This window comes from Pseudoalteromonas sp. S1727, assembly GCF_005886375.1.
In the GTDB taxonomy this organism is placed as follows: domain Bacteria; phylum Pseudomonadota; class Gammaproteobacteria; order Enterobacterales; family Alteromonadaceae; genus Pseudoalteromonas; species Pseudoalteromonas haloplanktis.
Genome location: NZ_PNDT01000027.1, coordinates 1 through 57671 on the forward strand (window position 1 = coordinate 1; position 57671 = coordinate 57671).

The following is a 57671-nucleotide window of genomic DNA, read 5'->3' on the forward strand; positions in this document are numbered from 1 at the left end:
GCAACGGGCAACGGGCAACGAAAAAATAAAAGTGTGGTTAGTTTAAGTCAAGGTGTTTCTTATGGATATTAGCCTTCAAGTTCGTCCTCATTTACTTCTCATTCCCTTCTCTTTGTGCAAAAAATTAAGTGAATTATTCACAAAGAGGTTGAGAGGCGCTGCGCTTAAGAGTAAGGGTCTAAAGGCTGAGGTTGGCGTAGGTCGTGCTTTAGCGCGTCAATTCCAATAGTTAATTGGTTCTCGCCATAAATGACGTATCTACATTGCTAGGTGTATACCCGCAACTCGTTGCTCGAATCCAGTGGCTTGTCATTCCCTTTTCTTTGGGAAAAAGACCTTTAATTGAATTATTCACAAATAGGTTGGTAGACGCTGCGCTTTAGAGGAATATATTTACTTATTAAATTATAATTGACCGTCAATCTTTAAAGGCGGTCAAAAAGCATACTAACACCTATTGACAGAGTTAAGGCTTATATGTGTTATAAGCCAAATGCTCGATGTTTAAATAATGCACTAAAATAACCCAACTATTTTGAATAGTGCTACAAATACCAACAATACAACAATTACATTTGGAAAATACGGATGTTTTGTCTTCATCCACGTTAGAGCCGGTGATTTTTTAGAAGTAACAAGTACACCGCCAAAGTGCAACGCACCGACTATGCAAATAAAAATTACTACAATGCTGCTTACTGGTTCAGAGATCAACGTAGCTCCTTGGGCTTATAATTTTATAGTGCGCTAAGGGCGAATATTTCTGTTCCGACCACACTCACATTTATACTTTAAACAGTTTCAACAAATTATCTATGGCATTGCTATTATTAAGTTTTCTACTATTTTCAAGCAAAGCTAAATGGAACAATATACACGCGTCGCTCATTTCTTGATTGTATGAGCAAAAAACAAGTCGACTACAATACCCTCATGTTAAACATCACAACTTTTAACCATTGCCAGCTTTTCAATACCGTGTTCTGGCGTCCATCTTTTGAACTCAACAAAACCATGTTTTTTATATAGCTTAATAGCGGGTTCGTTTACCACGGCGGTCTCGACGATCGCAGTTGTTATAGCTGCGCAAATAACGCATTCACTTAGCGCATAGCGAATTAACTTATCGGCAATGCCTTTTCTAAAATGATCAGGGTCAACCACTAAGCTATTAATTTCTAATCCCTCATTACCGATTGCCAGCTCAATAACCCCCGCGAGCTGCGTATCGTTATAAAATCCATAAAAAAGCGTTTGCGAATTTTGGATGTCAGTAACAGTGCGCGATAAAGGCGGAAAATTAAGTGCACCTATTAACTCAGCTTCTATTTTATAGGAACGCTGTAAAGTGATGTAAATTTGCTTTGCGACAAAATCATTTGCATTGTCTAATTTTGTGATCATTAACTTCACTCCCTGTTATAAGCATTATGTTTGTACCAAGTGCCAATAGATTAAGTTTGTTTGCTCTTCCAATAACATTATAAGTGCTTTTAATCTATCGAAAAAACGACTAACTCAATACATTAACTGCAGACATTTGCACCGCAATGATAAAGTAACTGCGTCGAAAGCTGATATACATTACCTAGCTGTAATACCCTGTAATATGTATTTCTTGGCAATCACCCTACACTTTCCATCGATTAATGAATGCCCGCACAATAGTGTGCAGCACTTAATAAAAGGAAGAATAAAATGTCTGGTGAAAGCTTATATCTCGTAAAATTACAGTTTCAATCTGGTGTTGTTGGTGGTGGCTCAATGGAGATTCAGTTTGCTGTTGATCCAAAAACAGATGCACTAAATGGTCGCGCTAATGGTCATATTCAAGAAGGCACACAACATTCACCACAGTTTACATCTAGCGCTTCAGGGCATATGCATGCAACTGGCTATAATGATATAACTAAAGTTGGCGCGCTAACAGGCCAAGCCGTGGTTTCCTTTCCGCCTCCTGCGATTGGTAGCTATCTGTCACCATTTACAGCAAGCTTTGCTGTAGATAACCAGTGGAATGGCAAAGGTAGCTTTTCAGTAGGTGACAACACCTACCAATGTAAAGTGAGCTTAATTGACTAAACTGACTGAAGTTAGTTTTTATATTAAATGGCGTTCAATCCCCCCTGAATGCCATTTAATGGTTACCAAGCAACAACACTGCGCAGTATACGAGTATCGTAGCCGGCGACGGAGCCATACTTGAAAGCTCTGTATTGTCTGATCCATGAGAGTTTCCATCGCCAGAGATTTCAATATCTTGCCATCTTTCACACTCTGAGGATATGGCTGTAATTATCAAAAGCATCACATAAATTAAAATTAGCCCTGCCGAATACGATTACCCCCATCCCTTTTACGTCCTAACCTCTTTGATTTATTAATATTTTTATTCAATTAACGTCATTAAGCTTTAATAATTAAGGTCTAATGTGGCGGCTACTTTATAACACACGGAACAATCATGAAAACCATGGATCTAACAAGCACTTTTTTTAAAACAACGCTTGCATTAAGCGTAGCACTTTCATTGACAGCATGTATCAGTGATAAAAATGATGATGAGCCATCGCCAACAACGGTAAACTTGCGTGTAATGGAAACTACCGACATTCACATGTACCTATCTAATTATGATTATTTTGCGCAAGCGCCATCAGAAACGCTTGGCTTTGTTAATACAGCAACGTTAATAAAAGAAGCACGCAATGAAGTACAAAATAGCGTACTGGTTGATAATGGTGATCTTATTCAAAATAGCCCACTAGGCGACTATGAAGCAATCATTCGTAAAGATGACATCTTAAATGGCGCTACCCATGTAGTTTATAAAGCAATGAACTTGCTTGATTACGACGTCGCAAATCTAGGTAACCACGAATTTAACTTTGGTTTAGAGTTTTTAGATGCAACTTTGCAAGGCGCAGACTTCCCATATATAAACGCTAACGTCTATATAGATGATGGCGATAACAGTGACGAAAATGACAAAAATCGTTACACCCCTTATTACATCCAAGAAAAAATCGTTTTCGATGAAAACAATAACGAACAAACAATCAAAATCGGTTATTTGGGGTTAACGCCACCACAAATTATGCAATGGGATAATGCACATTTACAGGGTAAAGTAATAGCTAAAGACATTATTAAAACAGCTGAAAAATTCATTCCACAAATGAAAGCTGAAGGCGCTGATATCATCATCGCTATTCCACATTCAGGGTTAACCGCTAGCGCAAAAGAAGACTTAGCAGAAAACACAGCGCTTTATTTATCGCTAGTGCCAGGTATTGATGCAATTTTATTTGGTCATAACCACCGCATATTCCCTGGTGATGCTGCTTACGACGGGTTTGAATTTGCTGGTATCGACAACGTAAATGGTAAGCTCAATGGTGTGCCTGCGGTTATGCCTGGTTTTTTTGGTAATCATTTAGGTGTTATTGATTTAGTGATCGACCCAACTAAAGATGGCGGCTGGCAAGTCGTTAGCTCTCGTGTTGAAAATCGTGCAATTAGTGGCACTGATGAAAATGGTGATTTTGTTGACTTAGCCGTAGCTGATACTGATGTTGCAGCCGCAATTGAACTTGAGCATAAAGCAACGATTGAATGGGTTAGCGAACCATTTGCAAAAATCTCTGCGCCTATTTATAGCTTTTTTGCACTTGTTCAAGATGATCCATCAATTCAAATTGTTTCAGACGCACAAATTGCCTGGGGGGAAGCATTTATTCAGGGTACTGAGCTTGATGGCCTCCCCGTTCTATCTGCTGCTGCGCCATTTAGAGCAGGCCGTAATGGTATTGAAGATTACACTAACGTTAAGGCTGGCGATATCGCCTTATTAGACACTGTAAGCTTATACGTTTACCCGAACACTATTCGCATGGTACGCGTAACAGGAAAAGATGTTAAAGAATGGCTTGAGCGCTCAGCAGGTCAATTTAATCAAATAGATGTAAACAGTAGCGCGCAACAAAACCTACTCGATACCACTTTCCCGTCATTTAATTTTGATATAATTGATGGCGTAACGTTCGAGATAGATGTAACTCAGGCTAAACGATACGACAACGATGGTAATTTAGTTAACGCCGAAAGCTCGCGCATTACCAACTTGCAATACCAAGGTGAAGCGATTGATTTAACCGCTGAGTTTTTAGTGGTAACTAACAACTATCGAGCATCTGGTGGTGGTAACTTCCCAGCAATAGATGGCACCAGCCGTGAAACGTTTGAAGGCCCGGATGAAAACCGTGGTGTACTCAGAAACTATATTATTAGTGAAGCAGCTAAAAGTGCAGAAGGCAGCATAGATCCTTCAGCTGATAACAACTGGCGCTTTGCGACAGTGGACACTGACACTGATTTAAATGTGGTCTTTAGAACATCCCCACTGGATGCAGTAGCAAGTATTGCGCAAACGCTACCAGCTGTAAGCCCTACATCACCTATCGAGTTAGATGAAAACGGCTTTGCTCTTTATAGCATTGACTTAAAGCAATAAAATCTAGCTAAAATACTAAGTCAGTTGTTGGTTTAACAACTGACTTTTTTGTTCTTAAATTTGTATAGCTTCCGCCCGAGTTCACTTTGCTACAGGCATAAAAAAACCCCGACCAATTTGGTCAGGGTTATCAAAAGTGGTACCAGCGGCCGGACTTGAACCGGCACGCCTTACGGCAGGGGATTTTGAATCCCCCATGTATACCAATTTCATCACGCTGGCATCATTTTTCTTTAACCTTCTAACATGAGAAGATAAAGAAAAACCACTTTAGAGCTAAGACTTATCGAGCTATCTTCGTCTCTATGGCAAGCATTATACAAACAATCACAGACGCAGCAAGCGTTTTTTACAAAACCCCGATCAACCGCTTAACAATTAAGCAACCATTAACATTCCCCTATTTAAACCAATTACGCAGTGGCTAGTATTTGTCTCGCTATTTGCTAAACTAGCGCGCATATTAACTTTATGAGTGTATTTATGTCTGGTGAGTTTCCACGTGCGGGCTTCTGGCGTCGCTTTGCTTCATTGATTTACGATTCTTTAGTCGTTATTTCATTATCTATGTTGACTGCTATTTTGTATTTTGCTGCGATTCAGAGCTTAGTTGCACTCGGGTTTATTCCACAAACAGAAGATCCTGCCGCACTAATACAAGATTCACCACTGCTTTATGGTATTCGTAGCGCACTATTTATAGGCGTTAACATTGCGTTTTTTGCTTATTTTTGGACTAAAAGCGGGCAAACTATTGGTATGCGGGCATGGCGTTTAAAAGTACAAACCCTTAATAACGAACTCATCAGTTGGCCACAAGCGGTTATTCGCAGCATAACGGCATTACTCGGGTTAGGTAATTTAGTGGTGTTAGTTGATTTTAAAAATAAACGCGCTTTACAAGATTACTTATCTAAAACCGAGGTTGTTACGCTAACTAAAGAAGAAAACAAACGTATTTACCGTTCGTTGGATTAGCAGACTTTCTAGGAGCCTAGGCTCCTAGAATAACAAGCAACTAATTACGCTTATTGAGTAAATAAGTGGCAAAACCAATAAAAAGTATACTCGGTAAAGTGGCGCCAATAATTGCAGGAATTTGATAAACCATCACAACGGGGCCAAATATCTCATTGGTTAAATGGAACACAATACCTGTCACCACCCCCATTACAATACGTGCCCCCATGGTTACAGTACGCAGCGGGCCAAATATAAACGACAGGGCTACTAACAACATCACCGCAATTGACACAGGTTGCATTATCTTACGCCATAGCGCCAACTCATAAGTACTGGTATCTTGCTCATTTTGCTTTAAATAACCTAAGTATGACCACAACCCAGTAAATGACAGTGACTCAGGCTTAACCGATACCACGCCTAATTTTTCTGCGGTTAGTTGTGAGTCATAAAACTCTTCATCTTGTTGCTGAGTATTAATTTGTTCTTCAGTCAGCTGCACTTTATTTACATCACGCAATAACCAACCATCTTTTCGGCTAACGGCTTCACGGGCTTTGGTAATTTGCGTAAGTTGCAGCGATTTATCAAAATGGTACATATTTACACCGTGCAACACACCATTTTGATCTACATCTTCAATATTAATAAAGTTATTACCATCTTTTGCCCACACACCTTTTTGCGCGTTGAATACATCACCGCCATGAATTGCATGGTTACGTAACTCTTTAGCTTTAAGCTGCGCTTCTGGTGCTCCCCACTCGCCAAGCGCCATCATACAGATAGCCATAAATATTGCGGTTTTCATTACTGAAATTATGATTTGCAAGCGTGACATACCAGCCGCTTGCATTACAACTAGCTCACTATTTGAGGCAAGTGCTCCTAACCCAGTTAAACCGCCAATAAGTGCAGCCATAGGGAAAAACACCACAAGATCACCTGGCATGCTATACAAGGTATATAACAGCGCAGTGGCGATATCATAACTACCGCGACCAACTGATTTTAATTGCTCGATAAATTTAATAAGGGTACTGATACCCACCAACACCATTAAAGCAAAACCCGTGGTCTGTAAGATGCTGCGGCCTAAATACCAATCAAGCATTTTCATCATGCGCCTAACTCCCGCTTAGTGACGATTGCTTTGAGCCAAGCCCCTAATGGACGCCCTTTGATTATTAAAAACCCACCAATAAATAGCGCCGTAAAGTGGATCCACCATAAACCAATTGAAGGTGGGATCTTGCCATCCTCAACAGCAAACTTGGCGGCATTGAGTAAAATGAAATAGCCTAAATATAAACTAATAGCTGGCACTAATTTAGCAAACTTACCTTGTCGCGGGTTTACCACGCTCAGCGGAACTGCCAGTAAAGTAAGTAACGGTATCGACAGCGGTATAGCTAAACGCCATTGCCACTGTGCAACCGCTTCAGGACCTTGCATAGTCAATAGATCCATAGTTGGTACGGCTTCAAGCTTGCGGCGTTGGTGTTCAATTTCTTGTTCACGTATTTGTACACTGTAACCATCAAATTCGGTTAAATTTAGTGCAGGTGTCTTACCGTCTGTTTCGTATCGCTTACCGTCGCTGAGGATTAATTGTTGCTCGCCACTTTCTTGCTCAATCACCACACCACGCTCAGCATACACTAACCGAGCTAGGTTATCTTTTTCGTTGTCTGGTAGTTGAGCAACAAAAACTTTATGTAATTCTTTACCGCCATTTTCAATGTTATGAATAAATACCACGGCTTTTTCGTTACCTGTTTGTTGAAAACGTCCAGCTCGCAGCGCCGACAATCCGGCATCTGCTTTGGCTTGCTCTTTTAGTTGATATTCTTGCTCGCTAGCCCATGGCGCAATATACAAAGTTAATACACCCGCTAAAAGCGCAAGCAGCACACTAGAAATCAAGGTCACTCGTACCACATACCATTCACTGACCCCGCACGCTTTTAGCACCGTCATTTCACTATCGGCATAAATTCGGCTATAGGCGAGAATAATTCCTAAAAAGATACTAAGTGGTAAAATTAATGAAGCTAATTGTGGTAGTTTTAGTGCAATCATCGACAACACTAACTTAGCTGGAATGCCACCTTCAGAGGCATCACTTAAAATAACAACAAACTTTTGCGACAAAAAAATTGTCATCAAAGTTAAAAATACGGCGACCTGAGACTTTAATACTTCAGTGGTCAAATAACGGAAAATTAGCAATGATCGCCCCTGTTAAACGTCGTGTTTCACTTTAAGAGTAAGAAAATTTTAGTAAACTTAAGATTTTATTATATGTCATCAACATTAAATATCATACCTAGCAACTCGATATATTGTCGCTTTAGTGGTATTGATAGTACTAAACATATAAAGTTCAAATACACATAATGAGTCAGCGTTTATAAGCTAGTATTAATCTAATGTCTGGATTTTTATTTAATTGCCCTTATCTAAGGGTTAAATGACTCAAAATTAGGAGTGACAATGGAATTTAGCGTAAAAAGTGGTAGTCCTGAAAAGCAACGTAGCGCATGTATAGTAGTTGGCGTTTATGAGCCACGTCGTTTATCCCCCATTGGAGAACAACTCGATAAAATCAGCGATGGTTATATCTCTAATTTATTACGCCGTGGTGATCTCGAAGGCAAGCCTGGGCAAGTACTGTTATTACATCATGTACCAAACGTATTAAGTGAACGCATTCTACTTGTTGGCTGTGGTAAAGAGCGCGAACTGGATGACAAACAATACAAACAAATTATTTCAAAAACCATTAATACCCTTAACGAAACTGGGTCGATGGAAGCGGTGTGCTTTTTAACCGAGCAACATGTAAAAAGTCGCGATACGTATTGGAAAGTCCGCCAAGCGGTCGAAACAACTCAAGATTGCTTGTACACATTTAATCAATTAAAAAGCAAAAAAAGCGACCCACGTCGTCCACTGCGTAAAATTGTATTTAATGTACCTACTCGTCGTGAGTTAACTATTGGTGAAAGCGCTATTGAGCACGGCTTAGCGATTGCTGCTGGTAGCAAGTTATGTAAAGACGTAGCAAACATGCCACCAAATATCTGTAACCCAGCGTATTTAGGTGAACAAGCGCAAGAACTTGCCACTAATTTCGATAACATCACAGTGGATATTATCGGTGAAGAAAAAATGGCAGAGCTGGGGATGAATTCATACTTGGCTGTTGGCCGTGGTAGCGATAACGAATCGGTGATGTCGGTCATTAACTACCAAGGTGGCGCGAAAGATCAAGCCCCTATCGTATTAGTTGGTAAGGGCTTAACCTTTGACTCAGGCGGTATTTCACTAAAACCTGGCGAAGCCATGGACGAAATGAAATACGATATGGGTGGTGCTGCCGGGGTAATTGGTGCCATGCGTGCTTTAGCACAAATGCAATTACCAATTAATGTAATTGGTGTTTTAGCCGGTTGTGAAAATATGCCAAGCTCAAATGCCTATCGACCTGGTGATATTCTAACCACTATGTCAGGGCAAACGGTTGAAGTACTCAATACGGACGCAGAAGGACGTTTAGTGCTATGTGATGCACTCACCTATGTTGAGCGCTTTGAGCCTGAAACTGTAATTGATGTAGCCACTTTAACCGGTGCCTGTATTGTTGCCCTTGGTGCTCATGCCACAGGGTTGTTATCAAACCACAATCCACTGGCACATGACTTATTAAAAGCCTCTGAACAAAGTGGCGACCGTGCATGGCAATTACCACTGTGGGATGATTACCAAGATCAACTTGAAAGCCCATTTGCTGATTTCACCAACTTAGGTGGTCGTGCAGCAGGCACTATTACCGCCGCGTGTTTCTTATCTAAGTTCACTAAGAAATATAATTGGGCGCATTTAGATATTGCTGGTACCGCGTGGCGTAGCGGTAAAAATAAAGGGGCAACAGGTCGCCCAGTGCCGATGTTGACACAATACTTACTAAACCGTGCGGGTGTAAGCGAAACCAGTCAAGATTAACCTTCGCATACAATGCATTTAAATTAAAATAAGGCGCTTTTCAGCGCCTTATTTATTCTCCACTTAATGAGTGTATTAATTGAAGCAAAACACGTTATATGGCAAAATCTCTGCTTTGATTTAAGTATTATTTTCAATACTGTGGGAAGCCCCGATACAATGAGCATCAACGCCCAGTTTTTCGTTATAAAGCAACAAGATGAGTCATTAGCCAAGGCTGACGATCACTTTCGCTTAGCGGCTGATATTGCGGCTGAACAGTATCGTCTTGGTCATCGTATATTTATTTACGTCGATGATCTTGAAGTCGCCCATGCCATTGATGAAACTATTTGGTCATTTGACCCCGACAGTTTTGTGCCACATAACCTGCAAGGTGAAGGCCCAAAAGGCGGTGCGCCCGTTGAAATAGGCACCACCCCCCCCGTCGGTAATCGTAAAGTTTTAATTAACTTGGCAGCACAATTACCGGACTTTATTCGCCGGTTTAACCAAGTTTTTGATTTTGTACCCGTAGAAGCCATAGCAAAACAAGCCGCCCGTGAGCGTTTTAAAAAGCTACGCCAACTCGGTGCTAATATCACCACGCAAGATATTAATAGCTAACATACCCTATTGTATAAATAGCTAACTAACTCATTTAAGTACTTATTTAAGGTTCTGTGTAATGGATAAAACCTACAATCCGCAAGATATTGAACAGTCGCTATACCAAGACTGGGAAGAAAAAGGCTACTTTAAACCATCAGGCAAAGGCGACGCATATTCAATTATGATCCCACCGCCAAATGTCACAGGTAGCTTACACATGGGCCACGCCTTTCAAGACACCATTATGGATACCTTAACGCGCTTTAAGCGTATGCAAGGTAACAACACTTTATGGCAAGTAGGTACTGACCACGCAGGTATTGCAACACAAATGTTAGTTGAGCGTAAACTTGCTGCCGAAGAAGGCAAAACACGCCACGACTTAGGCCGTGAAGCCTTCATTGATAAAATCTGGGAATGGAAAAACCAATCTGGCGGCACAATCACCAAACAACTTCGCCGCCTTGGTGCATCGGTTGATTGGGATCGTGAACGTTTCACTATGGATGACGGCTTATCTGAAGCCGTTAAAGAAGTGTTTGTTCGCCTGCACAAAGAAGACTTAATCTACCGTGGTAAACGCCTAGTAAACTGGGATCCAAAACTGCACACAGCAATTTCAGACCTTGAAGTTGAAAACAAAGACAAAAAAGGCTTTATGTGGAACTTACGTTACCCATTAGCTGATGGCGTTAAAACGCAAGATGGTAAAGATTACATTGTGGTTGCAACCACCCGCCCAGAGACCATGTTAGGCGACTCAGGTGTTGCAGTAAACCCAGATGACGAGCGCTATCAAGATTTGATCGGCAAAGATATTTTACTGCCGATTGTTAATCGTCGTATTAAGATTGTTGCTGACGAACATGCCGATAAAGATAAAGGCACAGGCTGTGTAAAAATCACTCCAGCTCATGACTTTAACGACAACGAAGTAGGTAAACGTCATCAACTGCCGATGATCAACATCTTCGATAAAGATGCGGCTATTTTAAGCCAAGGTGAAACCTACACCTTTGACGGCAAAGAGCTTGAATTTGACGCGCCAATTCCTGAACGCTTACATGGCCTTGACCGTTTTGATGCACGTAAAGCGATTGTTGCTGAATTTGAACAGCTTGGTTTACTTGAAAAAATCGAAGATCACGCGCTAACCGTACCTTACGGCGACCGCTCTGGTGTAGTAATTGAACCACTCCTTACCGACCAATGGTATGTACGCGTTGCACCACTGGCTGAACCTGCAAAAGATGCCGTTAAAAATGGCGACATTAAATTTGTACCGCAGCAATACGAGAACATGTACTTCTCATGGATGAACGACGTACAAGATTGGTGTATTTCACGCCAACTTTGGTGGGGTCACCGCATCCCTGCTTGGTACGACAGCGAAGGTAATGTATTTGTCGGTCGTGATGAAGCTGAAGTGCGTCGCGAAAACAATATTGCTGATGATGTAGCTCTGAGCCAAGACGAAGATGTGCTAGACACTTGGTTCTCGTCTGCACTGTGGACTTTCTCAACGCAAGGTTGGCCTGAAAATACCGATGACTTAAAAACCTTTCACCCGTCTGACGTGTTGGTAACCGGTTTTGATATCATTTTCTTCTGGGTGGCGCGTATGATCATGATGACCATGCACTTCATCAAAGATGACAACGGCAAGCCACAAGTGCCATTCAAAACGGTATATGTAACGGGTCTAATTCGCGATGAAAATGGCGATAAAATGTCAAAATCAAAAGGTAACGTACTTGATCCAATTGATATGATTGACGGTATCGACCTTGAGAGTTTAGTGACCAAGCGTACTGGCAATATGATGCAGCCGCAGCTTGCGAAAAAGATTGAAAAGAACACCCGTAAAACGTTTGAAAATGGCATTGAAGCCCATGGTACTGATGCACTGCGCTTTACTCTTGCAGCAATGGCGTCAACCGGTCGTGATATCAATTGGGATATGAACCGCCTTGAAGGTTATCGTAACTTCTGTAATAAGTTATGGAACGCTAGCCGTTACGTACTCATGAATACCGAAGAGCAAGATTGTGGTTTTACAAGCGATGCTGCAAAAGAATATTCACTTGCTGATCGTTGGATCTTAGGGCAATTTGAAGCGACGGTAAAAACCTACACTGAGCACTTAGATAACTACCGTTTTGACCTTGCAGCCAATACGCTTTATGAGTTCACTTGGAACCAATTCTGTGATTGGTACTTAGAGCTGACTAAGCCCGTATTATTCAAAGGTAATGAAGCACAGCAACGTGGTACACGTCATACGCTTATTACTGTACTTGAGAGCTTGCTACGCCTAATGCACCCAATGATGCCATACATCACAGAAACAATTTGGCAACGTGTTGCGCCATTAGCAGGCCTTGAAACAGCCAATACTAGCATCATGGTACAGGCATTCCCGCTATACAATGAAGCGAACGTTGATGCTAAAGCGATGGACGATTTAGAGTGGGTGAAACAATTCATTCTCGCTATTCGTAACATTCGTGGTGAAATGGATATCAGCCCAAGCAAGCCATTATCAGTGTTACTAGCAAATGCATCGAGTGATGATGTACGTCGTATTGAGGAAAATAAATCATTCTTAGCTTCTCTTGCTAAAATTGAAGAATTTACCCTCCTTGATAACAAAGATGACGCGCCAGCATGCGCAACATCTTATGTGGGTAACCTTGAGATCATGATCCCAATGGCTGGTCTAATAGATGTAGACGCAGAGCTTGCGCGTATTGCTAAGCAACTTGAAAAAGCTGAGAAAGGCCTAGCCCAAGTGCAAAACAAGCTAGCAAACGAGAAGTTTGTAAACAATGCACCTGAAGCGGTACTTGCTAAAGAAAATGAGAAGCTTGCAGAGTTTTCAGACGCTAAAGCAAAACTACTTGAGCAAAAAGCGAAGATCGAAAGTCTGTAATATTTATACAAAGCATTTAAAAAGCCGCGTTACTTTATTGTATCGCGGCTTTTTTGTGTTCTAGGTTCTAGGTTCTAGGTTCTAGTCAAATATTAAAACGTGTAGTTATACTGTGCACCAAATAAGTACGCATGGCCTTTTGATTCAAAGCCCCACTGCTGCCCTAATTTATCTGATTCAGTAAACTTTTGTGTTTTACCACGTAAAATACTCATACCAATATCTAAGTTTGCTTGCTCACTCATCGTGTAATTAACACCAAACGAGTACCAAAAACGGTCTGTGTCAGGAATAGAAATCGACATATGGTTTTTATCAGCTGGTGATTCATCATACGCAAGACCTGCACGTAGTAGCACAGCATCGTTATACTGATAATCACCACCGATTGAATAACGCATTGCGTTAGAGAAGTTCTCTTCTTTGTCAAATACCGGCTCTTCTAAGCCTGGTACGTAAGCTTCCAGCCTTTCAAAGCTATCCCAACCGGTCCACATTACACTGTAGTGTAAACCTGTTTTCTCATCTAACTGATGTGAACCAGAAAACTCAGCAATTGCTGGTAAAGTAATTTCAACGCTACCCGGTACACTTGCACCAGCTAAACCATTAAAAGGTGCTGATGCTGGTAATTGGTTAGAATATTCACCGTCAAATGTAATGTCTGTTTCACTGCGATAATTAAAACCGAAGCGGCTGTTCTCATCTAGTTGGTACGTAGCACCTACATTCCAACCAAAGCCAGTATCATCACCTTCTAAGTGAGCGCCTTCAGTTTGTGCTGGCACACCAAATGGATTAGCACCAAAGTTACGTACAATTTTCGCGTCTGCGTAAATATAGTTTAAACCAAGACCTACGCTAAATTGCTCGTTAATTTTATATGAGCCACTCACATTCATATTTACAGTAACGATCTCAGTTTCACCAGCAAGTTGACCTGCCGGGTAATCGGCATCAAACTCGGTCGCTAAGCCAAAGTTCGAAAACGCACCAAAACCAACGGCAAATTTATCATCAATAGGCATTACAAAGTAACCGGCTGGAACAAACGCAGCCGGTGCAATGCTACTATCATTTAATTCATTTGGGTTAACTGATGCATTGCTCGCAGAAGTACCACGTAGGCTAACATCAGGAACAACTGCAACGCCTGCAACGCTTAATTGCTGCTCTTTAAATACAGACATTAATGCTGGGTTACGAGCTACGACTGAAGCATCATCGGCTACGGCAGCTTCACCGGCATAAGCACGGCCAAGTCCTGAAGCACTATGCTCAGCTAGTTGAAAAGCTGCTGCAAACGTATCTGCAGACATAACAGCAAGAGATGCTGCGATTAAAGTTTTTGTAAATTTCATTATGTTACCTTAACCAAACTATGCGCTTGGGTTCCCATGTGATGTATCTAATTATTAGGAGTAAGTTACTTCAAAACCTTAGCACATTACCTTATTTTTTAATAAAAAACTGTAACAATTCGTTAAAAAACACCTTTTAAACAAGTTTTTAACAGCAGGATAACACCCTTTTAAAACACATCGGACAAGATGCAGCATTAACTGCAATTGCTATTAATTATCATTTAGGTTGACTTGATTCTAATCGCTAATTAGACTGTTCAACAAGAGTCAGTAAAAGGAGTAAAGCTGTGGAAATAGCATTAATTATTGCTGCATTAGCTTTTTCTGGGGCGAGTGTGTATTGCTTTTGCAAAGCGAACTTTTGTGCCTGCACAAGAGCTGGGCAATGCGACAATCCTGTTAATCATTATTGGTTAGGCGCGATTATTTTCGCCTTGATAGCATTATTGTTTTGCTGTGGAGCCCTGCATACTGAAAAGGGAACTTTATTATGGCTATTATTAATGGTCAGTTGCTTCAGCGGTGCTCTTTTATCAGCAAAGCAGTCAGCTAAAAAGCGCTGTGATCAATCAAAAATTAAAAAATCGCTTAAACCAGCAGATGCTCTTTTAACAAACGAGCCAAATTAAGCTGGTAGTCTAACGGCTTAATACTCGCGAGGATTTTTAAATCATGTTCAGGTGAAGTTAAATCAACATCTTTTGCAGTAATATGATGGCTGTGTTTAGCGTTATAGAAAATTTTCACTTTAGGCTGAATTGGATTCTGGTGATTCCCTTCAGTGACTAAAGCCAAGCGTTCATTAGTTAACTTAACAATAGTCCCTACCGGATGCACGCCTAAACACTTAATAAACCGTTGTACTAACTCCCCATCAAACATTTGTTTATTTGCCAATAAATAACGCAGTGCGTTAATTGGCTCATCGCCTATTTGATGCGGCCTATCTGCGGTCATCGCATCGTACACATCTACAATCGCCATTATTCGTGCTGGCCGACTAAGTTTATCACCTTGCAAACCTCGAGGGTAACCACTCCCATCAAGACGCTCATGATGATTAACAATCATATCAAGCATCAAAGGTGTAATGCCTTTCTCTCCTTTTACTAAGCCAAGACTTTGTGCAACATGCTTTTTAATCGCTTGCATCTCTAACTTGTTCACTTTTTCAGGCTTAGAGAAAATCCCTTGAGGTAATTTAGCTTGCCCTAAGTCATGCAACAATGCCCCCATAGCAAGCTCATGAACAATACTTTCTTTGTAACCTAAGTACTTAGCAAATACAGTGACAAAAATAGCGCAATTGGTCATGTGTCGCCAATTGTACATATGTTTATCTTTAAGACGCGTTAAAATGGTCATTGCATTGTGATTGCGAAATACCGATGCCACAATATCTTTGGCAATATCATCAAGCAACGTCATATTCATCTTTAAACCTGAAGTTACATCGCCATATAAGCTTTGCAAATTACGATTATGTTGCTCATAACTAACACTGGCTTTAGCAAACTCTTGTTCGACAGAGATAACCTTTTTGGCTTTTACTTTTTTAGCTTTTGCTACAGGCTCATTAGTCGTCGGAGTTTTTTGTTGGTACTTAGCGGGGATCCCTACGTCACTTTGAGTAAAGTCGATTAATAACTCTTGCACCCCCTCAGATATTAGTCGCTTTATAATTGACTTATCACGAACTAAACCTCGAGTTTTAATCTTGATACTATCAGCGCCCTCAAATTGCTTGCTGACACTGTCAACAAACATACCTGGTACGAGTTCAGAAATAGGGAGGGTAATGAGCATAAATAGCAATAAGTTACTTTTTCAATAATGGCTTTTTATTATCAACTATCCAGTATAAATGTCTATAACTAAAAGCAGGAACAATAATTAAGTATGAGGTAAACTTATATTTACTTGTCGGTAGTGTGGATTTGCATTTATTTGTGGATATTGCGAGTTGGCATTTACTTATGGGAGCGCGAGTTGGCGAGATTAGAAACCAAACACAAGGGTCAAGCTGTTTACCCTCGCGAGCTTTACTCTCGCTAACTTTACTCTCTCTAACGTTGCCCTCACCACTCGCTACTTATTCTTGAAAATACGTGCCCCAGCCGTCGTATTCTACATCGGTATCTACCGCCAGTTGGGCAAGTTTATCAACGTCTTCCATAATAACATCAACATCAAGCTCTGCTTCTACAACGATGTCAAATCCCCAAATTTTACTACCATCTTCAAGCTCTAGCTCGGCAGGTTCTTCAACATCATAACCAAGCTTAAACGCGGCTAATGCAGCTTGCTCAAGCTTTGCAAAGTCTTCACAGACAAAGTGGTGTTCAACTTCATATAAGATCTCTGGATCTGAGCCATCTTCTAATAACGAAGTTACAATGTCTTCACTTATTTCACGCCAATTTTCCATTACTTTTCTCTCACTTGAGCATCTAATTCAGTTATTCTAGCAGCCATTATAGAGTGAATACGTGTTGCGTGTTCACGTGCCCCAACCTTTTTATCAAGGGGCTGTGGCGCTAGCATGTCTATATAGATTGTACCATTGTCCCAGCGATTTAGCTTAATGGTTTTATCCGTTGTACTCATACATACAGGCACTACTGGCACATCGGCATTTAATGCAGTATGAAATGCCCCTGTTTTAAATGGCAATAAACCACGACCATAACTACGCGTTCCCTCAGGAAACATCCATACAGACAGGCCTTTTTGTTTAATTTTATCTGCTGATTTAGAAATAGTCCCAGCCGCTTTTGAGCGATTACCACGATCAATCAAAATGTTTCCCGATAGCCAGTAAAGCTGGCCAAAAAATGGGATCCATTTCAGGCTTTTTTTCCCTAAGCTTACACAGTTTTTTGGTACTGCGGCTGGTAACGTGAAAATGTCGTAGTTATTTTGATGGTTTGCAACGTACACTGCCGGACCGCAGTTTTGTGCATCAGGGTGACGTGTAATAACCAGTTTTACCCCAAGCATTTTAGCCATAGAGCCAAACCAACTAGCCAAAATATGTACATTATTTATATGAAAAGGCTTTACTAAACAAAGTATTAAACCAAATATACAGCTTAGTAAAATAAATAATGCCATGATCAAAATACGAATAATAGCTAACAAAGAAAACTCTCCAAAAATAATAACGCCGGCATTATAGCGTTATTTTAGTTGCTAAACGAGAGTTTAGCGCACACTTGTAAGCTTAAATTAATTTTCTTTTTAAAAACAAATGGCCTGCAAACGCAGGCCATTTAGTTTAATAACAATTAAGTCAAATTGTTACTCTGTTTCGGTGGACTCACTATCGTCAACAGTAATTAATTCAACCACAGCTTCATCAACTCGCTGTAAACCTCGCGGTAGCTTATTACCACGACGACCACGCTCACCATGATAATGCTCTAAGTCACTTGGTTTTAGGGTCAATTTACGTTTACCTGCGTGCAAGGTAACACTCGTTCCTTCTGGCACAACCGTCAACACTTTTACAAACTCTTCTCGCGCTTGCACTTTTGCGCTTGGAATCGAAATTATTTTGTTACCTTTACCTTTACCCAACTTTGGTAAGTCACGTAACGGGAACAGTAACATTCTACCTTCGTTCGAGATAGCCATACAGTAATCAGTGGCAACATCATTGACTCTAATTGGCGCCAATAACTGCCCCCCCTTAGGGACGCTTACCAAAGCTTTACCGTTTTTGTTTTTACTTACTAAATCAACAAAATCAGTGATAAAACCATAGCCTGCATCCGATGCCATTAGCAGCACTTGTTTATCATCAGCCATTACTACATGTTCAAAGTTCGCACCAACAGTGAGGTTAAACCGCCCTGTCATTGGTTCTCCTTGGCTTCGTGCCGACGGTAAACCATGTGCATCGGTGGCAAATGCGCGCCCTGCTGAATCTAAGAACACCGCGGGTTGATTACTCTTACCCCTAGCTGAGGCTTTATATGCATCACCAGCTCGATAACTCAGCCCTTCTACATCTAAATCATGGCCTTTACCTACTCGCGCCCAGCCTTTTTCCGATAGCACCACAGTTACAGATTCTGATGGGATCAAATCTTTTTCACTTAGTGCTTTTGCTTCTAGACGCTCTACAATTGGTGAACGGCGCTCATCGCCATACATCTCTGCGGCTTCTTGAATTTCTTTTTTTAGCAACGTCGACATACGACGTTCTGAGCCTAAAATCAGCTGTAATTTGTCACGCTCTTTCGCTAGTTCATCTTGCTCACCACGAATTTTAAACTCTTCGAGTTTTGCTAAATGACGCAGTTTCAATTCAAGTATTGCTTCTGCTTGAATATCAGTAATACCAAAGCGCTCCATTAACACCGGCTTGGGCTTATCTTCAGAGCGAATAATTTCTATAACTTCATCAATATTTAAAAAGGCAGCGAGTAAACCTTCTAAAATATGCAAACGAGCCAATACTTTATCTAAGCGATACTGCAAACGGCGGCGCACAGTTTCACGACGGAACACCAGCCACTCAGTTAAAATTGTTCGTAAATCCTTTACCTGCGGACGGCCATCAAGACCCAGCATATTAATATTAACGCGGTAATTTTTTTCCAAATCTGTCGTTGCAAATAAATGGGCCATTAACGGCTCCACTTTAATACGATTAGAGCGAGGAATAATCACTATGCGAGTTGGGTTTTCGTGATCTGACTCATCTCGTAAATCAGCCACCATAGGCAGCTTTTTCGCATTCATTTGTGCTGCAATTTGCTCAAGCACTTTGCCACCAGAACACTGATGCGGTAATGCAGTGATCACGATATCACCGTGTTCTTCTGTGTAAATAGCCCGCATTTTTATCGAACCACGACCAGTTTGATAAATTTTACGAATATCAGCTTTTGACGTAATAATTTCTGCTTCAGTTGGATAATCAGGTGCTTGCACATGCTCAAGCAATTGGTCCAACTCAGCTTTTGGGTTATCTAACAATTCACAACAGGCGCTAGCCACTTCACGCACGTTATGTGGCGGAATGTCTGTTGCCATACCTACGGCAATCCCCGTAATACCATTAAGTAAAATATGCGGTAAGCGTGCAGGCAGGACTTTAGGCTCATCCATAGTGCCATCAAAATTAGGCGTCCAATCAACGGTGCCTTGGCCAAGCTCTTTCAACAGTACTTCGGAAAACTTAGATAAACGTGCCTCGGTATAACGCATTGCAGCGAATGATTTAGGATCATCTGCCGCGCCCCAGTTACCTTGTCCATCTACAAGTGGATAACGATATGAAAATGGTTGCGCCATTAACACCATCGCTTCATAACAGGCGCTATCTCCATGTGGGTGATATTTACCTAATACGTCACCAACTGTGCGCGCAGATTTTTTATATTTCGCTGCCGCTGATAAACCCAGCTCACTCATCGCATAAATAATCCGGCGCTGTACGGGTTTTAAGCCATCGCCAATATGCGGCAATGCCCTGTCCATGATCACATACATGGAGTAGTTCAAATAGGCGTCCTCGGTAAAACGCCCCATTGTTTGTTGTTCAATTCCTTGCATTAGCAAAGTATCTGTATCACTCATCAAAGCCTACCTAATTTTTTTTATAGCTTACACGGTAGATCACATTGGCATAATCATCGGAGATCAATAAGCTGCCATCGGCAAGTTCTGCAAAAGCAACTGGACGACCCAATGTTTCTTCGTTTTTCATAAAGCCCGTAATAAACGGCGTATATTTTATCACACGTCCTTGCTCAATGGTGGCAACTGCCACTTTATATCCGGATTTTTTACTGCGGTTCCACGACCCGTGCTCAGCAACAAATAGCTGCTGTTTATAATTAGCCGGAAATTGCTTTCCGTTATAAAAATGAATACCTAGAGGTGCAACATGTGCACCTAACGCTAACGCTGGAGCACTGTAATCTGCAATACTTTTGCCTTTGCCAAACTCAGGATCTAAAATTGCACCTGCGTGCACGTATGGGAAACCAAAGTGCTCACCTTCGCTCGTTAAACGGTTTAACTCATCTGGAGGCAAATCATCCCCCATCATATCTCGACCATTATCGCTAAACCACATAACCTGTGTACTTGGGTGGAAATCAAAACCGACAGAATTACGAACACCTTGCGCAAGCGTGGTCATTTGTTTGGTACTGACATCCAACGAAAAGATTCGTCCAAACCGCTCATCTTCGCCGCAAATATTACAAGGTACCCCAACTGGGATGATCAATTCGCCAGTAGGTGAAAAACGTAAAAATTTCCAACCATGATGGCGCTCAGTTGGCAACGCATCGTATACCACTTCATAGCTTGGCGCTTTTAATTGTGTATCGATATTTTTAAAGCGAATAATCCGATGTACTTCACCTACATATAAATCACCATCTTTAATTGCTAAGCCAGATGGCATGGTTAAACCGCTGGCTACTAAGATTTGTTTATCAGCAATTCCATCGCTATTGTGATCAATCAATGCATACACATTGCCCGCTTTTCGCGAGCCAACATACACTATGCCTTTTTTTGACACAGCAAGCTGCCGAGCGTTTTCTACATCACTGGCAAATATATTTATTGTAAAACCATCCGGAACACTGAGTTCTTGAATAATTTCTTTTGCTGCTAAGGGCGTGCTTAGCAACCCTACTGCTAGTAGAGATATTAGTAATTTATTCATCGGTTTCTACCCTATTTCGACCACGCTCTTTTGCAGTATAGAGCGCTTTATCTGCGTTTTTTAATAAATCTTTACATGAGTTTAGATGCACACCTTTTTGCGCGACACCAAAACTTGCAGTCATTCTAAGCACATGTTCGCCATAATTAATCTGTGTTTTTTCTATATCACTTTTAATTCGATAAGCGATTTCTACCGCTTCCACACGCGATGTATTACTTAACACCACTAAGAACTCCTCTCCACCAATACGTCCTAAAACATCATTGTCGCGAATAGCGCGTTGCGAAATCTCAGTAATCGCTTTTAATACATGATCCCCAGCTGGATGACCAAACTCATCATTGATAGTCTTAAAGTGATCTAAGTCAAAAATGATCAAACAAAAATTATGATTATCTTTTTTCAGCTGTAGCCACTGTAACTCAGCAAGATCCATGATTTTGCGTCGATTTGCCACACCGGTTAAAAAGTCAGTATTTGCCAATAAACTGAACTTACGTTTTAATCGGTATTGTCGCCACGAAAACAGTAACAAGAGTAAAAACAACAATAACACACTAAACATAATGGTATTTTGTAGTGCTTGCTGTTGTTTAATTTCTAGTAAAGCAAACTCATTAAGCTCTTTATCTTTTTTAAGCAATTGCTTTTCAAGTTCAACTTGTTTGGTATCAAATTGGACTTTATGACGTGAGCGCGACAACTCACGTACTTTATTATAATGCTGATCATTTAACGCTATGAAATCTTGTTGATACTTATAAGCCAGTTGATAATCATTTTGTTGTACGGCCAGCTTTGTTTGTAACCGTGCCAGCTTTAATAACGACGTTATACTATTTTCTATTGGTATTTGTTCAGACATCAACTGCGCTTTTGCTAACGTTTGCGCGGCTTGCTCAGTTAAATTTTGTGCAAGCTCGACAGCAGCTTGAATGTATAAGTGATTGGCAATGTTAGCGACATCTTCAAGCTTATCGAAAAACTGGTTACTGAGTGCAAGGTAATGACTAGCACGCGTTATATCTTGTTCAAATAAATACGCTTCGGCCAATATTATATAACCGTAGTACACTAAGTTTTCATTTGCTACTTTGTGGGCCATTGCGAGCATTGTTTGGCTACTATCAATTGCCTCTTGGCTACACTCCATCTTTAAATATACTTTAGCTAAATGAAAGTACGACACTAAACTATCAAACACTAAATCATTCTCTAGGAAATAAGCTAACGCCTTGTGCTGCATTTGCAGTGCTTTATCGTAATCAAATAAATACTCATACGATTTTGCCATGGTCGATTCTATGTAGGCTAAATCAAGTAAATCTCCGCTGCGCTTAATAATCTCATAGCTTTTATAAAAATAGTCTAATGCTTTAATATCATCATGATTATAAACATAAAAACTCGCTAACGCGCCGTATACTTTACTTCTTAACTTATCATTACCAAGTAGATCGACTTGCTGCTCAGCGGTCTTTAAAATCGCTAACGACTTATCAGCTTGACCCGAGTAACTATGGATAGTGGATTTTATTAAGTAGTAATTGATCAACGACTCATTACTTAATACTGCCAATTCATTGGCAAGTTGTTTTTCCAACTCTATGGCTTTAGTCAACTCACCCAATAATAAGTAATTTTCAGCTAAATCAAGTTGTAACTCACTGCGTTGTAAGGGCGTTAAGCGAGTGTGCTGTTGGGTTAATACTAATTCTAAAAACTCAGTAGCTTGACCTGGATCTTGAACACTTTTCTCATGTGCAAGGTCGCGTTGTGTCGCCAACCATTGCGCATCTAAAGCCGGTTGCTGCGCTGCGTTTGACGCAGCGCAATATAAATACAAGTACGCAAATATGCTGAGTAATAAAACACGTATGTGTAAATAGCTAAAACAGCTTCCTTGTTGACCTTGCATATTTACACCCTGGCTTAATTACACTTGAGCACGATTTCCATGGTCTTCTAACCATTGACGACGATCTGATGAACGTTTTTTCGCAAGCAGCATATCCATCATTTCCATGGTTTCCACTTCATCTTCTAAAGTAAGTTGTACTAAGCGGCGAGTATTAGGGTCCATGGTTGTTTCACGCAATTGTAGTGGGTTCATTTCACCCAAGCCTTTAAAGCGCTGTACATTCACTTTGCCACGTTTTTTCTCAGCTTCGATACGAGCTAAAATGCCTGACTTTTCATCTTCATCCAAGGCGTAATAAACGTCTTTACCAATATCGATTCTAAACAATGGCGGCATCGCAACAAACACATGCCCCGCTTTTACTAAGGTAGGAAAATGACGCACAAAAAGCGCACATAATAAGGTGGCAATATGTAGCCCATCGGAATCAGCATCCGCTAAAATACAGATTTTATTGTATCGTAAAGAAGAAATATCTGCGGAATCTGGATCAATCCCTAATGCAACTGAAATATCGTGTACTTCTTGTGATGCTAAAATCTGCCCTGATTCAACTTCCCACGTGTTCAAAATTTTACCACGTAGCGGCATAATAGCCTGAAATTCACGGTCACGCGCTTGTTTTGCTGAGCCGCCTGCTGAGTCACCTTCGACTAAAAATAATTCGGTGCGATCATTATCAGCGGCACTACAATCGGTTAATTTACCAGGTAATGCGGGGCCTGCTGTAACACGTTTACGCACCACCTTTTTAGCAGCACGTAAACGTTTTTGAGCATTTGAGATACACAGCTCAGAAAGCAGCTCTGCAGTATCAGTATGTTCGTTCAGCCACAAGCTAAATGAGTCTTTAACCACCCCTGATACAAATGCAGAACACGAACGAGATGAGAGTTTTTCTTTGGTTTGGCCAGCAAATTGTGGATCTTGCATTTTAACTGATAAGACATAGCTACAGCGCTCCCAAATATCATCGGGGGTCAACTTTACGCCGCGCGGTAAGAGGTTTCTAAATTCACAAAACTCACGCATCGCTTCAAGTAAACCTTGGCGCAAACCATTCACATGGGTGCCGCCTTGCGCTGTAGGTATTAAATTAACATAGCTTTCAGCAATTGATTCGCCGCCTTCTGGCAACCAAACAACGGCCCAATCAGCCCCTTCAGTTGAGCTTGAGAATTCGCCTGTAAATGGGTCTTGTGGTAAAACCTCGTATCCTTTAACGGCCTCGTTTAAGTAATCTTTTAAACCCGTTTCATAGTACCACTCTTGCGTTTCTTTGGTTTGCTTGTTAGTAAACTTAATACGCAAACCCGGGCACAATACAGCCTTAGCCTTAAGCAAGTGATGTAGCTTGAGTAATGAGAAGTTAGCGGAATCAAAATAGCTGGCATCCGGCCAAAAACGCACTGTGGTACCGGTGTTACGCTTACCAACAGTACCAATGACATGTAAGTCTTCAACTTTATCGCCATTTTCAAACGCCATCATGTATTGCTGTGCATCACGACGCACAACCACTTCAACTCGGGTCGAGAGCGCATTTACTACAGAAATACCGACACCGTGTAAACCACCAGAAAATTGGTAATTCTTATTGGAAAACTTACCACCGGCATGCAATTTAGTGAAAATTAGTTCAACCCCAGGGATACCTTCTTCTGGGTGAATATCAATAGGCATACCACGGCCGTCATCGCTGACCTCTAGTGAATTATCTTCGTGTAAAATAACATCAATTTTAGTGGCATGGCCGGCCATTGCTTCATCGACACTGTTATCAATAACCTCTTGTCCCAAGTGATTAGGACGGGTAGTGTCGGTGTACATGCCAGGACGGCGTTTAACAGGTTCTAACCCATTTAATACTTCAATGGCTTCGGCGTTATAATTTTGCTGACTCATAGTTTTTATCTTTTATGCGCTTAGCTATGTTTTACGTGATTTTAAGAAAATCTACAATACTAGCAATGGAGTCTTCAAAGCCAATAAAGCTATGATCACCCCCAAATTCTACCCGTTGCTGGCATTGTGAATAATATTTAACGGCCTGCTGATAATCCAAAACTTCGTCACCCGTTTGCTGTAATAAATACAGTAATGATGGGCGTTTCAAGTATGGTATCGACAGTGACTTTAACGCGTTAATATGACTATTATTGAGCTCGTAATGGCTATCCTGATACGGATTATAGTTCGGCCCTAACAATGAACTCAATAATAAATAAGGTTTAACAGCAGGATTGATCAGCGCTGCTGGTAATTGATATTTCTGCGATAAATAAGTGGCGTAAAAACCACCTAAAGAACTGCCAAGTAATACCGTATTTGGCGTTATTAATTGCTCAAGCTGAATTATTGCATGATACGGTTCATGACTTAGGCGCGGCACACAATAATCAACGTCATAGTGTGCCATATACTCACCAAAGCGGACAGCTTTAAATGATTTCTCACTGCTATTAAACCCATGAATATAAATTACTCGTTGAGCCATACTAGCTCCGAATCAACAATTACGTCATCGCTTGACTTAGTTATCGTTAATAACCGATAACTCGCACCTAAATTTTGTTGCTGCCAATGGTGACTATTTTTAGTAAATTGTACTGAACTTGCAGGGGTCGCCACCACTTCAATATTTCTGAACTGAAATTGATAGTCATTATGAACATGACCATGAAATACATGCCTAACCTGCCCACTGTTTTGTAACATGTTAAGTAACTGTGGCCCATTTTCAAGCATATGCTTATCTAAATAGCCGTTAATTGGCAGCGGATTATGATGGCAAAAGACCACACTCGGTGACACTGTATTTGCTAATAATTCAGTGATCTCATTTAAGTGCACTTCACTTACCCAGCCTGCGGGAGTTGGGCCTTTAGAGTTAATCAATAACACTTCGAAACCCTGAGCAATTAAACGCTTAGCGTTGCTTATTTGGCCGCTAGAAATGTGTTTCATGGCAGCTATATCGTCATGATTTCCTGGCAGCCAAAATACCTGACAGGTAAGCGCTGAGTCAGCAATCAACTGAGCAAATAACGAGTACGATTCAATACTGTGATCTTGAGTTAAATCACCACCAAAAATAACCGCATCTAATGACTGCGCTGCCATGTGTGCCAGCGCGCGAGAAAAGTGCTCTGCGGTATTAACCGAAAAATACTCACCTTGTGGATCAGCAAATAAATGGCTATCGGTAATATGCGCTAAACGTAGTTGATTGTGCTTGAAAGTGGCATGTACATCAAACCAAGCCATTATTCACATCCCAATTGAGTACAGAGCGACCACTTTCTACACATGCCACTAACCAATCATATAAAAATGCATTGAGCTGATATTTTTCATCTTTTTGATGCATTTGCGGATTAGGGTAACCATAGGATGGTTTAATTCTTTGGTGGTAGTCATGGTGAATTATTTCTGCCACCTTTGCATCATGGTACAAACGCACAGTCAAAAACAGTGGGGTGAAGCCTGCTAACATGCCCGTTAATTGCGTAATAGAAATATCCATAGTGTACTTTGCACACCCATCTACTTTAATTGCAAACTGGCTATTGCCTAATTGTACTTGTCGCGTACTGCCTTGTTTGCGCTCGTTAGGCAGCAACTTTAGCGCGCGTAAGTAATTGTGCTCACACAAGGTCAAGTATTTAGGGAGACTTTGAATATATCGTTGTTTCACTGCAAGTGCTGTCACGTTACCGCCATAAAATTAGATGTTAAGGGTAGTCTATTTATTCATTATACGTTCGCGATTAAGTGCTAACCACTGTAATGAAATAACCGTAGCGGCATTGTCTATTTCACCACTGGCTAGACGTGCCATCGCTTCACTGTAACTGATGATGTGAGTTTTTATATCTTCACCTTCTGTTTCAAGCCCATAAACACCACTTTGCAGCTGACTTAAATCAGTAAGCGCTAAATAAAGGTGTAACCTCTCAGTCGTGCCGCCTGGGCTTGAAAGATACGATAACATAAACTCTAATTCATCCAGTTCAAGTCCCGCTTCCTCAAATGCCTCACGTTTTACTACAGTCTCATAATCAGTGCTGCCATCCGTCATACCCGCGATGCACTCTAATAACCAAGGAGACTGCTTACTCTTGATCGCACCAATACGAATTTGCTCGATGAGCAATATATTATCTGAAATAGGATCATACGGTAAAACGGCTACGGCGTCACCGCGTTCGAGTATTTCTCGGCGGATCGTTGCTGATTGCCCACCAGCAAAAAGGGCATGCTGAAACTGATATAAATTTATTTTAAAAAAACCTGCATATAAATTTTCTATTGGCGCGATAGTTACATCATTGCTGCTGAACTTTGCTACGGTCTTATCGGTCATTTATCTTCCTAAATCGCTTTATTAACTCAAATAGTTTGAGGATTATTATATTCTGTTACACTTGTTTACGCTGTTTTACGCAATTTTTTTTTTGTTATTAAGTAAAACAGGTTACCATGCTTTTAGAACGAAAATTGTCTAAGGACTGAACGAATAATGAAAAAGAACATTCTTGCTGCGCTAATTGGCTTATCCTGCGCATTAACGGCTACAGCATCTAATGCTGAAGATTTATTACAAGTTTACGAAATTGCTACAGCTAACGATCCAACTGTTTTAAAAGCAAAAGCACAAGCTGACGCACAAGCGTATAACAGTGATCGTGCGATGAGTGCTTTATTACCGCAAATCAATTTCTCTATGGGTTATGATAAAACGGACAGTTCTACATACACTGGGACCGATAACGCAGGTTATATTCATACAGATACTGATACCGATTCATTTAGTCGTAGTCTTACACTCAGTCAAACTCTGTTTGATTTAGGTGCATGGAATTCATTAGGCATAGCTGACAAACAAGCATTGCAAGCAACGGCTCAGTACGACTTTGCTAAACAAGACCTCATTGTTCGTGTTGCAGAGGGTTACTTCAACGTATTAAGCGCCATTGATAATTTAGAGTTTGTACAATCAGAAAAACGCGCTATTGAACGCCAACTTGAGCAAACTAAACAGCGTTACGCTGTAGGTTTAACGGCAATTACCGATGTTCATGAAGCGCAGGCGCAGTACGATAACTCTGTTGCTCGTGAGATCGTCGCAAAAAATGGCGTTGAAACAGCCCGTGAACAGCTTCGCGAGATCACCGGTAAATATCATGCCAAACTTGATACATTAAATACTGAAACGTTTTCTACAGTCAAACCAACCAAGCAATCAACTGATTACATTAAGTTGGCAGAAGAAAACAACTTAAATCTACAAGTGTCAAAAGTAACCGTTGATATTGCTAAAGATCAAATTGATTTAGCGCAAGCCGGCCACTATCCAAGGTTAACATTAGACGCCAGCTACGGTGACACACTTACTGATAGTAACAACAATAATATGAAGCCTCGTGGTGACAGCGCCAATGTAGGCATTAACTTTAGTGTGCCAATTTATTCTGGTGGTGCAACCACAGCTGCGACCGATCAAGCACGTGCTTTTTATGTAGCAGCAAGTGAAGACCTAGAAGCAAGCTTACGTGCAGTTACACGCAATACGATCACTTCGTATAATCAAGTGGTATCTGATATCGCCACCTTTAAAGCCCTTGAGCAAGCCGTTGTTTCCGCGGAAAGTGCATTAAAAGCCACTGAAGCAGGTTTTGAAGTGGGTACTCGTACTATTGTTGATGTATTGATCAGCACACAAAACCTTTTTAATGCAAAACGTAACCTTGCTGATGTGCGTTACCGTTATGTAGTCTCAACACTGCGCTTAAAACAAGCTGCGGGGACTTTAACAAGCGATGACTTACTGGCGATTAATCAAGGCTTAAAAGAAATCTAAACGACTCTTTTAGTTAACCCTTTATAAAAGCCAGCAAATTGCTGGCTTTTTTGTATTTTTTTATTCATCCAGTTAAACTAAGTACTTTTCGAATATGAGATATTTCCGTGGTCAACTCATCTGCATTTAAATGGTCTTTCCTAGGCCCGCGTTATTGGCTTACTTGGCTATGTGTTTTTATTTTATATACGGTCTCTTGGTTACCGTCTAAATTGCAATTATGGTTAGGCAAACAACTTGGTCGCTTGGTACACCGCACGATGAAAAAGCGCCGCCACATTGCTGAAGTTAATATAAAATTATGCTTTCCTGATATGCCTATTGAAGAGCAACGTGCACTGGTTAAACAAAATATGGAAAACACTGGCATTGCAACACTTGAAACAGGTATGGCATGGTGGTGGCCAAATTGGCGGATCAAACGTGTTTATGGTTCTGTGAAAGGACTTGAGCACTTTGAACGCATACAACAAGCTGGTAAAGGCGTACTATTGCTCGTTCCCCATATTTTACACCTTGAAATAGCCAGCCGTGTAATGGGACTTAATCACCAAGGCATCGGCTTCTATCGTCCGCATAATAATCCGCTAATGGAATTTTTTATGACCCGTGGCCGCTTACGCTCAAATGAGTATTTAATTGGCAAACGCGATGTCAAAGGGCTATTAAAAGCACTGAAAAACAAAAAAGTCTGTTACTACCTGCCCGATCAAGACTATGGCCGTAAACGTTGCGAGTTTGCACCTTTTTTTGCAGTTCAAGATGCAGCAACCACCACTGGAACTTTACTGTTTTCAGCCAGTAAAAACTGTGAAACAGTCAGCTTAACTAGCCGTCGTGATGAGCAAGGAAAATACCATTTAGAAGTATTGCCAGCGCTGGAGAATTTCCCCAGTGGTGATGATAAAGCAGATGTAACTCGGGTTAACCAACGCATAGAGCAAGCTGTAAACGTTGCCCCTGAGCAATATATGTGGCTGCATAGACGTTTTAAAACGCGTCCAGATATCGATGCGCCTTCTTATTACAAGTGACAATATCACTGGAATATGCTTTTATTAACAAATACAAACACAAGAGTATGAGTTATGTGGTTTTGGGTTAAGCATTTATCATTAGCAGCCATTTTAATTGCCGCAGCACTTTATTTTTTATTAGGCCATGGTCCAGTCATGGATATGAAAGAGACTAAAAATGCCGCGGCACAAGGTTTATCGCGCTTTTATTCTGCTTTACGTAACCAAGTTAATAAAAACAATGAACGTGATAAGTATGTACTTAAACTCCCGGCTCCAGATATAAATATTGATGCTGCGTTAACCGAGCGTGCGAAAGTCGTTGAGCCTTCTTCACCAAACTGGACGGGGGAGTATATTCCCAGACGTTTCGAAAACGGCTCCACATTAAAAAAAGTGTTAACTGAATACGCACGTGATGAAGACATCGTCTTATATTGGTATTTAAATAAAGATTATGTAGTCAAAGATCATTTTAGAGTGGATAGTAATTTTAACTCAACTCTCTATCAAGTAGGGCGCGCTATCAACGATGACTTTGAGAACGAAGTCTATACGTTTTTTTGCTTTAAACAACGGGCAGCGGTGATCACTGAGCTGCCCTCTGAATATTTGCGCGAGAATTGCAAACGCCTAAGAAGTTAATTCAAATACCTGCTGCCATGCATTACTAACAAACGCAATATGTGTGGCAAACTCTTCTTTAGTTACACAACGCCCCTGCTGATCTAAGCTCAATACATGATAGCGAGAACGGTAATCAATATAAGCTGCAATCAAGCCTTGCTTAGTCTCTTTACTAATACAACCAAGGCGAGCCGCATCAGTTAAGATCCTGACATTATCTGAATAGGTTGTTAGCTCATCAAAACGGTGAGCATTATTGAGCACTAAGTATTGTGTTAAAAACTCAATATCAGCAATGCCACCGGCATCTTGCTTTAAATCAAATTCAATATCATTACCTTTGGCTAGATGCGTTCGCATTTTTTCACGCATGGTGATCACATCTTCTTTGAGCTTTTCTGGATCTCGTTGCTGGCACAAAATACCTAAGCGAATTTTCGCAAACCGCTGTTGTAATTCAGCTTGGCCAAAAATCATGCGTGAACGCACCAAAGCCTGATGCTCCCATGTCCACGCTTGAGTTTGCTGGTAATGATTAAAACTTTCTAAATTGATAGCCATTAGCCCTGAAGCGCCTTCTGGGCGTAATCGCGTATCCAGCTCATATAAAATACCCGATGCTGTACGGGTATTAAATAGATGCATTAATCGTTGCGCCAGTTTTAAGTAGAACTGACGAGAATCAATCGCTTTGCTACCATTTGTTTGCTCTGAGCCATCACTATTATGTACAAAAACTAAGTCAAGATCGGAATCATAACCAACTTCAAAACCACCGGTTTTACCGTATGCAATAACAGCAAAGCCTTTATGTTCATCATCAGTATTAGGGGGAGTACCAAAGCGCTGTGCCATTTGTTGCCACGCCAGATTAACAGCTTGCTCTACAATTGCTTCAGCTAATGCAGTTAAGTGATCGCTGACCTTCATTACATCTAGTACACCCGTTGCATCAGCGGCAGCAATACGCAATTGATGGGTTTGTTTAAATTGACGCAGCGCCTCCATTTGCTGCTCTAGATCTTCACCATCAATACGTAAAAAATAGTGACGTATTTCATCTTTGTAGGCACTCAATGGGGTTGGCTTATACAGCACCGCAGGGTCTATTAGCTCATCAAGTAAAATGGGATATCGAGAAATATGTTCACCAATCCATTTACTGTGACAGCATAATGAAACTAATTGCTTTAACGCACCTGGATTTTCATAGAGTAATTCTAAATACGCTGTACGTGAAATAACCTTACTTAACACTTGGCAGATCATACTAAATACATCACCGGTTACCTGACTATCAGCAAGTTGCTTCAACAATAACGGCATGAGTTTATCGAGAATGTCACGACCGCGGTGACCAATTTTGGTTTTTGTTAACCGCGCTCTAAAATCTTCTAGCGGTATTTGCCACGCATCATTGGGTTGTTCTAACACGCTAATATCGGTATGCTCCCATGCACTAATAAAGGCACTTTCACATGGATCGACAGGTTCACTTTCATAGCCAATAACTTGCTCAAACTCACTATGTATACCCGCCATAATGTCATTTATTTGCGCTAAAGATGCGTTGAAGTCCCCTTGCCCTAACAAGTAATTTAACCGCTGTTGATTGAGTTCATCATCAGGTAATGTTTGCGTTTGTTGATCGGCAAATATTTGTAAATACTGTTCTACGCGTCTTAAGAATAAATAATTATACCGTAATAACTGCGCTTCACTTTCAGCAATAATTTGAATATTCTCAAGTTCCGCTAATGCTTTTTGCAAGGATTGCGTTTGCAAATTTGCTTCTCGACCGCCCCTTACCATTTGCAAAGCTTGCACCACAAACTCCACTTCTCGAATACCACCTGCACCTAGCTTTATATTGTTAGTCAAACGCTTACGGCGTACTTCTTGGGCTATCATTTGTTTCATTTTACGTAGTGATTCGATCACTGAAAAATCAATATAACGACGATATACAAATGGTTTTAATAACTGGTAAAACTCATCGCTATAACGGGTTGGCGCGCCAATCAAACGCCCTTTAAGCATGGCATAACGTTCCCACTCACGACCTTGATCTTGATAATAGTCTTCTATTGCAGTGAAACTCATCACTAAAGGACCACTTTCGCCAAACGGGCGCAGTCGCATATCAACTCTAAACACTTGGCCATCAACTGTGCTTTGGTTCAGTGCTGCAATCAGCTTTTGCGCAACTTTAGTGTAGAATACTTGCGCCTCTAACGAGCGACGCCCGCCTTGAGTTTTGACGCTGCGAGGATAAGAAAAGATTAAATCGATGTCAGAGGAGTAATTTAATTCTTGGCCACCTAATTTGCCCATGCCCAGAACCATCATTGCTAATGGTTGATGTTGATCATCTAATGGTTCGCCGTTTACGATAGCAACTTGAGCAAATGCCCAACGATTAGCACTATCAATTAACTGATCAGCAAGTGCTGAAATATAGCCAATGCTGTCTGCAATGTCGTTGTTATAACATAAATCTAAACACGCGACTTTTAACCAATAACGTTCACGATAACGACGTAAAATTTTATGACACTGCGCTTCATCCACTTCTGCCAAATTTAACTCTTGAAATGGATCTGGGCAATCACGCAAGTTCATTTGCGTATCAGACAATAGTATTTCAATTAACTGTGGTTGAGATTGCAAACAACGCCATGCAAAGTCACTCAAGCCTATCAATTTAATAATTAATTCACTTGGGGAGCGTTCAGGGTAAAGCTGTACAAAGCGCTCGCGACCGAGGTTGTCGAGTGCTGCTGGAAGTTGCTCGCTTAGTGTCATCAAATACTCTCTTTTATATCTGTCGTAACCGTACTAGAATGATTAACATAATAATAACCACCCTAGGTTCTTAATGTCATATTTATCTTTATCTAACACTAGTTTACTTGCGATTGCTATCTGTTTTACGGTTATTTGTGTAGCAGTTATTTGTTTACGTGTAATTAGTCAGCTCAAGGCTAAGCAGGCTTTAAAAGAAGAACTAGCTCAGCATGATAACTTTGCAATGGGGATCAGCTTTGCCTCAGAAATCAGTGTAGTGATCGCTACGATGGCTTTCTTATTTGATGAAATCAATATTAGCGCAGCCCAATCAAACCCGATTAAAGTAGTTGTATTAATAGTGCTTTTATTCACTTTTATCAAAGTAGGTCACCTCATACACCGTAAGTGGATTTTACACCGCTTTAACGAAGAAGCCGCCATCTTAAAACAAAATGTCTGTGCCGCTTTAGTTGATTCAGGCATGTTGATAGCCAACTTTATCATTACCTTAGGACTTTATAACTGGTCTCACACGCAAGGATTTAGCAATTTGCTCATCGCATTTGTTAGCTTCTTTTTACTCCAAGGTTTTTTTGCTTTAGACAGCAAACTGCGTGAATACCGTTTTGCCCGCGCTAATCAAGGCGCGTCATTACAAAATAATTTTAATTTAGAAAATACCTCAATCGGCATCCGCTATGCGGGTAAATCGATCGGACTTGCATTAGCTATCTATGCAGGCCTAGCCAGCGCGACCTTCCATAGTGGTAAAATGGTTGAGAATTTATTCACATTAGCTTTACATTGCGGCACTATGTGGTTATTACTGTATTTATTAACGACTATTATCAAGTTCATTTCTTTGCCAAACATTGATACTGCGCTTGAAATTGATCATCAAGATAATATTGGCGTAGCCTGCATTGAATTTGCTGTTTTCAGTGCAATAGGCTATTTACTAATAAGCATGTTTTCAGTTTAAGCTTGGAAATATTCAAACACGTGGGGCCTTATGCCGTTTGAAGTAAGTAACTATCTACTGATCGACAACGACAGTGAATTCAGTCGGCAATTTACTGAGCACTATTTTGCTCAGCCACACGGAACTCGCCCCAGCACTTTAGTGGTAGCAGGTACACACACCCGCCAATTAGTAAAGTTAATGTTTGATGAGCTAATCAAAGATTACTGCTATTGTGACTTTAGCAATGAAATTAGCGTGTCAGAATTAGCCAGTTACTTACACGAGCATCATGATATTGCCGGGGTGCTATTCAATGAAACGGATTATTTACTCGCTGATGATAAACAACGGTTTATATTTAACTCATTACACTCTGTTCGCTTTTTAATAAAAGAAACCATTGATGGCTATCAATTTGAACCGGTCACCGATGTCGCGCAGAACAATCATTTATCATGTCAAACTGAAATAGCCGAAACCCCGCAAGATTTAGATGCATTATGCGAAAAGCTCAATAACTAATTATGCAGCTCTCACAATTAGTATTTGCACCAAAGAGATGACTTACTTACCATAACAACATTAGCTATTTTTGTTGAAGGTCAACATGCGAGTTCCTCATATTTATCAAGCAAGTTCCATTGAAATTGCCACCCCACTGCAATTAGAAGATGATGCCGCAGGCCACATTGGTCGCGTGTTACGTATGAAAGTTGGTGAGCATATTTCATTGTTTAATGGCCAAGGTGGCGAATACCGGTGTGAACTCATTGACGTTAGTAAGAAATCAGTCGTGGCAATGCCACTTTCATTTGCTGACAAAGACGTTGAATCACCACTTAGCATTCACTTAGGGCAAGGTATTTCCCGTGGCGATAAAATGGACTTTACGATTCAAAAATCGGTGGAGTTAGGGATCACTGAGATCACGCCGATTTTTAGCCAACGTTGCGGGGTTAAATTAAGCCCTGAAAGACTTGCAAAGAAACACCTACAATGGCAAAAAATAGCCATTGCAGCTGCCGAGCAATCAGGACGTAATACTATAACCACCATTCACCCACCGATTGATCTTAGCCAATGGCTTGCACAAAACAGTGACGAAATTAAAATGACCCTGCACCCTCGCGCGGAGCACAGCATCAAAACAATCCAAGTTCCCAGTGCTGGCGTACGCTTCTTAGTGGGTCCTGAGGGCGGTTTTACCGATGAAGAAATTGCGCAAACCAAACAACACGCATTTGTTGATATTCGTATTGGTCCACGTGTATTGCGAACTGAAACTGCCGCTTTAACGGTCTTAAGTGCATTACAGCTACAATTTGGCGATTTAGCTAATTGAAAATAGCTAAATCACCCTCATATCAATAGTAATATATTCAGTAAGGCAACGAACATGGCAATTAAGTTAGGTATAATTTCGGATCCGATCAGTGGATTTAACATCAAAAAAGACACTGGTTTTGCAATGATGATGCAAGCCCAAAACCGCGGCTATGAAATTTACTATATGGAAATGAATGATCTTTCATTACGTAAAGGCAAAGCCTATGCCACAGCAGCAAAAGCAACCGTATTTGACGATGTTAACCACTGGTATGAACTTGAAGAAAAGACCACCATCGCACTTGCTGATTTAGATGTTATTTTAATGCGAAAAGATCCGCCTTTTGATACTGAATACATTTACGCCACGTACATTTTAGAACGCGCAGAACTTGAAGGCACATTGATTATTAATAAGCCACAGAGTCTACGTGATGCGAACGAAAAATTATTTACAGCATGGTTTAGTGAGCATACTCCTGACACCTTAGTAACCCGTTGTAAACACCAAATTCGCGCATTCTTGGCCGAACATAAAGACATTATCCTAAAGCCTTTAGATGGCATGGGGGGCGCGTCGATTTTTCGTGTCACTGAACATGATGCCAACATCGGCGTTATCTGTGAAACACTCACCGAACACGGTAGTCGTTTTGCCATGGCACAAAATTATATCCCTGAAATCAAGCAAGGCGATAAACGTGTATTGGTAGTGGATGGTGAAGTGATCCCTTATTGCCTAGCTCGGATCCCGCAAAATGGTGAAACACGTGGTAATTTAGCCGCAGGTGGCCGCGGTGAAGCACGCCCGATCAGTGACTCTGACCGGAAAATTGCCGAAGCCGTAGCGCCAACATTAAAAGCGAAGGGACTTATATTTGTAGGCCTAGATATCATTGGTGATAAATTAACAGAAATTAACGTGACGGCACCAACCTGCGTAAAAGAAATTGAAGCCGCTTATGATATTTCAATTACTGGGCGCTTATTTGATGCCATAGAAAGAAAACTGAGCCATACTTAAATTTACTAACAATAAAGGGGTATCGTTATGCAATCATTAGAAAATCATTTTTTAATCGCAATGCCATCAATGCAAGACCCTTTTTTTAAACGTGCTGTCGCGTATATTTGTGAGCACAATGAAGACGGGGCTATGGGGCTGGTGATCAATCAGCCCATCAATATTACTGTCGGTGATTTACTCGACAAAATAGAGATCGATAACGACAAGTCAGCCCATGCCGCAAGTGTTGCTGTATTTGCAGGAGGGCCGGTAAAAACGGATCGTGGTTTTGTACTGCATTCGCCAAAATCCGGTTATAGCGCAAGCCAAGAACTCAGCAGTGATATTATGATCACCACATCCAAAGACGTATTGGCCAGTTTAACCACAGCGCAAGCGCCGGAACAGTTTATTATTACACTCGGTTACTCTGGTTGGGAACAAGGGCAACTTGAGCAAGAACTGCTAGAAAATTCATGGCTTATTATTAAAGCTGATCCTGATATTATTTTTAACACTCCAATTGAACAGCGCTGGGAAAAAGCAGTCGCGACTCTTGGCATTGATATTAGCCAATTAAGTTCTGAAGTTGGCCACGCGTGAGCGTGGTCAAGCAGCAATATAACGCACAGAGATAACATGACAAAGAAACAACTAAAGCCCAAGGGTCAACGTACCGTAATGGGCTTTGATTTTGGCACCACCAGCATTGGCGTTGCAATTGGCCAAGAGTTAACAGGCACAGCCTCAAGTCTCACTGCAATTAAAGCAAAAGATGGCATACCTAATTGGGATTTTATTAAAAAGCATGTCGATGAATGGCAGCCTGATTTACTGGTTGTCGGTTTACCGCTCAATATGGATGGTAGTAATCAAGAAGTTACTTTCAAAGCTAAAAAGTTTGCCAACCGCTTACATAACCACTATGGACTTCCTGTAGAGACTCAGGACGAACGTTTAACCACTGCGGACGCCAAAGCACGTTTATTTGAGCAAGGCGGTTACCGTAGCTTAGGTAAAGGCAATGTTGATAATATGTCGGCGGTTATTATTCTGGAAAGTTTCTTTGAACAAGCTTACCAGTAACTATCAAAACCACCTAAATGCAAAGCTTGCTGCGCGATGATCATATCAACAACATCGCGGCGAATAAACTGACCACTAAAATCAGTGATACCTTGTGGCTGTCTTCCTGCTAAAAAATGCCTCTAATCATAATACACATCATCACGAATATTGATTTCAGTTGCTTGGTGTAATTGCGGCTGCTCAGCAGCCAAAGCAAAAAATGGTGTACTCACAATATGAGTGGTAGTCGTCACAAGTAACCATTTGATGCTTTTTTCATACTACTGACCTTTGGGCTCTAGCCCATCGATGGTAACTCCTTGTAAAAAGCCAGCTCCTTGCTGTTCATTGTTTCTAAGCTTAATCATCAAACGTAAATCGTTTGGTGAGTCAGCGTGGTGCAATGCATCAGCATAGTTAATTCGCTGCTGCTTATAAAGTTCAAACAATGCCTGATCAAAAGTTTGCATACCCATGTCTTTTGCTTTCGCCATGGCTTCTTTTATACCGCCAATGTCACCTTTTTTGATAAGCTCGCCAACAATTGGCGTATTCAGCAAAATTTCGATCGCAGCCACACGGCCATTGCCATCAGCGGTAGGCACTAACTGTTGCGCAATAATAGCGCGTAAATTTAAAGATAGGTCATATTTTAACTTGTCGTGCTTTTCTTTTGGCACTAAATGCATGATCCGATCAATCGCTTGGTTAGCATTATTAGCATGCAGAGTTGCCACACATAAATGCCCTGTTTCAGCAAAACTCAGTGCATATTCCATGGTCTCTTGTGAGCGTATTTCACCAATTAAAATAACATCTGGAGCTTGGCGCAATGAACTTTTAAGAGCCGATTCAAAGCTTTCCGTATCAAGGCCAACTTCACGTTGGGTAATAATACTTTTTCGATGTTCATGTACAAATTCAATGGGATCTTCAATAGTTAAAATATGTCCACGTTGATTACGGTTACGATAACCTAATAGTGCAGCAAGAGAGGTCGATTTACCCGTCCCAGTACCACCAACGAATAACACTAGGCCCCGCTTCGCCATGATCACATCTGTCAGCGTTGAAGGTAGACCAAGCTCTGTGACGTCTGGAATTTTTGTAACAATGCGGCGAATAACCATACCGGCACGATCACGTTGCCAAAATGCCGAGATCCTAAAACGCCCTTCATCAGTAGCAATTGCAAAATTACATTCTTTAGTACTATGAAATTCTGCTTTTTGTTTTTCATTCATCGCTGATTCGACTAACGCGAGCGACTCCTCATCTGATATTTTTTCGTCACCTAATGCAATCAACTCACCATTAATCTTAGCGCTGACCGGCAATTGACTTGAAACAAATAAATCAGACCCTTGCTTTTCAAGCATCAATCGTAAAAAGTAATCTAGAGAATGTGTCATTACTGTCCACCAAAGTTATTTTTATCTTGTGCTTTAGCGCGCGCCTCAGCATTGGTAACTACACCGTGGTTTACTAAATTGGTTAAACATTGATCCATCGTTTGCATACCGTGTGATGCACCTGTTTGAATAGATGAATACATTTGCGCAATTTTATCTTCGCGGATCAAGTTACGGATCGCAGGCACTGCAATCATAATTTCATGGGCTGCGACTCGTCCCCCGCCCACTTTTTTCAATAAAGTTTGTGAAATAACCGCACGCAATGATTCTGAAAGCATTGAGCGGATCATGCTTTTTTCTTCGCCAGGGAATACATCAATAATACGGTCAATGGTTTTTGGTGCTGAGGTAGTATGCAAAGTACCAAATACTAGATGACCAGTTTCAGCCGCGGTCATAGCAAGGCGAATGGTTTCTAAATCACGTAGCTCACCCACTAATATAACATCAGGGTCTTCACGCAAAGCGCTACGCAGTGCTGCAGAGAAACTATGAGTATCACGGTGAACTTCACGCTGGTTGATCAGTGATAATTTATTGTCATGAACAAACTCGATAGGATCTTCAATAGTTAAAATATGATGATGTTTATGTTGGTTAATATAATCGACCATTGCAGCTAAGGTGGTTGATTTACCAGAACCGGTTGGCCCAGTAACGAGTACCAAGCCGCGTGGCGTATCTGAGATTGTTTTGAAGATATCGGGGGCGCCTAAATCATCGAGTGTTAAAACTTCGCTAGGGATAGTACGAAATACCGCTGCAGGGCCACGGTTTGAGTTAAAGGCATTAACACGAAAACGTGCTAAATTTGGCACTTCAAACGAAAAGTCCACTTCTAAGTTTTGTTCGTAGTCCTTGCGTTGATTATCGTTCATAATGTCGTAAACTAGGCTGTTCACATCTTTGTTTTCCAGCGCTGGTATATTAATACGTCGCACATCGCCATCAACACGGATCATTGGCGCAACCCCTGATGATAAGTGTAAATCGGATGCTTTGTGCTGCACACTAAAGGCCAATAATTCGGTAATATCCATTTATGACTCCACAACTAACTGATAATTATATGGTTACAATAGCAGAACGACTTAAATCCGCCTATGCTAGAATTGCCCTCGCGGCAAAAAAACATCATCGTAACGAAGGTGATGTTTGCTTGTTGGCTGTGTCGAAAACCAAGCCTGCTGATTTTATTTTAGCGGCTTATCAACAGGGCCACCGAGAATTTGGTGAATCATACGTCCAAGAAGCTGTAGATAAAATAACCCAACTAGCAAATTATAGCGATATAGTTTGGCATTTCATTGGCCCGATTCAATCAAATAAAACCGCGGCAGTGGCTGAACATTTTGACTGGGTACAGAGTATTGACCGTGAGAAAATAGCAAAACGTTTAAACAGACAAAGGCCAACAGATAAAGCCCCGTTAAAAGTACTGATCCAAGTGAATATTAGTTTAGAAGCGACTAAGTCAGGTTGCCAGCCAGCGCAACTCGATACCTTAGCTGAATGCATTCACCACTGCCCGAACTTAGAGTTACGTGGGCTGATGGCTATTCCAGCAAAAACAGACGACAAGCAGCAACAAATACAATATTTTGAGCAATTACGGGCTTGCTTTGATAGACTTAAAGCCCAATATCCTCAAATAGACACCGTATCGATGGGGATGAGTGGTGATGTAGAAGCTGCGATTGCAGCAGGCTCAACCATGGTACGCATCGGCACGGATATTTTTGGCCAACGAAGCTAAGGTGATAACTAAGATATGACAGATAAAACAATTGCATTCATAGGCACAGGTAATATGAGCTACGCCATTATTGGCGGCATGGTAAAAAAAGGCTTTGCTGCATCGAATATTATTGCAACAAACCGTAACCAAGAAAAACTCGCTAAGGTAGCAGCAGATTTCGGGGTTAAAACCACCGCAGATAACAACGCAGCACTGCGTGATGCCGATGTTATTGTGTTATCTGTAAAACCGCAAATGATGGGCGATTTATGCCAATCTTTTCAAGATTCTGGTATCGACTTTAGCGATAAGCTATTTATCTCTGTGGCAGCAGGCTTAACCGTTAAACGGTTACGTGAAATGCTTGGTCAAGACGTTAAAATGATCCGTTGTATGCCAAACACACCATCATTACTTGGTCGTGGTGTTTCAGGTTTATTTGGCGCAGGCGAAACTACGCAAGAGCACGAGTTTGTACAGCAAGTATTTGAATGTACGGGTATTGCTGTGTGGGTTGAGCAAGAATCCCAAATTAACGATGTTATTGCCGTAACGGGGTCATCACCGGCTTACTTTTTCTTATTTATGGAAGCTATCGAAGAAAAAGCCAAAGCGTTGGGCTTTAGTGATGAAGATGCACGTCGCTTAGTGCAGCAAACTGCACTAGGCGCAGCCGAAATGGCGGTATCGCAACCTGAAATCAGTATTTCACAGTTACGCGCTAATGTGACCTCAAAAGGCGGCACCACACACGCTGCAGTTGAGCATCTAAAAGCGCAAGGGCTAACTGGCACCGTCGCTGATGCAATGGATGCCTGTATCGCCCGTGCAGAACAAATGGAGCAAGAGCTTTAAAAGCGCTTAGCCCAATTTAATGTTTAAGGTTTTTTAATTAAGGTACGTTATGAACGCCATGCAATTTTTAATAAGCACATTATTCGATCTATTTTTAATGGTCGTATTGCTGCGCTTTTGGTTACAAGCCGCTAAAGCTGACTTTTACAATCCGTTGAGTCAGTTTGTAGTTAAAGCGACTTCATTTGCTGTAAACCCTCTACGTAAAATTATTCCAGGTTTAGGTGGCTTAGATTTAGCCTCATTATTGCTGGCGTTCATTGTCGCTGCGGCAAAAATTACTGCGTTGATCTTTTTAGTGGGCGCAACTTGGGAGGTGGGCTTTGTACTCTTTAATGCCCTAGTAACAGTAGTTAAAGAAGGTCTAAACTTGCTGTTTTGGGTGTTAGTTATCCGCGCCTTATTGAGCTGGGTTAGCCAAGGCAATAACCCTATCGAAGCTGTTTTCCACCAATTAACAGAGCCAATGCTTAGACCTATTCGTAAAGTATTACCGCCACTTGGTGGTTTAGATTTATCAATTTTAGTGCTAATTATTGCACTACAATTTGCCCAATTTTTGTTTATGGATTTAATCCGTTAATCTCATTCTTCACACCGAGGCCTATAAATTTAGGCCTCTTACTTAAGAGCTTCCTATGAAAAAAATAGTGAGTATTTTATTCTTTGCATTAGCTGGTATTACATTTAGCGCTCACAGTGAGAAAATGCAAGGTGCGCAATATAAAGAGCTTGGCCCATGGCAAGTGCACTATATTGCTTTCCCATCTACGTTTGTTCAACCACAAATAGCCAAAGCTTACGGTCTAGAGCGTAGTGGTTACAAAGGGATTGTTAATATTTCAATTTTGAAAAATAATGCCGATGCAACAGCGCAAACAGCCACTCTTAAAGGTACAGCTAGAAATTTACTCGGCAATAAACAAACCTTAGATTTTAAAGAAGTCATTGAAGGCGACTCGATTTACTATCTTGCACAAGTTGATTTTACCAATGAAGAAATTCTTCGCTTTGAAGTTGAAATACAACAAGCTAACCAATTTCAAAAGCTGCAATTCCAGCAAAAATTTTATGTAGATTAAACCATGAAAAAAACCTTAGTTTTAGCCACAGGTAACCAAGGAAAGGTCAATGAATTAGCACAGATGCTAAGCCCGCTTGAAATAAACGTCGTACCACAAAGCGATTTTAACGTGTCAGCAGTCGCCGAAACTGGCACCACCTTTGTTGAAAATGCCATTATTAAAGCCCGCCATGCAGCAAAAGAAACCGGCTTACCAGCCATAGCCGATGACTCCGGTTTAGAGGTAGATGGGTTAAACGGTGCACCGGGAGTTTACTCTGCACGTTTTGCTGGGGAACAAGCCAGCGATCAAGATAATATAGATAAACTATTAAACGAACTTGCTGATAACCCTAACCGCAGCGCACGATTTTGGTGTGTATTAGTATTAATGCGCCACGCCGATGACCCTACCCCACTAATTTGCAGTGCGAGCTGGGAAGGTCAGATAACACAAAGCCAAGACGGTCAAGGTGGCTTTGGTTATGATCCCGTATTTTATGTTCCAGAACTTAAGTGCACCAGCGCTCAGCTGACTAAAGAACAAAAAAATGCTGTTAGTCATCGTGGCACAGCATTACAGCGCTTACTAACTGAGCTTAAGCTCAAAGGCGGCCTGTGAATTTACCACCGTTAAGCTTATACGTGCACGTGCCTTGGTGCGTGCAAAAATGCCCTTATTGTGACTTTAATAGTCACGGTCAAAAAGGCGATATTCCTGAAAAGGAATATGTACAACATCTCATTGATGATTTAAAAACCGACTTACACTTAGTGCAAGGGCGAAAAATTCACTCCATCTTTATTGGTGGCGGCACACCTAGTCTATTAACAGGTGATGCCTATGTAACATTGCTAAGCGCTGTTGAGCAATTAATTGGTCTGAGTGAACACTGCGAAATTACCTTAGAGGCCAACCCCGGCACCGTGGAAACTGGCCGTTTTAAAGAATACGTCGCAGCGGGAATTAATCGTATCTCAATCGGTGTGCAAAGCATGCAAAACGATAAGCTCAAAGCATTAGGACGAATTCACGGTGCAGATGAAGCAACGTATGCCGCACAGCAAGCCCATGACGCGGGCCTAACGAGCTTTAACCTTGATTTGATGCACGGCTTGCCTGGCCAATCATTAGATGATGCGCTGAGTGATTTGAAAAAAGTGATAGCCTTAAATCCGCCTCATATCTCGTGGTATCAACTGACAATTGAAGCCAATACCCAATTTGCTTCTAAGCCACCGACTTTGCCAGCGGATGACATTTTGTGGGATATTCAGGAGCAAGGCCAAGCACTGCTTGCAGCAGCAGGCTACCAGCAATACGAAATATCAGGCTACGCAAAACCAGGTTACCAATGCCAACACAACCTAAATTATTGGCGCTTCGGCGACTATTTAGGCATAGGCTGTGGTGCCCATGCTAAGGTAACTGACGCTAAAACAGGCATCATTACCCGAACTGAAAAAGTAAAGCATCCACGCGGATATATGGATCTAGCGAAGCCCTATTTATTTAAACAATGGCGAGTTGAACAACAAGACTTACCGTTTGAATTTTTTATGAATCGCTTGCGGTTATTTGAACCATGCCCAATCAATGACTTTACTGCATTAACGCAATTACCACTGCAAAGCCAAGCCAAGGCACTACAACAAGCAGTAGCAAAGGGGTTGCTCATACAAACGGATAACCATTGGCAAGTAAGCCAAAAAGGTCATCGTTTTTTAAACGACCTGCTAGAATTATTTGTGTAATTACCTCTGGTGATTACTTCATTTTAATAATAACTAATAACCTGTAATGGTTTCTAACAACAAAAGGGAAAACATGCGTAAACTTACCTTTATCGCCGCCGCAGTGAGTATTGCACTGCTAGGTGGTTGCCAGCAAACACCTGAGCAATCAAGCACACCCGTTGTACAATCACAGCCTGTGCAAAGTGAAATAGACAAAGCCAATGCATTTTTCGAAGATACCTTCAACCGCGATGTAATGAGCAGCCCGGTTTACCAAACTTATATGGGTATCAAAAAAGATTATGACAAATGGGATGACGGCAGCGAAGCTCGCGTGCAAAAAGATCATCAACAAACCAAAGATGATTTAGTTGCCCTAAATGCGATTAACCGTGACTTGCTAGATGACACCACAAAAGTAAGTTATGACTTAAAAAAACAAGAGCTTGAAGAAAGCATCGCTGATTTTAAATGGCGTTACCACAACTACCCTGTAAACCAAATGTTTGGTACTCACTCGATGATCCCAGCATTTTTAATCAACCAACATCAAATTACTGATGTGGCTGATGCAAAAGCGTATATCTCACGTTTAAATGGTGTAACAACCGTAATAGATCAATTGATCAAAGACTTAGATGTACGTGCTGATAAAGGCATTATCGCCCCGAAGTTTGTGTTCCCACATGTGATTGATTCAAGCAAAAACATCATTCACGGTGCGCCGTTTGAAGCGGGTGAAGACTCAACTTTACTAGCTGACTTTAAACGTAAAGTTACAGCTCTTGAAATCGCTCAAGCTGATAAAGACGCGCTAATCACAGATGCTGAAAAAGCCCTAAAAGCCGCTGTTAAGCCATCTTATTCTAAGCTAATTAATTATTTAGCGCAGCTTGAAAAGCGTGCTGATGATCGCGATGGTGCCTGGAAGTTCCCTGACGGCGAAGCGTTTTATAATAATGCCTTAGCGCGTACTACCACCACAGATTTAACCGCGAAAGAAATTCACAGCATTGGTTTAGCTGAGGTTTCACGTATTCATGATGAAATGCGCGAGATCAAAGAAAAAGTCGGCTTTAAAGGCGATTTAAAAGCGTTTATGCAGTTTATGAAAACCGATAAGCAGTTTTACTTACCAAATACTGAAGCCGGTAAGCAGCAATACCTCGATGAAGCGACTGCACTGATCGACAACATGAAATCACGCTTAGACGAACTATTCATTGTAAAGCCAAAAGCAGACATGATTGTGAAGCGTGTCGAAGCATTCCGTGAAAAAGCAGCAGGTAAAGCATTTTATCAACAGCCTGCACCGGATGGCTCGCGCCCAGGTATTTACTACGCCAACCTTTATGATATGGAAGCAATGCCAACTTACCAAATGGAAGCGCTGGCTTACCACGAAGGTATTCCGGGTCACCACATGCAAATTGCCATTTCGCAAGAGCTTGAAGGCGTACCTAAGTTCCGTAAATTTGGTGGTTACACTGCCTACATTGAAGGCTGGGGTTTATACTCTGAATTACTACCAAAAGAAATGGGCTTATATGAAGACCCTTATTCTGACTTTGGTCGCTTATCAATGGAGCTATGGCGCGCATGTCGCTTAGTTGTAGATACCGGTATCCACGAAATGAAGTGGACTCGTCAACAAGGTATTGATTACTACGTAAATAACACACCAAATGCCACGTCAGACGGCGTTAAAATGGTGGAACGTCACATTGTAATGCCTTCGCAAGCAACGGCTTATAAAGTGGGCATGCTGAAGATTTTAGAACTAAGAGAAGCTGCGAAAGTGAAACTTGGTGATAAGTTTGATATTCGCCAATTCCACGATGTTGTACTTAAAAATGGCGCAGTGCCACTTAACGTACTTGAGAGCTTTGTTGATCAATGGGTTGAAAGTAAATTAGCCATGTAACCAGCTCGGCTATATAACGAATTCAAAGGTCGCACTCGCGGCCTTTTTTATTGCCCATATTATTGAGAAACACTTGACCAGTGAAGGCGTTAGGCTAGGATAGATTGATAAAACGAATAAGAGAGCAACAATGGACGCCTGTATTAACCAACTAAACCAACAAATGCAACAGCATCAGTTACCAGCCATTGTTGATTCATTTGTGCGCTTATCTGACACACAGCAAACGCTGCAATTACTGCATTTGTATGAAAGCGCCCAACGAATGAGCGTAAAATATGCTTACTTACAAAATATTGCCACACGGATACTAACCCAACACTCACTACCAACGGCCATGATAAACCAGTTAAATAACATTGATCTGCTAAGTTTTTTTACTCCAGGGTTAAAGTTTAATCATGGTTTTACGCAGCAAAACCAACAGCAAAAAAATGTCTTACACAGCTTATTCAGCGAATCTGATAATACTAAATTACCGTTTAATTATGTTCGTTCATTGATGCTCTTTGAAAGTAACGAAAATTTACTGCAAGCATTAGCACAAATTAATAATGTAGGGCTCACCCCAGTTGCAAGCTATATAGCAAGTAATCCTAATCAGCACTCTTTACCTAAACATGAATTTTCAGCGTTATTAGCATTAATGGAAGTTGAGCTAAAACAAAATAAAGGCAATATAAATACCGCCGCTTTCTTAAAAGCATTACTCACATTAAGCCATTCAATAACTGGGCAACTCAGCGAAGATAAAATACTCCTCTGCGGTGCTTACTTACGCTGTAAAACAGCGCAAGTTGAGCGCTACCTTGTACAAAATAAATGAAATTAATCTGACAAGTAATATTCTACACTGGTTACAACTCGTACTTTTTTTATTTGGGGGGTGTTTGAATCTCGGTCAATAATACTGAATTGCCCTTGTCTTGCAGTGCGGATTTTACCAAGCTTAGATTGTGAATCTTTGGCAAACTTAAGAGCAACTTCACGGGCTTTCTCAGTGGCCTCTTGCACCATTTCTGGCTTGATATCATTTAAGCCAGTAAACATGTATTCAACTCGGGTTTCATAATTATCTTGTACAATTGCAATACCTTGCTTTGCCAACTGCCCCACCTTTGTTAAAGCATTTTGTACTTTATCAGGTTGCTGTGAATACACAGTGATATTAGCACGGGCAATATAACGAAATTGCTGATTCTCAGCGCCATATTCGCGCGCTTGTTTATCAACGATTGATTGTTTACTCAAGCTTATTTCTTGATCATCAAAACCATGTAGCTTCAAAAAGGCGACTACGGCAGTGCTTTTTTGCTCAACCCGCTCAACCAGCTTTTCTAAATTATTATCTGCATCACTAAATTGCACAGGCCAGATAACGGTATCAGCTACAACTTCACGCTCAGCAAGTCCTTTAACTTCGACGGTGCGCTCCATATTTTTTACATCAAGTGCCGCTGATTTTAAAATCCAACCACAACCTAAAATAGCGATGCTTAATACGGCAGCGCCAAGTAATTGGTAATATCCATTTGGCTTATTCATTTACGTTCCTTTGATATTAATCATTAATTTATGGGTATATAGGCTCGAAAAATTGACCTAAACAGGTTACATTGAGCATATACCCAAACCACCTCAAGATGCGAGTGTCGTTAGCAAAAAGATTCTCTTGCATCACCTCGCAAGAAAACATACAACCAGCAAGGATAGGCCATGAGTGTAAAACGCATTAGTCAGTTTTTTAACCCTACATCAGTTGCCGTAATTGGTGCCTCTAATAATGTTTCTCGGGCAGGGTTTGTGGTAATGCGTAACTTATTACAAGGCGGATTTAACGGCCCGATAATGCCAGTAAGCCCAACACACAGCGCCGTACATGGCGTACTAGCCTACCCATCAATTGCTTCCCTACCGAAAGTTCCCGACCTTGCGGTGATCTGCACAAACAAGCACACATTGCAGACAATTATTGCTGAATTAGGTGAATTTGGTTGTAAAAATGCCGTAGTGATCGCGGCAGGACTTAATTATGAACAAAAAATAGCACTGCAAGATGCAGCAAAAAAAGCCAAAGTATCACTACTAGGCCCCAATTGTTTGGGTTTACTGATCCCCCATATTGGCCTTAATGCGAGCTTTTCTCACACTGTTGCTAGCGAAGGAAAAATAGCCTTTGTATCGCAATCAGCAGCGGTATGTTCAACCATTTTAGATTGGGCTAAAAATAAAGAAATTGGTTTTTCTTATTTTGTATCTATGGGAGATTGTTTAGATATTGATTTTGCTGAGTTGTTAGACTTTCTAGGTCGCGATGCCAAAACTAAAGCTATTTTGCTCTATATTGATAATATCGAAAACATACGAAACTTTATTTCCGCCGCTCGCGCTGCCGCGTTTAGTAAACCAGTGATCGCCATTAAAACCGGCAAAACAGCCGCAGGAGCACTCGCGGCAGAAATTCACACCGGCGGTAAGCAAAGTTCAGATGCCGTGTATGATGCGCTCTTTCAACGTGCGGGTATGCTGCGTGTAAATGACCTAACAGAGCTGTTCGCTGCCACACAAACCCTTGCAATGCACCCTAAACTATTAAAAGTTGAGCAACTGACTATTTTAACCAATGGCGGTGGCCCTGGTGTTATGGCCGTTGATAGCTTATTGCAAAGCTCCGGCAAACTTACACAGTTAAGCGAAGAAACACGTTGCGCATTAAACAAGGTGATCCCGCAATCTGATATGACCTCTAATCCGGTGGATATTTTTGGTGATTCAGCCCCTGCGCGCTACCAGCAAGCGCTAGAAATTTTACTGCACGCAAAAGAAGTGAAGAACTTACTGATCATTCACACGCCATCAGCGCTTGCCCCCAGTGAAGACTATGCGTTGATCATTGCACAGACGCTCAATAAGCTACCGAAAATGGCACGTCCTTATGTGATCACAAACTTTATGGGTGAAGATGCCGCCTATGCTGCACGTCGCTTGTGTAGTAACTACGGTATTCCGACTTATCGCACACCAGAGGGCGCCGTTCGTGCCTTTATGCACTTAGTCAGTTATCGCCGCAACCAAAAACACCTTACACAAACTCCGGAATCAAATACAGACGATGCAAAAATTAATAAACAAGCCGCAAAAGCCATCGTTAATGAATTTTTAGCAGAGCAGCAAAGCTACTTATCAACCCATCAAGCGAGTCAAATACTGGCTCACTACGGAGTTGAATGTATTCAAACTGAAGTAGCATACACACCAACAGAAGCGAAAGAGCAAGCTATCGAGTTAGGTTTTCCTGTTGCACTGAAACTGATAAGCCCTAGCATCCCATCTAAATCTGAAGTCGGTGGCGTAGTGCTTAACCTAAATGATGCCCAAGAAGTTGAGCAAACCGCCTTTGCAATGCTGTTACGGATTAAAAACACCTATCCCGACGCCATCATTGAAGGTTTTTCATTACAAAAAATGGCCCCCCGTGCAGGCGCAAATGAACTGCGTATCGCCATCAAAACAGAGCCAAATTTTGGCCCGGTTATTTTACTTGGGGAAGCCGGCACTGGCCTTGAATTTGCTCAAGCAGCGGTCGCTTTGCCGCCATTAAATATGAACTTAGCAAAATACTTAATTGCCGCAGCTCATGATAAAGGCGTACTCAAAGACCGAGTACTACCAGAAAAAGTCGATAAGTATCGCCTCTGTGCGCTACTGACCCGTATTTCGCAGTTAGTGATTGATCAACCGGATATCACTTCTGTAGAGCTAAACCCGATTTTAGCCAGTAACGGACAATTCTTAGTCCTCGATGCCACCATGACTTTAAGCCGCTACCAAATACAGTCGCACCGTAAGCGCTTATCAATCCGCCCTTATCCAATTGAATTGGTGAAGCAAGTAACGCTCAAAAATAATACTCAAGCGACACTACGACCCATAAAACCTGAAGATGAACAAGCCCATCAAGAGTTTGATCAATCACTTACAAAAGAAGATCGCTACAAACGTTTCTTTGGTGAGTTGCCACAATTTAACCATGATCAACTCGCGAAAATGACGCAGATTGATTACGATCGTGAAATGGCCTTTATTATCACGCAAGATAACGCAACGCTTGGTGTCTCTCGGGTATTAATGGATCCTGACAAACTCCATGCCGAATTTGCTATTGTGGTACGTTCAAACTGCCAAGGGCTTGGCTTAGGTGGTTTGTTAATGCGAGCAGCCATTGAGTATTGCCGCAGCCAAGGGGTACAATTTATTGAAGGTATCACCCTACCAGAAAACACCGGTATGATTGAATTAGCCCGTAAGTTAGGTTTTAAGATCAGTCGTGATTTTGAAGAAGGCAGCATTAACATGGTACTTAATCTCAATAAATAAACACGGATAAGAACTTGAAAAACTTACGACAACGCACAGCTTTACTACTCGAGGGCAATGGTGAATATCGCCAAATCGGCCACATCATCGACATATTTTTAATAACGCTGATAATGGTTAATGTGATTGCGATTGTCCTTGAATCTGTCGTTACACTAGCTCATCACTATAGACAGGCATTTTTAATACTCGAGATCGGCTCGGTGAGTATATTTGCTGTCGAATATTTATTACGTTTTTGGTCATGCGTTGACCGCGTAGAATACAAAAGCTTAGAGTGCAGTGACTTTAAACGCCGCTTAAAGTACTTAATTTCCCCGCTCGCTATCATAGATTTACTAGCTATTTTACCAACACTACTGATGATGTTTATCACGTTTGATTTACGTTTCTTAAGGGTATTTAGGCTGCTCAGGATCTTTAAACTGACCCGCTACTCACGGGCTATGCAGCTACTATTGCAATCATTCCGAGAAGAAAGTGGTTCACTTATCGCTGCATTTTTTATCATGGCTGTGGTGCTCATTTTAGCCTCTTGTGGCATTTATTTAATTGAACATGATGTTCAGCCAGATAAGTTTGGCTCCATTCCTGCGGCAATGTGGTGGGCAATGGCAACCCTAACAACGGTAGGCTACGGCGATGTTGTGCCCGTAACACCATTAGGCCGTATTTTTGGCGGTGTAATAACACTACTCAGTATGGGTATGGTGGCTATTCCGACAGGTTTACTTGCTTCAAGTTTCTCAGAGCAATTACGCAAACGTCGCGTACTTTTTTGTGATGCCGTGCATGAATGCCTTCATGACGGTAAGCTAGATGATGATCAGCTAGAGCATTTAGAACACTTACGTTGTAAGCTTGGCCTGAGTAAACAAGAAGCAAATAAAGCAATTAAATCTCAACTAAGTGCACGTACTAAAAATCTTTATTGCCGTCACTGTGGTGAACGCCAAGACTAGCAAAGCTTAAGTTCAAGCTTTGTCGCCAACACCACAATTAATTAGATTATGGTGTTGGTTCTCAACAAGGTTATTACTCTTCATTAAACAATGAACGCCAATCTTTGCTTAATAATGCACTTACATCATCACCTGGAATTGGTTTACTAAACAAGTATCCTTGAAATAAATTACAGCCTAAGTTGCGTAAAAAGGTCAGCTGTTGCGCCGTTTCAACCCCTTCAGCAACACATTCTTTACCTAAGCTTTTTGCTAATGCCAGCGTTGACTCAATAATCGCTTCATCATCGCTATCTATACCAATATCAGTCACAAAACTACGGTCAATTTTTAGCACATCGATAGGAAAACGCTTTAAATATGTTAAAGACGCATAGCCAGTACCAAAATCATCCATATATAAACGACAACCTAACTGCTTCAATTTCGACATACTCGCAAGAGCTTGTGAAGAATCATGCATCAACACGGACTCTGTAATTTCAAACACCACTGAGCTGGCCGACACATCTGCAGAGACCAATGCTGTGCGGATCTCTTCAACTAACGATTTATATTCAAAATCCAATGCCGAAAGATTAATAGATACATATAAGTCAGGTCTTTGCTGTTGCCACTGTTTCAGCTCTATCAATGCTCTAGCCAAGGTTTGCAGCATAATCTTGGTGATCAAACCGACACTCTCTGCCGCAAGTGCAAACTCTTGTGGTTTATAAGTGGTGTTTTCCGGCCAACGCAGCAATACTTCAAGCCCATCTGCTTGGTGAGTTTTAGCATTAACAATGACTTGGTAATGATTACAAAATTCGCAGTTCTGATAAGCTTGGGTTAATTGCGATTCCAAGTGTAAGGCGCGCTGCACATGTTGATTCATTTCTTGCTTGTAAAATTGATAACAGCCTTCCAAGCTCTTTTTAGAATGATAAAGTGCTATATCAGCGGCTTTTATTAAATCCTTCGCATTGAGCGCATCATCGGGAGCCATAGCAACACCAATGCTTAAACTGATACTAATGGCCTGATCATGAATGATAATATTGTCATTCATACTAGCCATCAATTTAACACATAATAAAACCACCTCTTCGATTTGTTGAATACCTTCGACTAGCAGCATAAATTCGTCGCCACTGAAACGAGCAACACTATCTTTGGCTTGCAAACGCGATTTCAACCTTAGAGCCACTGCTTTTATGATCTCATCAGCAGCTTCATGCCCTAGCGAATCATTAAAATATTTAAAGCGCTTAATATTAATATTAAGCAGTGCAGCTTTTGTATTTTGGGCTTTGGCTTGCTCAAGCGCATGCTCAACTCGGTCATTAAATAAAGTGCGATTTGGTAAGCCGGTTAAGCTGTCGTAATTTGCTAATACAAACAATTCATTCTCTGCCAGCTTTTGCGCATTTATATCAGTTAAAATCACAACGTAACTTTCTAAGCGTTGCTCAGAATCAGCAACGGCACTCACCTTGATCAACACATGGCGCGGCTCGCCATTGGCAAGATATACGGTATCTTCAGCAGAAAAATGCTCACCGACTTGTAATTCTTTCATAACCCGTAAGTAATTAACGCGAACACTGCGGCTTAGCCCTAAATGTAATGAACAACTAGAACGATACTCAACCGGGAAATCAAATGCACTTTGTAATGCTTTGTTGGTCGCTAAAATTCGTAAACTTTTATCTAAAATAAATACCCAGTCGCGGGTTTGCTCAAACGCAGCACCAAATAAGCGCGCACGCTCTTCAAACACTAATTCACGTGTCATATTAGTGTAAGTGCCAGCTACTTTGTCCGGTGTAGTACCTTGCCACGCAACGACTTTGCCAAAATCTTTATACCAGCGCCAATGCCCTGATTTATGACGTAGTCGATAAGTACAATTAAAGTACCCCTTTTCTGTTGATAAAAACTCTAACCACTCGATACGAAAATTTTGTTTATCTTTAGGATGAATTTTAGCTAAATAATCATCCAAATTAACCGATTCAACATCATAGCCGAGTTCATTTTTAAGCCGTGGTTGATAAATGATTGGACTGCTGGAATGCCAGTCCCATACCCCTGAACGACTCCCCTCTAAGGCTAGCTTTAAGCGCGCTTCACTTTCTTGACTTTCTCTATGAGCTGCAAGCAATAGCTGCTGGATCCGGTTACGACGCATAACCCAACTGGCAATTAAGACAAAAAACACTACCGCATAAAGCACCATAAATTGAGGTGCTCGCCATAGTGGATACTTAACCACAATATCCAGCACGGCCGGTGCAGTGTAATCTCCAGTCATTGGATCTGTCGCCCAAACTTTTAATTGATATCGACCGGGATTTAATTTTGGAAACAGCACTCGATTATTATTACGAGTGTAAGACTTCTGCCCATCTGAGAGTTGGTATTCGTAAATAATACGTTCTTGATAGTTAAATGCCATCGCCGAAAAAGCCACTTCAAGACCAATATCATCATGTTCTAAAACAATTTTTTTGATCGGTTGTTTGAGATCAGTCGACAATTCACGCGACATTAAATCAATACTGGTGATATTAACGTGATCAATTAAGCCATGTTTGGGGTGATTATCATTTGGATAAAAGTACGTAAACCCCTTTAATGTGCCATACACTATTTGTCCGGTTTTTAAACGCGTAACTGCACCACTGTTAAACTCTGTAGAGGCCAAGCCTTCTGAAGTCGTAAATTGTTGAAAGTGCTTATTCTCAGGGTTTAGTCGCCAAATACCTTTATGACTACTCATCCAAATCATGCCCGTATCATCTAATACCATGTCATACATTAAAGTGCCGAGCTTATTTTTATCTAAGTCGATGGTATAAAGTAACTGGTAGGTCGTTGCATCGAGGCCAATTAGCCCAAAGTTAGATAAGCTGATCCACAGCACATTATTATTATCAACAACATAAGACATCACGTTCACAGCAAGATTTTCATGCTGCTCAGGAACAGTATAAATTTTTGTCAAAGCAAACGTATTTGGATCAACCTGATATAACACCCCAGCATTAAAAAACAGCGGTGATTCAGGTTTGGTAGATAATGGCGGAAAGAAACCGTAAGCCAAAAACGGTTCAAAACTTTCAAACTCACCACCTAAAGGAGTTATTATTTGACTATCAACATTATAAACAAACATGCCATGATCGGAATGAACATAAAATAAGTCACCAGTGGGCATTAAGGTGGAACCATGTACCCAGCCTGTGATCAGATGTTGTTGACTAGGATCGGCCGTTTTAGCAGGAAAAACTTCATGACTCTGCGGATCAAAGCTGAATATACCGCGATTAGTATGCAGCCATAGCCTATTCTTGTAGGGAGTGATTTTATAAACATTAAACTCAGTGGTAAATAAATCTGCTAAATAGTCTTTTAAAAATACCTGTCCTTGATTAGTTTTTAAATCAACTGCAGTTAAGCCATTATGAGTCGCTAACCAGAGCTTGTTTTCAAACTCGGTTATCCCCCAAATAGAAGGATGTGACAGCCCATCACCAGTCAGCATACTGGCATTCACATTTTCAAAATGATAATTGTCATAAGGTAAATAAAATGCCCCATCACTTTTTGTGGCAGCCCACATAGCACCATTTTTATCTTTTACGATATCGAGAATACTTGAATCTGAAAGTGAGTATTTACTTTCTTCTAGCCTTTTGTTTTTAATGAGTTCGCCAGTAGTTAAATTTAATTTGAATAAACCCTTATCTGTACCAAGTTCAAGAGTGCCGTGTTCATTAATTATTTTCCAAACATTAAGATCGGCAAGAATAGTTTTATTTGTAAAAGGGATATCTGGGCGTTCAAACATAGTAGGTAAATCACTAATATCAACTTGATACAAGCCGCGTACTGCCCCCACATACAATTGTTCATTTTCGCCAATGGCTAGTGACTTTACATAATTTTGATAGGCATGCTCAGGCTCTTTACTTAAGTGCTCTAACTTTCGATATTGCCCCGTCGAGATATGATAAACATAAGCACCGCTACTGGCCGCGATAAAAATATAATCTTTATAATGTAATAAATTACGGATCATTGTACCGCGAGTACGCTCTTCGGGTAATTCAAAGATTGTTTCAATCTGCCCCGTGGCTAAATCAAGACGAGCAAAATCCCAGCCCCGTCCTATCCATAATGACTTGTCATCAGTTGCGAGCATAGTAAATACAGACTGACTTAAGACTTGCTCTTCACTTATAGGTTTTGATAGAAACTGCTGGTAACTATCAGTACTAGGATCATAACGAAACAGCCCAGCAACTAATGAAGAAATCCAAATATAACCTGCAGGGTCTTGATAAATAACATCAATTATCGCTTCATCTAACTCGCCATTAGGCCCCGCTATGTGCACAACTTGATAGCCGTCGTAACGATTCAAGCCACCTTCTGTCGCGAGCCATAAATAGCCACTGTTATCGATTAGCATATTACTTACATAGCTTTGTGACAAACCTTCACTGGGCGATAAACGTTTTACCTGTGCTAAAGAAAATTGGCTAGCAACTGCACAGGCGGCTAACCAACATAAAATACAAGCCTTAAACCATTTAGCCATTTAAATTTCCACGTCTTTGTTGAACAAATTAATACTGCATGGCCACTATTTTGCGTTGTTGATAAACAGCAAACAATGTATCCAAAGGTGTTGGTAATGTTAGCACAAAGTTAAAGCCTATTGATTGATAAAAATCAGCTAATTCTACGTAAGCAAACGTATAAACGAGTGAGTTTTGATTAGACAAGACATGCTTTAGTAGTTGCTTTGCGAGCCCTTGACGGCGTCTATTTGGTGCAACCAGCACAGTTGATAAGAATAAATAACCGTCACGATGTTGAATTCGACATGCAGCGACAATAATCAAGTCATGGTAGGCAACCCATACTTGATCACCTTTGGTTGCTCGGCCACGGGCATTATATTGACTGTAAAACTTATTAACTAAGGGTGTTTTAATCGCCTCTAAACGCTCAAAACGTAGAGTGTCCATCAACTTTGCATCGTTGCTAAATACTGTTCAAACTGTTGTTTTAAAAACATTTGCTCTGCAACCGGACGGTTATGAATAGTATTATATATTTGCTCACGAGTAGTTTTACCACGCTTTATTTGATAAGCCCAAAATGACGCCTCGTAATCGAGCTGTATTTGATATTTTTGCTCACGCGGCAGTAAACATAAATTAAACGACATAAATTACCTGTTATCACTGTTCATATTAATACCTAAAGTATAACAAACAACTATACCCAAACCACCTTAAGATGTGAGCGCCGTTGGAATAAAAGGCAATTTAGGCAAGATGCAAAGTTACGCCTTGATATTAAGCCCTGTGAAACGCAGAATTCTGCATCCAGGGGGGGTGGGTATAAATAAAAGAGTCTCGGCTAAACTTGCGCTTTTTAGCTTTTAAACGTAGATTGAAGGCGTTTTTCGTCCCAATATGGAAACGATGTGATTAAATATTTCTTCCAATACATCATAGTATGCAGTTTGCTTGCACCATTTGGTAGTGTTGCAAAAAACCAACATATGCTATTTAATCGCCCGGCAGACACGCCGCAAGCCAGCTATGTTATTGAGTTAATGACCCTTGCTTATAACGAACTTGGTTATGAAGTACATATTATTGACTTTAACCACCAAAGCGCTTTATCTGCTGCCAATAATGGTACTCTTGATGGTCAATTAGGGCGCGTTTCAACAATCAGCCAACAATACACAAACTTACATGCAGTAAACTTCCCACTGTTTGAATTTAATCTAGTACTTTTAAAAAACTGCCAGCAATGTACATTTGAACAAATTAACAGTATCGCCATTCAAGTTGGCTACCCTGCAGCACAAAATTACTTAGACGAGCACCCATTTATGGGGGATATAATTAAAGTGAAAAGTGTTACTGCACAGCTCAATCTACTCA

49 protein-coding genes and 1 tRNA gene (1 of these 50 running past the window's edge) are annotated in these 57671 nt (G+C 41.0%); 27 read left to right on the top strand and 23 right to left on the bottom strand.

Features of this window, described 5'->3' with window-relative positions; genetic code table 11:
* Window positions 1–936 precede the first annotated feature (936 nt).
* A complete protein-coding gene (locus CWB85_RS08380; RefSeq protein WP_138554623.1) occupies window positions 937–1404 on the bottom strand; it encodes a GNAT family N-acetyltransferase in 468 nt (155 codons plus the stop codon).
* Window positions 1405–1698: 294 nt separating this feature from the next.
* Between CWB85_RS08380 and CWB85_RS08385 the strand changes: the two genes are divergently transcribed.
* Window positions 1699–2082: a DUF1842 domain-containing protein gene (locus tag CWB85_RS08385; RefSeq protein WP_016708154.1), complete on the top strand. Its 384-nt coding sequence runs from the start codon at window positions 1699–1701 to the stop codon at window positions 2080–2082.
* 382 nt (window positions 2083–2464) lie between these two features.
* The gene (locus CWB85_RS08390; protein WP_016708159.1) at window positions 2465–4513 is read left to right on the top strand and encodes a bifunctional 2',3'-cyclic-nucleotide 2'-phosphodiesterase/3'-nucleotidase; all 2049 of its coding nucleotides are present in this window, start codon (window positions 2465–2467) and stop codon (window positions 4511–4513) included.
* Window positions 4514–4650: 137 nt separating this feature from the next.
* On the opposite strand, the gene CWB85_RS08395 is transcribed toward CWB85_RS08390, so the two are convergent.
* Window positions 4651–4735 (bottom strand) — tRNA-Leu (locus CWB85_RS08395).
* Window positions 4736–4996: 261 nt separating this feature from the next.
* On the opposite strand from CWB85_RS08395, the gene CWB85_RS08400 reads away from it, so the two are divergent.
* Window positions 4997–5491 carry an RDD family protein gene (locus tag CWB85_RS08400; protein ID WP_029216101.1) on the top strand — a complete coding sequence of 165 codons (495 nt, stop codon included), beginning with the start codon at window positions 4997–4999 and terminating at the stop codon, window positions 5489–5491.
* Between the two features lie 40 nt (window positions 5492–5531).
* Here the strand turns inward: CWB85_RS08400 and lptG are convergent, their stop codons facing one another.
* Together lptG and lptF are read right to left on the bottom strand one after the other, a co-directional pair.
* The gene (gene lptG / locus CWB85_RS08405; protein ID WP_016708162.1) at window positions 5532–6599 is read right to left on the bottom strand and encodes an LPS export ABC transporter permease LptG; all 1068 of its coding nucleotides are present in this window, start codon (window positions 6597–6599) and stop codon (window positions 5532–5534) included.
* Window positions 6596–7708: an LPS export ABC transporter permease LptF gene (gene lptF, locus CWB85_RS08410; protein WP_138554624.1), complete on the bottom strand. Its 1113-nt coding sequence runs from the start codon at window positions 7706–7708 to the stop codon at window positions 6596–6598. The genes lptG and lptF overlap by 4 nt, the downstream gene beginning before the upstream one ends.
* 264 nt (window positions 7709–7972) lie before the next feature.
* Here lptF and pepA point away from each other — a divergent pair, with 264 nt between their 5' ends.
* From pepA to CWB85_RS08425, 3 genes are all read left to right on the top strand, one after another.
* Window positions 7973–9484, top strand: coding sequence for a leucyl aminopeptidase (gene pepA, locus CWB85_RS08415; RefSeq protein ID WP_138554625.1), 1512 nt, complete (start codon window positions 7973–7975; stop codon window positions 9482–9484).
* 159 nt (window positions 9485–9643) lie between these two features.
* The gene (locus CWB85_RS08420) at window positions 9644–10090 is read left to right on the top strand and encodes a DNA polymerase III subunit chi (protein ID WP_029216102.1); all 447 of its coding nucleotides are present in this window, start codon (window positions 9644–9646) and stop codon (window positions 10088–10090) included.
* 61 nt (window positions 10091–10151) lie between these two features.
* A complete protein-coding gene (locus CWB85_RS08425) occupies window positions 10152–13007 on the top strand; it encodes a valine--tRNA ligase (RefSeq protein ID WP_016708166.1) in 2856 nt (951 codons plus the stop codon).
* Between the two features lie 92 nt (window positions 13008–13099).
* Here CWB85_RS08425 and CWB85_RS08430 read toward each other — a convergent pair whose 3' ends face one another.
* Complete coding sequence (locus tag CWB85_RS08430; RefSeq protein ID WP_016708167.1) at window positions 13100–14368, bottom strand: outer membrane protein transport protein; 1269 nt, start codon at window positions 14366–14368, stop codon at window positions 13100–13102.
* Window positions 14369–14658: 290 nt separating this feature from the next.
* On the opposite strand from CWB85_RS08430, the gene CWB85_RS08435 reads away from it, so the two are divergent.
* Window positions 14659–15000, top strand: coding sequence for a hypothetical protein (locus CWB85_RS08435; RefSeq protein WP_016708168.1), 342 nt, complete (start codon window positions 14659–14661; stop codon window positions 14998–15000).
* On the opposite strand, the gene CWB85_RS08440 is transcribed toward CWB85_RS08435, so the two are convergent.
* The 11 genes from CWB85_RS08440 to CWB85_RS08490 form a co-directional block, all read right to left on the bottom strand.
* Entirely contained in the window at window positions 14960–16177 is a 1218-nt protein-coding gene (locus CWB85_RS08440) for a cyclic di-GMP phosphodiesterase (protein ID WP_138554626.1), read from the bottom strand. The genes CWB85_RS08435 and CWB85_RS08440 overlap by 41 nt on opposite strands.
* A 286-nt stretch (window positions 16178–16463) precedes the next feature.
* Window positions 16464–16799, bottom strand: coding sequence for a ribonuclease E inhibitor RraB (gene rraB, locus CWB85_RS08445; protein ID WP_016708170.1), 336 nt, complete (start codon window positions 16797–16799; stop codon window positions 16464–16466).
* On the bottom strand, window positions 16799–17512 hold the full coding sequence (locus tag CWB85_RS08450; RefSeq protein ID WP_138554627.1) for a 1-acylglycerol-3-phosphate O-acyltransferase: 714 nt from the start codon (window positions 17510–17512) through the stop codon (window positions 16799–16801). The genes rraB and CWB85_RS08450 overlap by 1 nt, the downstream gene beginning before the upstream one ends.
* A 159-nt stretch (window positions 17513–17671) precedes the next feature.
* Window positions 17672–19960 (bottom strand): DNA topoisomerase IV subunit A, encoded by a 2289-nt coding sequence (gene parC / locus CWB85_RS08455; RefSeq protein ID WP_138554628.1) that lies wholly within the window; start codon window positions 19958–19960, stop codon window positions 17672–17674.
* Between the two features lie 10 nt (window positions 19961–19970).
* Window positions 19971–21065, bottom strand: coding sequence for a PQQ-dependent sugar dehydrogenase (locus CWB85_RS08460; RefSeq protein ID WP_016708173.1), 1095 nt, complete (start codon window positions 21063–21065; stop codon window positions 19971–19973).
* Window positions 21058–22986 carry a GGDEF domain-containing protein gene (locus tag CWB85_RS08465; RefSeq protein ID WP_138554629.1) on the bottom strand — a complete coding sequence of 643 codons (1929 nt, stop codon included), beginning with the start codon at window positions 22984–22986 and terminating at the stop codon, window positions 21058–21060. The genes CWB85_RS08460 and CWB85_RS08465 overlap by 8 nt, the downstream gene beginning before the upstream one ends.
* An 18-nt stretch (window positions 22987–23004) precedes the next feature.
* Window positions 23005–24894 carry a DNA topoisomerase IV subunit B gene (parE, locus tag CWB85_RS08470; RefSeq protein WP_016708175.1) on the bottom strand — a complete coding sequence of 630 codons (1890 nt, stop codon included), beginning with the start codon at window positions 24892–24894 and terminating at the stop codon, window positions 23005–23007.
* A 31-nt stretch (window positions 24895–24925) separates the two neighbouring features.
* A complete protein-coding gene (locus tag CWB85_RS08475; RefSeq protein WP_016708176.1) occupies window positions 24926–25486 on the bottom strand; it encodes a YqiA/YcfP family alpha/beta fold hydrolase in 561 nt (186 codons plus the stop codon).
* On the bottom strand, window positions 25471–26256 hold the full coding sequence (locus CWB85_RS08480; protein WP_138554630.1) for a metallophosphoesterase: 786 nt from the start codon (window positions 26254–26256) through the stop codon (window positions 25471–25473). The genes CWB85_RS08475 and CWB85_RS08480 overlap by 16 nt, the downstream gene beginning before the upstream one ends.
* A complete protein-coding gene (locus CWB85_RS08485) occupies window positions 26243–26701 on the bottom strand; it encodes a DUF1249 domain-containing protein (protein WP_016708178.1) in 459 nt (152 codons plus the stop codon). Before CWB85_RS08485 ends, CWB85_RS08480 begins: the two co-directional genes overlap by 14 nt.
* A gap of 33 nt (window positions 26702–26734) precedes the next feature.
* The gene (locus CWB85_RS08490; protein WP_138554631.1) at window positions 26735–27355 is read right to left on the bottom strand and encodes an NUDIX domain-containing protein; all 621 of its coding nucleotides are present in this window, start codon (window positions 27353–27355) and stop codon (window positions 26735–26737) included.
* A gap of 156 nt (window positions 27356–27511) precedes the next feature.
* Between CWB85_RS08490 and tolC the strand changes: the two genes are divergently transcribed.
* From tolC to CWB85_RS08505, 3 genes are all read left to right on the top strand, one after another.
* Window positions 27512–28852, top strand: coding sequence for an outer membrane channel protein TolC (gene tolC, locus CWB85_RS08495; RefSeq protein ID WP_016708180.1), 1341 nt, complete (start codon window positions 27512–27514; stop codon window positions 28850–28852).
* 107 nt (window positions 28853–28959) lie between these two features.
* The gene (gene lpxL, locus CWB85_RS08500) at window positions 28960–29886 is read left to right on the top strand and encodes an LpxL/LpxP family Kdo(2)-lipid IV(A) lauroyl/palmitoleoyl acyltransferase (RefSeq protein WP_138554632.1); all 927 of its coding nucleotides are present in this window, start codon (window positions 28960–28962) and stop codon (window positions 29884–29886) included.
* Window positions 29887–29940: 54 nt separating this feature from the next.
* Window positions 29941–30513 (top strand): TcpQ domain-containing protein, encoded by a 573-nt coding sequence (locus CWB85_RS08505; protein ID WP_016708182.1) that lies wholly within the window; start codon window positions 29941–29943, stop codon window positions 30511–30513.
* Here the strand turns inward: CWB85_RS08505 and glnE are convergent.
* Window positions 30502–33300, bottom strand: a complete 2799-nt coding sequence (gene glnE, locus CWB85_RS08510; protein ID WP_016708183.1) for a bifunctional [glutamate--ammonia ligase]-adenylyl-L-tyrosine phosphorylase/[glutamate--ammonia-ligase] adenylyltransferase — start codon at window positions 33298–33300, stop codon at window positions 30502–30504. The genes CWB85_RS08505 and glnE overlap by 12 nt on opposite strands.
* Before the next feature lie 73 nt (window positions 33301–33373).
* On the opposite strand from glnE, the gene CWB85_RS08515 reads away from it, so the two are divergent.
* From CWB85_RS08515 to ruvX, 6 genes are all read left to right on the top strand, one after another.
* Window positions 33374–34267 (top strand): DUF350 domain-containing protein, encoded by an 894-nt coding sequence (locus CWB85_RS08515; protein ID WP_016708184.1) that lies wholly within the window; start codon window positions 33374–33376, stop codon window positions 34265–34267.
* 30 nt (window positions 34268–34297) lie between these two features.
* Window positions 34298–34771, top strand: a complete 474-nt coding sequence (locus CWB85_RS08520) for a hypothetical protein (RefSeq protein ID WP_016708185.1) — start codon at window positions 34298–34300, stop codon at window positions 34769–34771.
* A gap of 85 nt (window positions 34772–34856) precedes the next feature.
* Window positions 34857–35591, top strand: coding sequence for a 16S rRNA (uracil(1498)-N(3))-methyltransferase (rsmE, locus tag CWB85_RS08525; RefSeq protein WP_138554633.1), 735 nt, complete (start codon window positions 34857–34859; stop codon window positions 35589–35591).
* A gap of 54 nt (window positions 35592–35645) precedes the next feature.
* Window positions 35646–36599 (top strand): glutathione synthase, encoded by a 954-nt coding sequence (gene gshB, locus CWB85_RS08530; RefSeq protein ID WP_016708187.1) that lies wholly within the window; start codon window positions 35646–35648, stop codon window positions 36597–36599.
* Window positions 36600–36626: 27 nt separating this feature from the next.
* Window positions 36627–37184, top strand: coding sequence for a YqgE/AlgH family protein (locus CWB85_RS08535; RefSeq protein WP_016708188.1), 558 nt, complete (start codon window positions 36627–36629; stop codon window positions 37182–37184).
* A gap of 36 nt (window positions 37185–37220) precedes the next feature.
* A complete protein-coding gene (ruvX, locus tag CWB85_RS08540) occupies window positions 37221–37667 on the top strand; it encodes a Holliday junction resolvase RuvX (RefSeq protein WP_016708189.1) in 447 nt (148 codons plus the stop codon).
* Window positions 37668–37930: 263 nt separating this feature from the next.
* Here ruvX and CWB85_RS08545 read toward each other — a convergent pair whose 3' ends face one another.
* On the bottom strand, window positions 37931–39061 hold the full coding sequence (locus tag CWB85_RS08545; protein ID WP_016708191.1) for a PilT/PilU family type 4a pilus ATPase: 1131 nt from the start codon (window positions 39059–39061) through the stop codon (window positions 37931–37933).
* Window positions 39061–40104, bottom strand: a complete 1044-nt coding sequence (locus tag CWB85_RS08550) for a type IV pilus twitching motility protein PilT (RefSeq protein WP_016708192.1) — start codon at window positions 40102–40104, stop codon at window positions 39061–39063. Before CWB85_RS08550 ends, CWB85_RS08545 begins: the two co-directional genes overlap by 1 nt.
* Before the next feature lie 2 nt (window positions 40105–40106).
* Here CWB85_RS08550 and CWB85_RS08555 point away from each other — a divergent pair, with 2 nt between their 5' ends.
* The 8 genes from CWB85_RS08555 (at window position 40107) to CWB85_RS08590 (ending at window position 47207) form a co-directional block, all read left to right on the top strand.
* A complete protein-coding gene (locus tag CWB85_RS08555; protein ID WP_138554634.1) occupies window positions 40107–40820 on the top strand; it encodes a YggS family pyridoxal phosphate-dependent enzyme in 714 nt (237 codons plus the stop codon).
* Window positions 40821–40835: 15 nt separating this feature from the next.
* A complete protein-coding gene (gene proC, locus CWB85_RS08560) occupies window positions 40836–41657 on the top strand; it encodes a pyrroline-5-carboxylate reductase (RefSeq protein ID WP_138554635.1) in 822 nt (273 codons plus the stop codon).
* Between the two features lie 49 nt (window positions 41658–41706).
* On the top strand, window positions 41707–42240 hold the full coding sequence (locus tag CWB85_RS08565; protein WP_016708195.1) for a YggT family protein: 534 nt from the start codon (window positions 41707–41709) through the stop codon (window positions 42238–42240).
* A gap of 55 nt (window positions 42241–42295) precedes the next feature.
* A complete protein-coding gene (locus tag CWB85_RS08570) occupies window positions 42296–42739 on the top strand; it encodes a DUF4426 domain-containing protein (protein ID WP_016708196.1) in 444 nt (147 codons plus the stop codon).
* 3 nt (window positions 42740–42742) lie between these two features.
* Complete coding sequence (locus CWB85_RS08575; RefSeq protein WP_016708197.1) at window positions 42743–43342, top strand: XTP/dITP diphosphatase; 600 nt, start codon at window positions 42743–42745, stop codon at window positions 43340–43342.
* Window positions 43339–44475, top strand: coding sequence for a radical SAM family heme chaperone HemW (hemW, locus tag CWB85_RS08580; RefSeq protein WP_138554636.1), 1137 nt, complete (start codon window positions 43339–43341; stop codon window positions 44473–44475). Before CWB85_RS08575 ends, hemW begins: the two co-directional genes overlap by 4 nt.
* Before the next feature lie 73 nt (window positions 44476–44548).
* Window positions 44549–46381 (top strand): DUF885 domain-containing protein, encoded by a 1833-nt coding sequence (locus tag CWB85_RS08585; RefSeq protein ID WP_016708199.1) that lies wholly within the window; start codon window positions 44549–44551, stop codon window positions 46379–46381.
* Window positions 46382–46511: 130 nt separating this feature from the next.
* Window positions 46512–47207 carry a hypothetical protein gene (locus tag CWB85_RS08590; protein ID WP_138554637.1) on the top strand — a complete coding sequence of 232 codons (696 nt, stop codon included), beginning with the start codon at window positions 46512–46514 and terminating at the stop codon, window positions 47205–47207.
* Between the two features lie 2 nt (window positions 47208–47209).
* On the opposite strand, the gene CWB85_RS08595 is transcribed toward CWB85_RS08590, so the two are convergent.
* Window positions 47210–47926 (bottom strand): SIMPL domain-containing protein, encoded by a 717-nt coding sequence (locus CWB85_RS08595; RefSeq protein WP_016708201.1) that lies wholly within the window; start codon window positions 47924–47926, stop codon window positions 47210–47212.
* 171 nt (window positions 47927–48097) lie between these two features.
* Between CWB85_RS08595 and CWB85_RS08600 the strand changes: the two genes are divergently transcribed.
* Together CWB85_RS08600 and CWB85_RS08605 are read left to right on the top strand one after the other, a co-directional pair.
* Window positions 48098–50758, top strand: a complete 2661-nt coding sequence (locus tag CWB85_RS08600) for a bifunctional acetate--CoA ligase family protein/GNAT family N-acetyltransferase (protein WP_016708202.1) — start codon at window positions 48098–48100, stop codon at window positions 50756–50758.
* A 14-nt stretch (window positions 50759–50772) separates the two neighbouring features.
* Window positions 50773–51720, top strand: coding sequence for an ion transporter (locus tag CWB85_RS08605; RefSeq protein ID WP_138554638.1), 948 nt, complete (start codon window positions 50773–50775; stop codon window positions 51718–51720).
* 73 nt (window positions 51721–51793) lie between these two features.
* Here CWB85_RS08605 and CWB85_RS08610 read toward each other — a convergent pair whose 3' ends face one another.
* The 3 genes from CWB85_RS08610 to CWB85_RS08620 are packed head-to-tail and all read right to left on the bottom strand — an operon-like array spanning window position 51794 to window position 56941.
* Window positions 51794–56305, bottom strand: coding sequence for an EAL domain-containing protein (locus CWB85_RS08610; RefSeq protein ID WP_138554639.1), 4512 nt, complete (start codon window positions 56303–56305; stop codon window positions 51794–51796).
* A gap of 28 nt (window positions 56306–56333) precedes the next feature.
* Window positions 56334–56738, bottom strand: coding sequence for a GNAT family N-acetyltransferase (locus tag CWB85_RS08615; protein WP_016708205.1), 405 nt, complete (start codon window positions 56736–56738; stop codon window positions 56334–56336).
* Window positions 56738–56941, bottom strand: coding sequence for a DUF3283 family protein (locus CWB85_RS08620; RefSeq protein WP_016708206.1), 204 nt, complete (start codon window positions 56939–56941; stop codon window positions 56738–56740). Before CWB85_RS08620 ends, CWB85_RS08615 begins: the two co-directional genes overlap by 1 nt.
* Window positions 56942–57202: 261 nt before the next feature.
* Between CWB85_RS08620 and CWB85_RS08625 the strand changes: the two genes are divergently transcribed.
* Window positions 57203–57671: the 5' portion of a transporter substrate-binding domain-containing protein gene (locus CWB85_RS08625; protein ID WP_029216103.1), read on the top strand. 227 nt of this gene lie beyond the right edge of the window; only the first 469 of its 696 coding nucleotides appear in the window; its start codon is at window positions 57203–57205; its stop codon lies beyond the right edge, outside the window.

Coding starts and splice junctions, on each gene's coding strand:
- CWB85_RS08550 (WP_016708192.1), bottom strand. CDS start 40,104: ATGGATATTACCGAATTATTGGCCTTTAGTGTGCAGCACAAAGCATCC.
- CWB85_RS08465 (WP_138554629.1), bottom strand. CDS start 22,986: ATGCAAGGTCAACAAGGAAGCTGTTTTAGCTATTTACACATACGTGTT.
- CWB85_RS08490 (WP_138554631.1), bottom strand. CDS start 27,355: ATGACCGATAAGACCGTAGCAAAGTTCAGCAGCAATGATGTAACTATC.
- CWB85_RS08565 (WP_016708195.1), top strand. CDS start 41,707: ATGAACGCCATGCAATTTTTAATAAGCACATTATTCGATCTATTTTTA.
- CWB85_RS08480 (WP_138554630.1), bottom strand. CDS start 26,256: ATGGCTTGGTTTGATGTACATGCCACTTTCAAGCACAATCAACTACGT.
- lptG (WP_016708162.1), bottom strand. CDS start 6,599: ATGATGAAAATGCTTGATTGGTATTTAGGCCGCAGCATCTTACAGACC.
- CWB85_RS08400 (WP_029216101.1), top strand. CDS start 4,997: ATGTCTGGTGAGTTTCCACGTGCGGGCTTCTGGCGTCGCTTTGCTTCA.
- CWB85_RS08610 (WP_138554639.1), bottom strand. CDS start 56,305: ATGGCTAAATGGTTTAAGGCTTGTATTTTATGTTGGTTAGCCGCCTGT.
- tolC (WP_016708180.1), top strand. CDS start 27,512: ATGAAAAAGAACATTCTTGCTGCGCTAATTGGCTTATCCTGCGCATTA.
- CWB85_RS08555 (WP_138554634.1), top strand. CDS start 40,107: ATGACTCCACAACTAACTGATAATTATATGGTTACAATAGCAGAACGA.
- parE (WP_016708175.1), bottom strand. CDS start 24,894: ATGAGTCAGCAAAATTATAACGCCGAAGCCATTGAAGTATTAAATGGG.
- CWB85_RS08390 (WP_016708159.1), top strand. CDS start 2,465: ATGAAAACCATGGATCTAACAAGCACTTTTTTTAAAACAACGCTTGCA.
- ruvX (WP_016708189.1), top strand. CDS start 37,221: ATGACAAAGAAACAACTAAAGCCCAAGGGTCAACGTACCGTAATGGGC.
- CWB85_RS08575 (WP_016708197.1), top strand. CDS start 42,743: ATGAAAAAAACCTTAGTTTTAGCCACAGGTAACCAAGGAAAGGTCAAT.
- CWB85_RS08425 (WP_016708166.1), top strand. CDS start 10,152: ATGGATAAAACCTACAATCCGCAAGATATTGAACAGTCGCTATACCAA.
- CWB85_RS08515 (WP_016708184.1), top strand. CDS start 33,374: ATGTCATATTTATCTTTATCTAACACTAGTTTACTTGCGATTGCTATC.
- gshB (WP_016708187.1), top strand. CDS start 35,646: ATGGCAATTAAGTTAGGTATAATTTCGGATCCGATCAGTGGATTTAAC.
- CWB85_RS08535 (WP_016708188.1), top strand. CDS start 36,627: ATGCAATCATTAGAAAATCATTTTTTAATCGCAATGCCATCAATGCAA.
- CWB85_RS08545 (WP_016708191.1), bottom strand. CDS start 39,061: ATGACACATTCTCTAGATTACTTTTTACGATTGATGCTTGAAAAGCAA.
- CWB85_RS08615 (WP_016708205.1), bottom strand. CDS start 56,738: ATGGACACTCTACGTTTTGAGCGTTTAGAGGCGATTAAAACACCCTTA.
- CWB85_RS08420 (WP_029216102.1), top strand. CDS start 9,644: ATGAGCATCAACGCCCAGTTTTTCGTTATAAAGCAACAAGATGAGTCA.
- CWB85_RS08585 (WP_016708199.1), top strand. CDS start 44,549: ATGCGTAAACTTACCTTTATCGCCGCCGCAGTGAGTATTGCACTGCTA.
- CWB85_RS08385 (WP_016708154.1), top strand. CDS start 1,699: ATGTCTGGTGAAAGCTTATATCTCGTAAAATTACAGTTTCAATCTGGT.
- CWB85_RS08505 (WP_016708182.1), top strand. CDS start 29,941: ATGTGGTTTTGGGTTAAGCATTTATCATTAGCAGCCATTTTAATTGCC.
- CWB85_RS08595 (WP_016708201.1), bottom strand. CDS start 47,926: ATGAATAAGCCAAATGGATATTACCAATTACTTGGCGCTGCCGTATTA.
- CWB85_RS08475 (WP_016708176.1), bottom strand. CDS start 25,486: ATGGCTCAACGAGTAATTTATATTCATGGGTTTAATAGCAGTGAGAAA.
- CWB85_RS08570 (WP_016708196.1), top strand. CDS start 42,296: ATGAAAAAAATAGTGAGTATTTTATTCTTTGCATTAGCTGGTATTACA.
- CWB85_RS08430 (WP_016708167.1), bottom strand. CDS start 14,368: ATGAAATTTACAAAAACTTTAATCGCAGCATCTCTTGCTGTTATGTCT.
- CWB85_RS08590 (WP_138554637.1), top strand. CDS start 46,512: ATGGACGCCTGTATTAACCAACTAAACCAACAAATGCAACAGCATCAG.
- pepA (WP_138554625.1), top strand. CDS start 7,973: ATGGAATTTAGCGTAAAAAGTGGTAGTCCTGAAAAGCAACGTAGCGCA.
- CWB85_RS08440 (WP_138554626.1), bottom strand. CDS start 16,177: ATGCTCATTACCCTCCCTATTTCTGAACTCGTACCAGGTATGTTTGTT.
- CWB85_RS08520 (WP_016708185.1), top strand. CDS start 34,298: ATGCCGTTTGAAGTAAGTAACTATCTACTGATCGACAACGACAGTGAA.
- proC (WP_138554635.1), top strand. CDS start 40,836: ATGACAGATAAAACAATTGCATTCATAGGCACAGGTAATATGAGCTAC.
- rraB (WP_016708170.1), bottom strand. CDS start 16,799: ATGGAAAATTGGCGTGAAATAAGTGAAGACATTGTAACTTCGTTATTA.
- CWB85_RS08600 (WP_016708202.1), top strand. CDS start 48,098: ATGAGTGTAAAACGCATTAGTCAGTTTTTTAACCCTACATCAGTTGCC.
- parC (WP_138554628.1), bottom strand. CDS start 19,960: ATGAGTGATACAGATACTTTGCTAATGCAAGGAATTGAACAACAAACA.
- rsmE (WP_138554633.1), top strand. CDS start 34,857: ATGCGAGTTCCTCATATTTATCAAGCAAGTTCCATTGAAATTGCCACC.
- CWB85_RS08380 (WP_138554623.1), bottom strand. CDS start 1,404: ATGATCACAAAATTAGACAATGCAAATGATTTTGTCGCAAAGCAAATT.
- glnE (WP_016708183.1), bottom strand. CDS start 33,300: ATGACACTAAGCGAGCAACTTCCAGCAGCACTCGACAACCTCGGTCGC.
- CWB85_RS08620 (WP_016708206.1), bottom strand. CDS start 56,941: ATGTCGTTTAATTTATGTTTACTGCCGCGTGAGCAAAAATATCAAATA.
- CWB85_RS08460 (WP_016708173.1), bottom strand. CDS start 21,065: ATGAATAAATTACTAATATCTCTACTAGCAGTAGGGTTGCTAAGCACG.